The sequence below is a fragment of the Streptomyces sp. NPDC001056 genome, assembly GCF_053598955.1.
On record NZ_JBSFLI010000025.1, the window covers coordinates 56,174 to 113,221 of the forward strand.

Genomic DNA, 57,048 nt, shown 5'->3' on the forward strand with positions numbered 1-57,048 from the left:
CTCGGCCGCCTCCATGTCCGCGCCGAGCGACGCGGCCAGGTCCCACATCCGCTGGAGCGGCTGGGTGAGCTGCCGGTCGTACACGGAGATGCCGACGCCGGGCGCGAGTTCGGCGATCTGCTTCGCGGACTGCTCGGGGACGTACCAGAGGGTTCCGGCGTCGTCGAACATCGTGCTGATCAGCACGTCGGGGGCGAGCGAGGCGTATTTCTCGACGTTGAACTGCCCCCAGGTGTTGCCGAGGACGGTCACCTTGCTGACGTCCATGTCGCCGGCCTGGACGTCGGGCTTGCCGTCCGCGGTGGTCGTGGGGCCGAAGACGCCCTTGACCCGGACGCCGTAGTCGTGGAGCGCGGCGCCGACGCCGGTGAAGGCGACGATGTTCGCGGGGACCCTGTCGAGCTTCACGGTCTTCCCGCGGTCGTCCTCGAACGACCAGGGCCCCGACTGCGCCGCCGCCGACCCGCCTCCGGCCCCCTGGGCTCTGCCCTGGTCGTCCCCGCAGGCCGCGAGGGCGACGCCGAGTCCTACGGCACCGCCCGCGGCGAGCAGACCGCGGCGGGAGAGCTGGATGGCACGGGCATGGGACATGGGTACGACCGCTTTCGAACGGGGCGCGACGCCCGCCGGACAAGTGCGATCTTAGGTTAGCCTAACCTTCCTTTCCGTCCAGGGCGTCGGGGTGCGAGTGTGGGCGCGTGGTGGAGAGCGAGAAGGCGGAAGGAGCGGGCGGAACCAGCGGTGGCGGCGGCAGGCTCTATGCGTACCGGGTGCGGGGGGCCGGTCGTAGCGGGGTGGTCCTGTGGGCCGGGGGCCGGGGGGACGAGCCCGATCGGGTGCTGACCTCGGCGGAAGCCGGGCGCTGTCGGGTGCCGGTGTTCGTGACGGTTCGGCAGGCGCGGACGTACGCGCGGCGGCGGGGGTGGAGGCCGGCCGCTTCCGAGGGCGGCCCGCTGGAACTCGTCCGTGTGCAGCGCTGGCTGGCGGACCCGTTGCGCCGGCGCGTCCCCGCGGGCGCGGTGCTGGAGGCGTGGAACTTCTTCGAGGATCTGGCCCGGGGGCTCGGCGCGGTCCACCGGCTGCCCCGGCAGGGCGCGGTGCACGACAGCGCCTACGAGAAGCTGTTCGCGGGCGAGTGCGCCGACTGGACCCCCGACGAGCGGCGCGCGGTGCTGGAACTGGTCGCGGCCGGGGTGGAACTGTGGGACTCCTCGTCCTGACGGCGGGTCCGGCTGGAATCCTTGCCCCCATGAGCACACCCCCCGACGGCCTGCCCGTCTACCGCGTCCTCACCGGCCCCGACGACGCCGCCTTCTGTCGCCGGGTCAGCGAAGCCCTGGCCCTCGGCTACGAACTCCACCAGGGTCCGGCCGTCACCTTCGACGGCGAACGCGTCGTGGTCGCACAGGCGGTGCTCTGGCCTGCGCGCTGAGCCGGACACCGGACAGAGCGAGGGGGCACGTCCCGGTGGACGTGCCCCCTCACCCGGCGGTTCGAAGGGCTCAGCCCGCCAGGCCCAGCTCCCGTGCGATCAGCATCCGCTGGACCTCGCTCGTGCCCTCGCCGATCTCCAGGATCTTGGAGTCGCGCCACATTCGGGCCACCGGGTACTCGTTCATGAAGCCGTAGCCGCCGTGGATCTGCGTGGCCTCGCGGGCGTTGTCGACGGCGATGGTGGAGGAGTACAGCTTGGCCATCGCCGCCTCCTTCTTGAAGGGCTCGCCGGCGACCAGGCGGTAGGCGGCGTCGCGCCAGGCGAGGCGGGCCGTGTGGGCCTTCATCTCCATGTCGGCGATCTTGAACTGGATCGCCTGGTTGGCGCCGATCGGCCGGCCGAAGGCGTGCCGCTCCTTGGCGTACTTCACCGACTCGTCCACACAGCCCTGCGCCAGACCCGTTGCGAGGGCGGCGATGGCGATGCGGCCCTCGTCCAGGATGCGCAGGAACTGGGCGTACCCGCGGCCCTCCTGGCCCACCAGGTTGGCGGCCGGGACGCGGACGTCCACGAAGGACAGCTCACGCGTGTCGGAGGCGTTCCAGCCCACCTTGGAGTACGGCGCCGCCACCGTGAAGCCCGGGGTGCCGGACGGCACGATGATCGCGGAGATCAGCGGCCTGCCGTCGGGCTTGCGGCCGGTGACCGCGGTGACCGTGACCAACCCGGTGATGTCCGTACCGGAGTTGGTGATGAAGCACTTCGAGCCGTTGATCACCCATTCGTTCGTGTCCGGGTCCAGACGGGCCGTCGTACGGGTCCCGCCCGCGTCCGAGCCGCAGTCCGGCTCGGTCAGGCCGAAGCCGCCGAGCATCTCGCCCGAGCACAGCCGGGGCAGCCACTCGCGCTTCTGCTCCTCGGTGCCGAACAGATGGATCGGCATCGCGCCGAGCGAGACGCCGGCCTCCAGGGTGATCGCCACCGAGGAGTCCACCCGGGCCAGTTCCTCAAGGGCGATGCCGAGCGCCAGGTAGTCACCGCCCATGCCGCCGTACTCCTCCGGGAACGGCAGCCCGAACAGGCCCATGCGGCCCATCTCGCGGACGATCTCGTAGGGGAACTCGTGCCGCTCGTAGAAGTCGCCGATCTTCGGCGCCACGACATCGTGCGCGAACTCCTCCACCGTACGGCGGAGTTCCTCCAGCTCGGGGCTGAGGCGGTGGTCCATGCAGATCACTGGTCCTTGTGGGAGAGAGCGCGGACGGTACGGGAGGGGCTGGGCCGGTCCAGACGGTCGGCCATCCACACACTGGTGGCGGTGAGGCGGTCGAGGTCGACGCCGGTCTCGATGCCGAGGCCGTGCAGCATCCACACCAGGTCCTCGGTGGCGAGGTTGCCGGTGGCGGACTTGGCGTACGGGCAGCCGCCGAGCCCGCCGGCGGACGCGTCGACCGTCGTCACGCCGTGCTCCAGGGCCGCGTAGGTGTTCGCGAGCGCCTGGCCGTAGGTGTCGTGGAAGTGCACGCCGATCTCGTCGGTCGGCACGCCCTCCTCGTTGAGCAGGTTCAGGAGTTCCTGGACGTGCCCGGGGGTGGCCACGCCGATCGTGTCGCCGAGGCTCAGCTCGTCGCAGCCCATGTTCCGCAGGGCGGTGCAGACGCGGGCCACCTGGTGCAGCGGGACCGCGCCTTCCCACGGGTCGCCGAAGCACATGGAGACATAGCCGCGCACGCGCGCGCCCGCGTCCCTGGCCTGGCGCACCACCGGCTCGAACACCGCGAGGGACTCGTCCACCGTGCGGTTGAGGTTGGCCTTGGCGAAGGACTCCGTGGCGCTGGCGAACACCGCGATCCGGTCGGCGCCGAGGGCCAGCGCCCGGTCCAGGCCGCGCTGGTTGGGCACGAGGACGGGAAGCTCGACCCCGGGCAGGTCCCGCACCTGCGGGAACAGCTGCTCCGCGTCGGCGAGCTGGGGGACCCACTTGGGGTGCACGAAGCTCGTCGCCTCGACGGTCGTGAGGCCCGCTTCGGCCAGGCGGCGGATGAACTCCGCCTTCACGTCGGTCGGTACGGCGCCCTTCTCGTTCTGCAGCCCGTCGCGCGCGCCGACCTCGTAGATCCGCACCCGGTCGGGCAGGCCCGAGGCCGGTACGACCATGGGCAGTCGCTCGGTGCTCACTCCGTCTCCTCCTTCGGCGCGATGACGGCCAGCACCTGGTCCATGGCGACCGTGGAACCGGGCGTCACGTCCAGCTCGGCGACGGTGCCCGCGTGCGGGGCGGAGATGACGTGCTCCATCTTCATCGCCTCCACCACCAACAGGCTCTGACCGGCGGCGACCTCGTCCCCGACGGCGACCTTGACCACGGTCACCGTGCCGGGCATCGGCGCGGTCAGCGAGTCGGCGCCCGCGTGCGCCGCGTGGCTCAGCGAGTCGGCCACCGGGTCGTGGTCGCGTACCTGCCAGGCGTCGCCGTCCCGGCCGATCCAGTCACCGGCATGGCGGAAGGTGTGCCGGACGCCGTCGAGGGTGACGGCCACGGTGTCGCCGGTGACGGTCGCGGTGCCGCGCGGGGTGTACGTCACCGGTTCCTGGACCCGCAGGTGGAAGGCGAGCGGCTTCGGGGTGCCGCCGAGCCGCCAGCCGCTCGGCACCGAGAAGGGGTCGGTCCAGCCGTCGCCGGAAGGCTTCAGCGCCTGCGCGCGGACGGCGGCCGCCGCCTCGTACACCTCCTCCGGCACGTCCGTGCCGACCAGTTCGTCCACGACCCGCTCGACCAGGCCGGTGTCCAACTCACCGGCCACCACGGCCGGATGGCCGAGCAGCCGGCGCAGGAAGCCCGCGTTGGTCTGCACGCCCAGCGTGACCGTCCCGGCCAGGGCCGCCCGGAGCCCCCGCAGCGCGGTCGCGCGGTCGGGGCCGTACGCGATCACCTTGGACAGCATCGGGTCGTACAGGCTGCCGACCTCGGTGCCCTCGCTGAGCCCGGAGTCGGTGCGCACGCCGTCGCCCTGCGGCTCGTCCAGCAGCAGCACCGTGCCGCCGGAGGGCAGGAAGCCGCGGGCCGGGTCCTCGGCGCAGATACGGGCCTCGACCGCGTGCCCGGTCAGCCGCACGTCGTCCTGCGTGAAGTCCAGCGGCTCACCGGCGGCCACCCGCAGCTGCCACTCGACCAGGTCGAGCCCGGTCACCAACTCGGTGACGGGGTGCTCCACCTGGAGACGGGTGTTCATCTCCATGAAGTAGTACTGCGACGGGTCGACGCCCGGCACGATGAACTCCACCGTGCCCGCGCCCCGGTACCCGCACGAGCGCGCCGCCTGCACGGCCGCCTCGCCCATCGCCGCGCGCGTGGCCTCGTCGAGGAGGACGCTCGGCGCCTCCTCGATGATCTTCTGGTGCCGCCGCTGGAGCGAGCACTCGCGCTCGCCGAGGTGCAGCACGTTGCCGTGGCCGTCGGCCAGCACCTGGATCTCGATGTGCCGGGGGCGGTCGATCCACCGCTCCACCAGCAGGGTGTCGTCGCCGAAGGAGGCGCGGGCCTCGCGGCGGGCGGCGGCGATCTCCTCGTCCAGGACCGCGAGGTCCCGCACCAGGCGCATGCCCTTGCCGCCACCGCCGGCCGACGGCTTGAGCAGCACCGGGGCACCCAACTCATGGGCGGCATCGGCCAGTTCGGGGTCACGGCCGCCGGGGACCACCGGCACCCCGGCCGCCTTCACGGTCTCCTTGGCGCGGATCTTGTCGCCCATCAGCGCGATGGCGTCCGCGGAGGGGCCGACGAAGGCCAGGCCCGCCTCCTCGCAGGCGCGCGCGAAGGCGGCGTTCTCGGCGAGGAAGCCGTAGCCGGGGTGGATGGCCTGCGCACCCGTACGGGCGGCGGCCTCCAGCAGCCGTTCCACCGAGAGGTAGCTCTCCGCCGCCGGGGCCGGGCCGATCCGGACCGCCGTGTCGGCCTCCCGGACGTGCCGCGCGCCCGCGTCGGCGTCGGAGAAGACCGCCACCGAGCGCACGCCCAGCCGGCGGAGCGTACGGATGACCCGTACCGCGATCTCGCCGCGGTTGGCGACCAGCACTGTGTCGAACACGGTTCCCCTCCTCACATCCGGAAGACGCCGAACTGGGGCTCTCCCAGTGGCGCGTTGGCGCAGGCCGTCAGGGCGAGTCCGAGCACCTGACGGGTCTCCATCGGGTCGATCACGCCGTCGTCCCAGAGGCGGGCGGTCGCGTAGTAGGCGTTGCCCTGCGTCTCGTACTGCGCGCGGATCGGCGCCTTGAAGGTCTCCTCGTCCTCGGCGGACCAGGTCTCGCCCCGGCCCTCCAGCTGGTCGCGCTTGACCGTGGCGAGGACGCTGGCGGCCTGCTCGCCGCCCATGACGGAGATCTTGGCGTTGGGCCACATCCACAGGAAGCGGGGGGAGTAGGCCCGGCCGCACATCGAGTAGTTGCCCGCGCCGTACGAGCCGCCGACGACGACGGTCAGTTTGGGCACGCGGGTGCAGGCCACCGCGGTCACCATCTTGGCGCCGTGCTTGGCGATGCCGCCCGCCTCGTAGTCCCTGCCGACCATGAAGCCGGAGATGTTCTGGAGGAACACCAGCGGGATGCCGCGCTGGTCGCACAGTTCGATGAAGTGCGCGCCCTTCTGGGCGGACTCCGAGAAGAGGATGCCGTTGTTGGCGACGATGCCGACCGGGTGGCCGTGGACGCGCGCGAATCCGGTGACCAGCGTCTGGCCGTACTCGCTCTTGAACTCGGCGAACCGGGAGCCGTCGACCACGCGCGCGATGATCTCGCGGACGTCGTAGGGGGTGCGGGAGTCGACCGGCACCGCGCCGTACAGCCCGGCGGGGTCCACCTTCGGCTCGACGGCCGGCGCGACCTCCCAGGGCAGCGACCGGCGGGCCGGCAGGGTGGCGACGATGTTCCGCACGATCCGCAGCGCGTGCGCGTCGTCCTCCGCGAGGTGGTCGGTGACGCCGGAGGTCCGGGAGTGGACCTCGCCGCCGCCCAGCTCCTCGGCGGTGACCACCTCGCCGGTGGCCGCCTTCACCAGCGGGGGGCCGCCCAGGAAGATGGTGCCCTGGTTGCGGACGATCACCGCTTCGTCGCTCATCGCCGGGACGTACGCGCCGCCCGCCGTGCAGGAGCCGAGGACGGCCGCGATCTGCGGGATGCCGGCGCCGGACATCCGGGCCTGGTTGTAGAAGATCCGCCCGAAGTGCTCGCGGTCCGGGAACACCTCGTCCTGCATCGGCAGGAAGGCGCCGCCCGAGTCGACCAGGTAGAGGCAGGGCAGCCGGTTGTCGAGGGCCACCTCCTGGGCGCGCAGGTGCTTCTTGACGGTCATCGGGTAGTACGTGCCGCCCTTGACGGTCGCGTCGTTCGCGACGATCACGCACTCGCGCCCGCTGACCCGGCCGATCCCGGCGATCACCCCGGCGGCCGGCGCCTGCCCGTCGTACAGCCCGTCGGCCGCGAGCGGGGCCAGCTCCAGGAAGGGCGAGCCGGGATCGAGGAGTGTGTCGACCCGGTCCCTCGGCAGCAGCTTGCCGCGCGCGGTGTGCCGGGCCCGCGCCCGCTCCCCGCCGCCGAGCGCCGCCGCGGCCAGCTTGCCGCGCAACTCCTCGACCAGCGCGAGATGGGCCTGTTCATTGGCCCGCCAGGCCTCCGACGCGGGCTCTTCCCCCACGCTCGAAAGAACTCGCGCGGGGGCGCCCCCACCGCTCCGGAGTTCCGGTGCCTCCTGCATCCTGCGGTCCCCTCACCCGGTGCTCGAACCGGTTAATGAGCGTTAACCATTTCCTTCAGGTTAACGACCGCTAACCTCGCTGTCTAGAATCGTCTTCATGGCCAGAACCGACGCCCCGACCCGCCGCGAGCAGATCCTCAAGGAGGCCGCCCGCCTCTTCGCCGAGCGCGGCTTCCACGGCGTCGGCGTGGACGAGATAGGAGCGGCGGTCGGCATCAGCGGCCCCGGCCTGTACCGGCACTTCCCGGGCAAGGACGCGATGCTCGCCGAGCTGCTGGTGGGCATCAGCGGCCAGCTGCTCACGGGCGCCAGGCGGCGGCTCGCGGAGGCCGACGGGGACGCCCGCGCCTCGGCGGTCCTGGACTCCCTCATCGAGGGCCACATCGACTTCGCCCTGGACGACCGGCCGCTGATCACCCTGCACGACCGTGAGCTGGACCGGCTGCGTGACAGCGACCGCAAGCTGGTGCGCCAGCTCCAGCGGCAGTACGTCGAGCTGTGGGTGGAGGTGGTCCGCGAGGTCTACCCGGCGCTGACCGAGCCCACCGCGCGCTCCGCCGTCCACTCGGTCTTCGGCCTGCTCAACTCCACCCCGCACCTGGGCCGCGCGGGCACCCTCCCGGGCCGCGGGGCCACGGCGGCGCTGCTGCACCGGATGGCGCGGGGGGCGTTCGCGGCGGCCGGTTCCGCGTAGTCCGGCGCGCGGGCTCCGGCACTCCCGGCCGCCCGTCGCGGCCGGGCGCGCCCCCCGCGTGACGAGCGTTACCTCCGGCCACCCCTGGACGGGCTCCCTACTCGCCGGTACGCTCGCATGAGCAAGCGCTTAGACATGCACTTTTCCGGCATGCCGAGGTACGTGGAGGTGGGCGGCGTGCGCCGTACGGTGTTCAACGAGGATCACGAGGCGTTCCGGGAGACCCTGCGCGCCTTCATCGAGGCCGAGGTCGTACCGGTGTACGACGAGTGGTTCGCGGCGGGCCAGGCGCCCCGCGACTTCTACTACAAGCTCGGCGAGCTGGGCATCTTCGGCATCAACGTCCCGGAGGAGTTCGGCGGCGCGGGCCTGGAGAGCCACAAGTTCGAGGCCGTCCTCTACGAGGAGACCGCCCGCGCGGGCGTCCAGTTCGGTGGCTCCGGCGTGCACGTGCTGCTCGCCCTGCCGTACATCAAGATGCTGGCCACGGACGAGCAGAAGAAGCGTTACCTGCCGAAGTTCGTCACCGGCGAGGAGATGTGGGCCATCGCGATGACGGAGCCGGGCACCGGTTCCGACCTCGCGGGCATGAAGTCCACCGCCAAGCTCAGCGAGGACGGCACGCACTACGTCCTCAACGGCGCCAAGACCTTCATCACCGGTGGCGTGCACGCCGACCGCGTGATCGTGTGCGCCCGCACCGCCGCGCCCACCGCCGAGGACCGCCGCCACGGCATCTCCCTGTTCGCGGTGGACACCAAGTCCGAGGGCTACTCCGTCGGCCGCAAGCTGGACAAGCTCGGCCTGAAGACCTCCGACACCGCCGAGCTGGCCTTCGTGGACGTCAAGGTCCCCGTCGAGGACCTGCTGGGCGAGGAGAACAAGGGCTTCTACTACCTCGGCCACAACCTGGCCTCCGAGCGCTGGGGCATCGCCTTCGGCGCCTACGCGCAGGCCAAGGCCGCCGTCCGGTTCGCCAAGCAGTACGTGCAGGAGCGCACCGTCTTCGGCAAGCCGGTCGCGCACTTCCAGAACACCAAGTTCGAGCTGGCCGCCTGCCAGGCCGAGGTGGACGCCGCCGAGGCCGTCGCCGACCGCGCCACCGAGGCCCTGGACGCCGGCGAGCTGACCCCCGCCGAGGCCGCCTCCGCCAAGCTGTTCTGCACCGAGGTCGCCCACCGCGTCATCGACCGCTGCCTCCAGCTGCACGGCGGCTACGGGTACATGAACGAGTACCCGATCGCCCGCCTGTACGCGGACAACCGCGTCAACCGCATCTACGGCGGCACCAGCGAGATCATGAAGACGATCATCGCCAAGGACATGGGTCTGTAAGGTCCCCGCAATCACTGGCGGGTACAACTACACGTCATGAGTCAGGCACTCCAGGAACTCCTCGATCTGCTCGACCTCGAACAGATCGAGGAGGACATCTTCCGCGGCCAGTCCCGCTCCGCCGTCGTGCCCCGCGTCTTCGGCGGGCAGGTCGCGGCGCAGGCGCTGGTCGCCGCCGGGCGCACGGTCCCCGCGGACCGGCCCGCCCACTCCCTGCACGCGTACTTCCTGCGCCCCGGCGACCCCGGCGCGCCCATCGTCTACACCGTCGACCGCATCCGCGACGGCCGGTCCTTCACCACCCGCCGCGTGGTCGCCGTCCAGCACGGCAAGCCGATCTTCCATCTCTCGGCGTCCTTCCAGACGTACGAGGAGGGGCTCGAACACCAGGCGCCGATGCCGTCCGCGCCCGACCCGGCGACGCTGCCCACCTCCCAGGAGCGGCTGCGCGGCTACGGCCATCTCGCGCCCGACGTGGTGGAACGCTTCCTGGAGGCACGCGAGGCGGTCGACCTCAGGTACGTGGACGAGCCGCCGTACGGCCGCTACGGCGAGCCGCGCGAGCCGCACAGCCAGGTGTGGTTCCGCACCAACGGCAAGCTGGACGACGACCCGCTGCTGCACGTCGTCCTCGCCACCTATGTCTCCGACATGACCCTGCTCGACTCCGTGCTGCTCGCACACGGCCGCGGCGGCTGGGCGGTCGGCGACGTGGTGGGCGCCTCCCTGGACCACGCGATGTGGTTCCACCGCCCGTTCCGCGCCGACGAATGGCTGCTGTACGACCAGGAATCGCCCTCCGCGCACGGCGGCCGCGGCCTCGGTCAGGCCCGCATATACACCCAGGACGGGCGGCTCGCCATCACGGTCATCCAGGAGGGCGTGGTCCGCGTCCCCCGCTAGCCCTGTTGCGGCATTGGTTTCCTGAGGTGCCAAGTGACGGGTGCGGTACTAGGCTCAGTGAGTGAAAGCCGCGAGTGCACGGCATGCGCGGCCGACGAGGTTCGGGGAAACCACCTCTGACCTCAGCCGCGGTATCTGATGGCGCGCCAGCGTCCGGACGGACCGCAGGCGTCGGCCGTATCGGTGTGCCGCACATGGTTCCAAGCGGCTGACATCCGAAGACCGCGCCGCACCGAGGTCTTCTGTGTGCGGTGGCGGCCATCCGCCTCGCGTACTCCCGCCCGGGAGCCGTGAGAGACGATGGAACGGAAGGTATCTCTATGCGAGCACAACGCACGAGGCGTCTCTTCGCGCTGTCCGCCGCCGGCATGCTGCTGGCCGGTGGAGCCGCCCTCGGCGCCGCGGGCACCGCCTCGGCGACGACCTACGGCCACAGCGACCACGGCTCCTACAGCAGGGGCTGCGACGACGGCTGGTGGAACGACGACTGCGGTGGTTACGACCACGGTGGTTACGGCCACGGTGGTTACGACCACGGTGGTTACGGCCACGGCGGTTACGACCACGGTGGTTACGGTCACGGTGGCCACGGTGGCCACGGCGGTCACGGCGGTCACGGTGGACACGGCGGTCACGGTGGACACGGTGGTGGCCACGGCCGCTGAGCCGCATTCCGGCGGAACTCGATGTGCGGTCCCGTTCGCGGGGCCGCACATCCCTGTGTCCGGGGCCGGTTGGGCTACTGGTCCAGACCGGCCTCGGCCAGCAGATACGCGGTCATGGGGTCGTAGAAACGCGGGCTGACCACGTGGTCGTCCAGCGGCACCGCGACCTGGAGGGTGCCCTCCGACTCGGCGAGGAACAGCGCGGGGTCGTTGCAGTCGGCGTATCCGACCGAGTCCAGGCCGTGCTGCGCCGCGTAGCCGGCCCAGCCGTGGTCGGCGACCACCAGGTCGGGCAGGGGGCGCCCGGCCTGCTCAAGTCCGGTGAGGACGGCCCGCATCGGCGCCCCGGAGTGGGTGTGCCACAGCGTCGCCCCGTGCTCCAGGACGGCCACGTCCGCGAACTGCATGACGTACCCCTCCTCCGTCTGGAGCCCGTCCGGGATGACGACGATCTCGCAGCCGGCGGCGCGCAGCGCGGCGGCCGTGGCCCGGTGCACATCCAGCAGGCCACCCGGGTGCCCGGTCGCGAACAGCACCCGCTCGTGCCCCCCGGCCGCCTTGCGCAGCCGTGCCGCGAGCCGGTCGAGCCCGTCCACGGTCAGCTCGGGGTCGATGGTGTCCTGGCCGTACCGGTACTCCGGGTCGTCGTTGACGCCCACCCGCTCGGCCATCACCGCGAGCACGTCCTGCTCGTCCGCCCAGCGCTCGCCCAGCTCCAGGCCGAGCCAGAAGTTGCGGTCGCCGTTGGCCAGCCTGCGGTAGTGGGAGAGGTTGTTCTCGCGGGGCGTGGCGACGTCCCCCGCGATACGGGTCCTCACCAGGTGGTCGACGAGCTGGGCGCGGCTGGGTGTCCCGGGTATCGGCATGGCACCCATTGTGGAGCAGCCGGGCGCGGGCGTCCCCGGGGTTTCGCCCGCTGGGACGGGCGTCACCTCCGCTTCGGCGGCCTCAGGAGTGCCGTAGCGCGAACCACAACTCCATGCGTACGTCCGGATCGTCCAGGTCGGCGTCCAACAGCTGGGCGCTGCGGGCGACGCGTTGGCGCACGGTGTTGCGGTGCACACCCAGCGCCACCGCCGTGCGGTCCCAACTGCCGTGCAGGGAAAGCCAGGTTCGCAGCGTCTCCACCAGGGCGGGCCGCGGGGCGAGCGGCGCGAGCAGGGTACGGGCGTGCGCCCGCGCCTCCGCCTCGGGCACCAGCTCGGACAACGCGGGCCGCGCGCCGTGCCGGACCAGCGGGGCGCGGGTGGCGCGGGCGCGGGCCAGGGCGCGGGCCGCCTGGACGTCGGCGGCGGGCCATCCGCCGGGCCCCGCGGGCGCGCTGACGCCGAGGGTCCAGCCGGGCACCGGGGCGGGTTCCCGGCCGGCGGGCGCGAGGACGCGTACGACCTCGCCGTCCAGGTCGACCAGGGGTGAGCCCAGGGCGGCGCCGAGGGCGGAGGCGGCGACGGGGTCGGGCGCCCGCCGTTCGGGCCGTGCGTGGACGACGATCCGGTCGCCGGCGCCGGCGCCGTCGTCGTCGCCGTCTTCGAGCAGCGGTGCGACCTCTTGCGGCGAGGCCCCGAGCAGCAGCCGTACCAGCGCGGAGGAGCGCGCCGCCCCCGTGCCGCTGTGCTGCTCCCCGGTGAGCAGCGACAGCAGCACCGCGCCCACCGAGGCGATGGTGTGGTCCCCGCCCGCGCGCCGCCCGGCGGCGATCCCGAGCACGAACCCCTCGCCGGAGCCGAGGGCGTAGGCGGACAGATGGGTGCCGTCGACGGTGTCGGCGGCGGAGGCGGGCGTGGCCGGCCCGGCCGGGCGTACGACCTCGGTCAGCCTCCGCAGGGCTTTTCCGGCGGCGGGTGCCGGCTCCCGCCCGGCCGCCGCGATCTCCGTGCCGTCGGGGCCGTACAGGACCGCGTGGCCGGTCAGCCGCTGGGCGAGCCGGCGCAGCACGGAGGGGACCGGGTCGGGACGGGCGGCGGCCGAGGCGAGGCTCTGCTGGGCCTCGGTGACCCGGCGCAGCTCGGCCAGCCGGGCCTGCGCCATCAGCTGCCACACCGCGCGCGCCACACCCGAGAAGGTGGTCTGCGGCGGGACCTCCAGGAGGGGCAGCCCATGGGTGTCGCAGGCGGTGACCAGGGCGCCCGGCACCGTGTCGTGCACCGGGGCCAGCCCGAAGCCGAGGGCCGCGCCGCCCGCCGCGACGATCCGGGCGACGTACGCGTCGAAGAAGGCGCCGGGCGCCGACGCGTCGGGGATCTGCACACCGGCCGTGAGCAGCAGCTCGCCGCCCAGGAGATAGGGGAAGGGATCGGCCATCTCCGAGGTGTGCGCCCAGTGGATGACGACGTCCGGGCCGGCGGGGCCGGCGATCTGGCGCAGGGCGAGGTCGTCGCGGGCGAGGAGGGCGGAGAGGGGGACCGGCGGGGTCGGGGGGACGGGGGCGTTCGAAGCCGGGGCGTCCGCGATCGGGGTGCCCGTCTCCGCCATGGTGTGCACTTCCTTCGTTCCGTACCCCATCTATGGATGAAACGTACACTTCGAAGTATCTGCCGGGCCACCTAGGGTCGATCCCGGGACATCGCCCCCCACGAGGCAGCCAGGACGCAGGAAAGAAGGCACACGCAATGAGCAGCAACGAGACGCCCCGCGGCCCCGTCGACTCCTCCCGCGTCCCGCGGTACGCCGGTCCCGCGACCTTCGCCCGGCTGCCCCGCCTGGACGAGGTCGGCACCGCCGACGTCGCCGTGGTGGGCGTGCCGTTCGACTCCGGCGTCTCGTACCGGCCGGGCGCCCGCTTCGGCGGCAACGCCATCCGCGAGGCGTCCCGGCTGCTGCGCCCCTACAACCCCGCGCAGGACGCGTCGCCGTTCGCGCTCGCGCAGGTGGCGGACGGCGGCGACATCGCGGTGAACCCGTTCAACATCAACGAGGCCGTCGAGACGATCGAGGCAGCGGCCGACGACCTGCTCGGCACGGGCGCCCGGCTGATGACGCTGGGCGGCGACCACACCATCGCGCTGCCGCTGCTGCGCTCGGTGGCGAAGAAGCACGGTCCCGTCGCCCTGCTCCACTTCGACGCGCACCTGGACACCTGGGACACCTACTTCGGCGCCGAGTACACCCACGGCACGCCGTTCCGCCGCGCGGTGGAGGAGGGCGTCCTCGACACCTCCGCCCTCTCGCACGTGGGCACGCGCGGCCCGCTGTACGGCAAGCAGGACCTGACGGACGACGAGAAGATGGGCTTCGGCATCGTCACCTCCGCGGACGTCTACCGCCGGGGCGCGGACGAGGTGGCCGACCAGCTCCGCCAGCGCATCGGCGACCGCCCGCTGTACATCTCCATCGACATCGACTGCCTCGACCCGGCGCACGCCCCCGGCACGGGCACGCCCGAGGCGGGCGGCATGACCTCGCGCGAGCTGCTGGAGATCCTGCGCGGGCTGGCGTCCTGCAACCTGGTCTCGGCGGACGTGGTGGAGGTGGCCCCGGCGTACGACCACGCCGAGATCACGTCCGTGGCGGCCTCCCACACGGCCTACGAGCTGACCACCATCATGTCCCGCCAGATCGCGGCGGCCCGGAAGGGCGCGTAACCGGGGTGACGCACGACCACGACCCGGTGCTCCGCCCGACCGCCGCCCAGCGGGAGGCCGCGCTCAGTCCTCCCCCGGGCCGCAACGGCGGGGACCTGGTCGTGGAGACCCTGGCCGGGCTGGGCGCGACGACCGTCTTCGGCCTGCCCGGCCAGCACGCGCTGGGCATGTTCGACGCGCTGCGGCGCTCCTCGCTCCGCTACGTGGGCCTGCGGATGGAGAACAACGCGGGCTTCGCGGCGGACGCGTACGGCCGCATGACGGGCGAGGCGGCCCCGCTGTTCCTCTCGACGGGTCCGGGCGCGCTGATGTCCCTGGCCGCGTTGCAGGAAGCGGCCTCTGCCTCGGCCCCCGTCCTGGCCGTCGGCAGCCAGGTCCCGACGGCGGGCCTGGGCGGCGGCCGCCACGGCTACCTCCATGAACTCCCGGACCAGGCCGCGTCGTTCCGTGGTGTGGTGAAGTCCGTCCACACGGTCCGCGCCCAGTCCCAGATCCCCTCGGCGATCGCCGCGGCCTGGAAGTCGGCCCTCACGGCCCCGCACGGCCCGGTGTGGGTGGAGATCCCGCAGGACGTCCTGCTGGCCCCGACGTCGCTGCCGGTGGTGACGGCGCTGGACGCGACGCCGGACGACCTGGTGCCGCGGCCGGAACTGACGGCGGTGGCGGCGGAGTTGCTGTCGGGCGCGGCCCGCCCGGCGATCATCGCGGGCGGCGGCGTCGTTCGCGCGGACGCCTCGGGCAAGCTGCTCCGGCTGGCGGAGCTGCTGGACGCGCCCGTGGTGACGACGTTCGGCGGCAAGGGCGCGTTCCCGTGGGAGCACCCGCTGTCCCTCCGGTCCTGGCTGGAGGACAGGTACACGACCGACTTCCTGGAGGACGCGGACGTCCTGCTGGTCGTGGGCTCGGGCCTGGGCGAACTCTCCTCGAACTACCACACGTTCAAGCCCCGCGGCCGGGTGATCCAGATCGAGGCGGACCTCGGCAAGCTGGAGTCGAACCACCCCGCCCTGGGCATCCACGCGGACGCCCGCCTGGCGTTGCAGGCGCTGCTGGAGACGGCGGAGGAGCGGACGGACCCTTCGGCGCCGGAACGCGTACGGGACGTCCTGTCCCGGGTCGCGGAGCGCATCGCGTCCCAGGAACTCACGCTGGAGCAGGAGGTGTTGGGCGCCGTCCGCCGTGCGCTCCCCTCCGGCGCCTCCTCCTTCTGGGACATGACGATCCTGTCCTACTGGGCCTGGTCCGCCTTCGACCCCCGGGGCGCGAACGCGATGCACTCGGCCCAGGGCGCCGGCGGCCTGGGCTACGCCTTCCCGGCCGCCCTGGGCGCGGCGGCGGCCGACCCCACCCAGCCGGTACTGGCCGTCTCGGGCGACGGCGGCGCGCTCTACTCCGTCGCCGAGCTGGCCACGGCCCGCCAGCACGACCTCCCGGTCACCTGGCTGATCATCGACGACGGCGGCTACGGCATCCTCCGCGAGTACATGACGGACGCCTTCGGCGAGCCGACGGCGACGGAACTGACCCGCCCCGACTACGTGGCCCTGGCGGAGTCCTTCGGCGTCCCCGGTGTCCTCACGACCCCCGAGACCCTGGAACCCGACCTCACCCGGGCCCTGTCCACCCCGGGCCCCTCGGTGGTCGTACTCCCGGCGGTCCTGCGGATGTTCGCACCGACGCACCTGGGCTAGCCGGAGCTCTCCCGGACGAGGACCCCCGGCCCGTCGGGCGTGACGACCGGGACCCACGCCTCGTCGAGGACGAGGGGCCTGCCGCGACTCCCGGTCCGCTTCCCTCCGCAGCCGGTCAGGCGGTCACATCGGCAGGTCCGGGAACTTCTCCCGGAACAATGCCATTTGGGCCTCGTACCCCGCCCTGTGCTCCACCAGCCCCTTCTCCGTCATGGGGCCCGTGACGGCCGGGCCCGCGTCCAGGAAGTCCGGGATGCGGCGGAACGCCTCGGCCGCCGCGGGCCAATGGGCGCCGGTGCGGGACTTGGTGAGGAGGTCGTACGGCGCGGGTTTGAGGGCGAGGCGGTCTATGCGGCCCTGGGGGTGGTCCTTGGGGGAGTGGTCGTCCGGGGTGGCCGGTGTCGTGTCGGTGCCCGCCGCGAGGCGCAGGACGGCGAGGGCGGCGAAGAGGCGGCCCGACCTGGTGTAGGGGGATTCGTTCTGCTCCGGCATGGACGAAGCATTGCCAGCCGTTGGTCAGTTGGAACACTCACCTTGAGAACATGTGTGCAACTTCCGACCACCTCTGCGAGTCAAAGGGCCGTAAGTGCCCGCAAGGGGTGCGTTCACACGTCGTTCCCAGGGGGACCCCTCCATGACCCACCGCTTCAGCCGGCGCGCCAAGGCGTCGGCGGCGGCGCTCGGTGCCGCGCTGCTCATACCCGCCTTCGCGGCGGCCACCCCGGCCGCCGCGACCACGCCCGCCGTCAGCTGTACGTCGGGCAAGGCCGGCCTCGCCGCCAAGCTGACGAAGGACATCACCGCGGCGCTCGCGAACCGCAAGGGCACCGTGGCCATCGGTCTGTACGACCGCGCCACCAAGACCACCTGCACCCTGCGCGCCACCACCGCCTACGACTCGGCCAGCACCGTCAAGGTCACCGTGCTCGCCGCGCTGCTGTGGGACGCCAAGAAGCACAACCGGTATCTGACCAGCACCGAGTCGTCGCTCGCCACGGCCATGATCACCCAGTCGGACAACGACGCCACCAGCAAGCTGTGGAAGCAGCTGGGCCTCACGAAGATCAAGGGCTTCCTGGCCGCCGCCAACATGACCAAGACCGTGCCGGGCGCGAACGGTTACTGGGGACTGACCCAGGAGAACGTCACCGACGAGCAGAAGCTGCTCCAGCTGGTCACCGCCAGGAACAGCGTGCTCAGCGACAGCTCCCGTGCGTACATCCTGAAGTTGATGGGCCAGGTCATCTCCTCCCAGCGCTGGGGCACCCCCGCCGGCGCCCCCTCCACCGTCTCCGTGCACGTCAAGAACGGCTGGCTGCAACGCTCCACGCACGGCTGGCGCGTGCACAGCCTCGGCACCTTCAACGGCGGCGGCCACGACTACATGATGTCCGTGCTGACCCAGGACAACAGCACCATGGACTACGGCGTCACCACCATCCAGAACGTCGCCAGGGCCATCCACAAGGACCTCGTGCCGACCACCGCCTCGACGACGCTCTACGTCCCCACCAGCAAGCCGAGCGAGGCGTTCGTCGCCACGCCCTCCAACCGGTAGAAACGGTCCGGCCGCCACCGCGATCCGACCGCTTCGACGATTCGGCAGGAAGCCGACACAAAGCCCCGCGCGCGTCGTTGACTCACCGCTACCGTGATCGACCATGCGCCTGAGACATGTCATCGCCACCGTCACCGCCGGCCTGGCGGCCGCCACCACGCTGACCGCCGCCGGGCCCGCCGTCGCCCGGCCCGCCGACTCCCCGGCGGACCACGCCTGTTCGTCCACCGTCTCCCTCAGCCGTTTCTCCGACGCGCTCGACAAGACGACGTACGACGGCACCTTCGTCGGCAACTTCTCCGCCCTCGCGGTCGACCGCGACGGCTCGCTCGCCGCCCTGGAGGACCGGTCCTCCCTCTTCGACCTGGACGCGAAGACCCTCGCGCCCCGGTCCGCCGTCCACCTCGCCGACGAGAAGGGCGCCGACCTGGACTCCGAAGGTCTCGTCATCGACCTCCCCCACGCTCGGCTTCGCTCGCGCGGGGGGACCCCCACCGGCACCCTGCTCGTCACCTCCGAGGTCGAGCCGTCCATCCGCCGCTACTCCCGCGACGGCGAGATCCTCGACCGGCTCCCCGTGCCGTCCTCCCTCCTCGTCGCCCCCGCGGGCCGCGCCACCCCCAACCAGACCTTCGAGGGCCTGACCCTGCTGCCCGGCGGCCACACCCTCCTCGCGTCCATGGAGGACCCGATCGCGGGTGACGCCGCCGGCCTCGTCCGCTTCCAGACCTGGACCCGGACCGAGGGCGACCACTTCCGGCTCGCCGCGCAGTACGCCTACCGCGTCGACACCGGACTCGGCGTCCCCGAGGTGCAGGCCACGCCCGACGGCCGGCTCCTCGTCCTGGAGCGCGGCTTCACCGCCGGTGTCGGCAACACCGTCCGCCTCTACCTGGCCGACCCGCGCCACGCCACGGACACCAGCGGCATCGAGAACCTCACCGGGCAGCCCGGCGTCCGCGTGATCAGGAAGACGCTCCTCGCCGACATCGCCGCCTGCCCCTCCCTCGGCGCCACCGCCAAGCAGCCCCAGCCCAACCCCCTCCTCGACAACATCGAGGGCATGACCGTCACCGGCCGTGACCACACCGGCCGCCTGAAGGTCCTCCTGGTCAGCGACGACAACCAGAACCCGGTCCAGACGACCCGCTTCTACTACCTGCGGGTACGCGTCTGACGACCGTTTGTTGCGGAGGGATGAAATCCGCTCCCGCCCGCGTTGGTGCCTTCCGGAAAAGTACGACGAACGGGAGGCACCGCGTGGAACCACAACGGGCATGGGCACGACGACTCGCGGGCTACGCCTGGCGCTACCCCAAGGACGTCCTCCTCGCCCTCGGCTCCTCGCTCGCCGGCATGGCCGTCACCGCCGTCGTCCCCCTGATCACCAAGGTGATCATCGATGACGTGATCGGCGCCCACACCCGTTCCATGGCCCCCTGGGCCGGCGCCCTCGTCGCCGCCGCCCTGCTCGTCTACGGCCTCACCTTCATCCGCCGCTTCTACGGCGGCCGGCTCGCCCTCGACGTCCAGCACGACCTGCGGACGGAGATGTACGACACGATCACCCGCCTCGACGGCCGCCGCCAGGACGAGCTGTCGACGGGGCAGGTCGTGGGCCGCGCCACCAGCGACCTCCAGCTGATCCAGAGCCTGCTCTTCATGCTCCCGATGACCATCGGGAACGTCCTGCTCTTCCTGGTCTCCCTGGTGATCATGGCGTGGCTGTCGCCGCCGCTGACCCTCGTCGCCCTCGCCGTCGCCCCCGCGCTCGGCTGGATCGCCCGGCGCAGCCGCAGCAGGCTGCACCCGGCCACCTGGTACGCCCAGGCCCAGGCCGCCGCCGTCGCGGGCGTGGTCGACGGCGCGGTGAGCGGCGTACGCGTGGTCAAGGGCTTCGGGCAGGAGGCGCAGGAGACCGGCAAGCTGCGCGCGGTCGGCCGCAAGCTGTTCGCGGGCCGGCTCCGCACCATCCGCCTGAACAGCAGGTACACCCCCGCCCTCCAGTCCGTCCCGGCGCTCGGCCAGGTCGCCACGCTGGCCCTCGGCGGCTGGCTCGCGGTGCGCGGCCACATCACGCTGGGCACCTTCGTCGCCTTCTCCACCTACCTCGCCCAGCTGGTCGGCCCGGTCCGCATGCTCGCCATGGTCCTCACCGTCGGCCAGCAGGCCCGTGCCGGAACCGAGCGCGTCCTGGAACTGATCGACACCGAGCCGAGCATGGAGGACGGCACCAGGGAACTGCCCGCGGACGCGCCCGCGAGCGTCGAGTTCGACGACGTGTCCTTCGGGTACGGCGGCGACGCCAAGGTCCTGGACGGGCTCAGCTTCGAGATACGCCAGGGCGAGACGCTGGCCGTCGTCGGCTCCTCCGGCTCCGGCAAGTCCACCCTCTCCCTGCTCCTGCCGCGCTTCTACGACGTCACCCACGGCGCCGTCCTGATCGGCGGCCACGACGTCCGCGAGCTGACCCTCTCCTCGCTGCGCGCCGCGATCGGACTGGTCCCGGAGGACTCCTTCCTCTTCTCCGACACGGTCCGCGCCAACATCGCCTACGGCCGCCCGGACGCCACCCAGGAGGAGATCGAGGCCGCCGCCCGCGCCGCCCAGGCGGACCGCTTCATCCAGGAACTGCCCGAGGGCTACGACACCAAGGTCGGCGAGCACGGCCTCACCCTCTCCGGCGGCCAGCGCCAGCGCGTCGCGCTCGCCCGCGCCCTGCTCACCGACCCCCGCCTGCTGGTCCTGGACGACGCCACCTCCGCCGTGGACGCCCGTGTCGAGCACGAGATCCACGAGGCCCTCAAGCAGGTCATGCGGGGCCGTACGACCCTGCTGATCGCCCACCGCCGCTCCACCCTGAACCTGGCCGACCGCATCGCGGTACTCGACCGCGGCCGGCTCGCCGACCTCGGCACCCACGAGGAGCTCCAGCGGCGCTGCGCCCTCTACCGCAGTCTGCTGACCGACCCGGACGAGCTGGGCGGCGTCTCCCCCGGCCACGCGCTGCCGGACGAGCCGGTCGAGGACGACAGCCTGCGCGAGGAGCTGGACGCCGAGTACGACGCCGAGCGCGGTGTCACCCCCCGGCTGTGGACCGGCGACCGCGCGCCCAGGGACATGGCGCTGTCCGGCACCCCGGCCACCCCCGAACTCCTCGCCAAGGTGGACGCCCTGCCCCCGGCCACCGACACCCCCGGCGTCGACGAGGAGAGGGCGGTGCAGCCCGAGGACTCCTACGGCCTGCGCCGGCTGCTGCGCGGCTTCGGGCCGCCCCTGCTGGTCAGCCTGCTCCTGGTCGCGGTGGACGCGGGCGCGAGCCTGGTGCTGCCGGTGCTGATCCGGCACGGCATCGACGCGGGCGTCACCAAGCTGGCGATCGGCGCCGTCTGGTCGGCCTCGCTGCTCGCCCTGCTGGTGGTGCTGGTGCAGTGGGCCGCGCAGATCGGCGAGACCCGGATGACCGGCCGTACCGGCGAACGCGTCCTCTACACGCTCCGGTTGAAGATCTTCGCGCACCTCCAGCGGCTCGGCCTCGACTACTACGAGCGCGAGCTGACCGGCCGGATCATGACCCGGATGACCACCGACGTCGACGCGTTGAGCACCTTCCTCCAGACCGGCCTGGTCACCGCGTTCGTGTCGGTCGTCACCTTCTTCGGCATCATGGTCGTCCTGCTGGTGATCGACGTCCAGCTCGCCCTCGTCGTCTTCACCACGCTGCCCCCGCTGATCCTCGCCACCTTCTTCTTCCGCCGGGCGAGCGTGAAGGCGTACGAACTCGCCCGTGAGCGCGTCTCGTCGGTCAACGCCGACCTCCAGGAGACGGTGTCCGGGCTGCGGATCGTGCAGGCCTTCCGGCGCGAGCGGGACGGCGGGCGGCGGTTCGCCGAGCGCAGCGACGGCTACCGCGCCGCCCGGCTGCGCGGCCAGTGGCTGATATCGGTCTACTTCCCCTTCGTCCAGCTGCTGTCCTCCGCCGCCGCGGCCGCCGTGCTGATCACGGGCGCGGGCCGGGTGGAGTCCGCCACCCTCACCACCGGCGCCCTGGTCGCGTACCTCCTCTACATCGACCTCTTCTTCGCCCCCGTCCAGCAGCTGTCCCAGGTCTTCGACGGCTACCAGCAGGCCACCGTCTCGCTCGGCCGCATCCAGGAACTGCTGCGCGAGCCCACGTCCACCGCGGCGGCCGAACGGCCGCAGGACGTACGCTCGCTGCGCGGCGAGATCGCCTTCGAGAACGTGCACTTCGCGTACGGCGACGGCGAGGAGGCCCTCGCGGACGTGGAGCTGACGATCCCCGCGGGCCAGACGGTCGCCTTCGTCGGCGAGACCGGCGCCGGGAAGTCCACGCTGGTCAAGCTGGTGGCCCGGTTCTACGACCCCACCGCCGGGCGGGTCACGGTCGACGGCACCGATCTGCGCGCCCTCGACCTCACCGCGTACCGGCACCGGCTCGGCGTCGTCCCGCAGGAGGCGTACCTCTTCCCGGGCACCGTCCGCGACGCCATCGCCTACGGCCGCCCCGACGCCACCGACGCCGAGGTGGAGGCGGCCGCGCGGGCGGTCGGGGCGCACGAGATGATCGCCACCCTCGACGGCGGCTACCTCCACGAGGTCGCCGAGCGCGGCCGCAACCTCTCCGCGGGCCAGCGCCAGCTCATCGCGCTCGCCCGCGCCGAGCTGGTCGACCCCGACATCCTGCTCCTGGACGAGGCCACGGCCGCGCTCGACCTGGCCACCGAGGCCCAGGTCAACCAGGCGACCGACCGGCTGGCGGGCCGTCGTACGGCCGGCCCCTCGCCCGACCACCACCCCTCGACGAGCGCTTACGCGCGCACCACCTTGGTGGTCGCCCACCGGCTGACCACGGCCGCCCGTGCCGACCGGGTGGTGGTCATGGACCACGGGCGGGTCGTCGAGGACGGCACGCACGAGGAACTGCTGGCCCTCGGCGGCCGGTACGCCGAGCTGTGGCGGACCTTCGCCGGGCACGCCGAACCGGGGGAGCCGGTGGGCGCGGTCCGCTGAGCGGCCCCGGCCCGCCGGCCATCCCTGACGGGCCCGCGCCAGGTCGTGTCGCTGACGACCGTGCAACCATCCGTCACACCCCCGCGTCCGTACATCCGTACGGCCGCCGGGGGACGGCCCGGCCGCGTTCTCGGGGAGGACAAGCACGTGGACAGTGGTGCGATACGCCGGCGTCTCTCGCTCGGCCCGGTCCTGCTGGCTGCCGCCGGACTGCTGGCCTTCGCGGCCGCGGGCACCGCACAGGCCGCGCCCAGCAGCTGCGCGGGGACCCAGGTCAGAACCCTCCCCTTCGCCTCCGGCGTCACCCGCGTCTACCGGCACGGCGACTACGTCTGCGCCATGACCCTCGCCCGCCGATCCGGTCCCGTCCGCGCGATGTCGGTCAGCGTCCAGGCCCGGGGCAGCCGCCCGGCCGAGGACGCCGGCCGCTACACCCAGCACGCCGGGCCGGTGACCGTGCACGCCGGGCACCGCTGCGTGTGGATCCGCGGCTCGGTGGGCCGGAGCACCGTCAGCTCGGGCTGGATCCTCTGCTGAACGACCGGCTGCACCGACACGCTGGCCTCTGTGCGTTCCCTTGACGGAAAGAAACTTCCCGGATATTGGTGACTCCTTGGAAGTTTCCTTCAGCAGTTCTCCTCTGGGAAGGAGCGCACGTGCCCGACAGCAGCACGGGAAGCGACACCAGCAAGAGAGGCACAGGAAACACAGCGGGTGGAGGCGGCACCCGGTTGTCCCGTCGTACGGTCCTCGCCGCCGGCGCCGGCATCACCGCCGCGCTGACCGTACCCACCACCGCCCGCGCCGCCGCCCCGGACGAGCGCCGCCTCAAGGCCCTGATCTCCGGGATGTCGCTGGAGGAGAAGGTCGGCCAGCTCTTCGTGATGCGGGTCTACGGCGCCTCCGCCACCGCCCCCGACCAGGCCGACATCGACGCCAACCTCGGCGAGCTGGGCGTGCGCACCGCGGCCGAACTGATCGCGAAGTACCGGGTCGGCGGGATCATCTACTTCACCTGGGCCCACAACACCCGGAATCCGCACCAGATCGCGGACCTGTCCAACGGCATCCAGAAGGCGTCCCTGGAGCAGCCGCGCGGGCTGCCGATGCTGATCGCCACCGACCAGGAGCACGGCGCGGTGTGCCGGGTGGGCGAGCCCGCCACGCTCTTCCCGGGCGCCATGGCGATCGGCGCGGGCGGCTCCGCGGCCGACGCCCGCACCCTCGGCCGTATCTCGGGCGCCGAACTGCGCGCCCTCGGCATCAACCAGGACTACTCGCCCGACGCCGACGTGAACGTCAACCCGGCCAACCCGGTCATCGGCGTGCGCTCCTTCGGCGCCGACCCGGCGGCCGTCGCGGAGCTGGTCGCGGCCGAGGTGAAGGGCTACCAGTCCTCCCGCGTCGCCGCCACGGCCAAGCACTTCCCGGGGCACGGCGACACCGCCGTCGACAGCCACTACGGCTTCCCGGTCATCACGCACAGCCGGGAGCTGTGGGAGAAACTGGACGCGGTGCCGTTCCGGTCGGCCATCGCGGCGGGCATCGACTCGGTCATGACCGCGCACATCCAGTTCCCGGCCCTGGACGACTCCGGTGACCCGGCCACCCTCTCCGAGCCCATCCTCACCGGCATCCTGCGCGGCGAACTCGGTTACGACGGCGTGGTGATCACCGACTCGCTCGGCATGGAGGGCGTGCGCACCAAGTACGGTGACGACCGGGTGCCGGTGCTCGCGCTGAAGGCCGGCGTGGACCAGCTGCTCAACCCGCCGTCCATCGAAACGGCCTGGAACGCGGTCCTGAAGGCCGTCCAGGACGGCGAGCTGACCGAGGCCCGTCTCGACGAATCGATCCTGCGCATCCTGCGGATGAAGTCCCGGCTCGGCCTGTTCGGCGAGCCGTACGTCGACCGGGCGGGTGTGGACCGGGTGGTGGGCACCAGGTCCCACCTGGCCACGGCCGACCGGATCGCCGAGCGCACCACCACCCTGCTGGTCAACGAGGACGCGACGCTTCCCCTCGACCACCGCAGGCAGCCCCGCCTCCTCGTCGTCGGCGCGGACCCGGCCTCCCCGTCCGGTACGACGGGCCCGCCGACGGGCGTACTGGCCGCCGCCCTCACGGAGTCGGGCTTCACCGCCACCGCGCTGTCGACCGGCACGAGCCCCTCCGCCGCGACCATCGACCAGGCGGTCGCCGCGGCCCGAGACGCGGACGCGGTGGTGGTCGGCACCTACAACGTGACGGCGGGCAGCTCCCAGCGCACGCTGGTGGACAGGCTGGTGGCCACCGGCAAGCCGGTGGTGGCGCTCGCCGTGCGCAATCCGTACGACGTGGCCCACCTCCCCTCGGTGCGGGCCTGCCTGGCGTCGTACTGCTGGACCGACGTCGAACTCCGCGCCGCCGCACGGGTGATCGCGGGCCGGGTCAGGCCCCGCGGCAAGCTGCCGGTGCCGGTGCAGCGGGCCGACGACCCGACGCGGGTCCTGTACCCGATCGGGCACGGCCTGACGTACTAGCCCGACTCCCTTCGGGATGCCGGCACCGCCCCCGGTGAGGAATCGGGGGCGGAACGGGGCGGCGGAGGGACTCATCGGCCGAACTGCGGCGTGGGCAGGAGAATTTCAGGCTCAAATGTACTAATTGTGCCTAATGATCACTCTGCCCGGACGGGTTGCCGTCGACGTCGAGGAAGGGCCGCGATGAAGCACAGAAACCGCCTGGCCGCAGCCGGGGCGCTCGCCCTCGCGTTGGCCGCAGTCCCCGTCGCCGCCGGCGCGGCGTCCCCGGGTGTGGTCGCGCACCGGACTGTGCCGACACCCGGGCCCGACAGCACCGTCGTCACCGTGCGCACCGGAGGCGACCGGGCGGCGACCGACGCGCCCGCCCCGCTCGCCGGGGTACGGCTCGCGCTCTTCGCGGACCCGGACGCGACGGAACCGATCGGGGCCGACTGGGCCCGGTGCACCTCGGACGCCGACGGCGACTGCTCGTTCGTCGTCCCGGACACCGGTGAGGGGGAGGCCAACCAGGGACGGATCGTGACGGTGGGCCAGGTCGGGGCGCCGGCCGGCTGGTACATGAACCCCGTGCTGCGCACCGGACCGGGCAGCGGGTCGGGTTCGACGGCCTCGCCGTACCGGTTCCGGACCCCGGCGCTCCAGGGCGGAGCCACCTACCGGTCCACCCGGGAGTTCATGTACAGCACCGACAACGGCCTCCCGACCCGCTCGGGCGGTGTGTGGCAGACCTCGCGCGACAACCCGCCGCTGCCGGCCACCTGCGGCCTGGACGTGGCCCTGGTGCTCGATCTGTCCGCATCGGTCGGCAGCCAGTTGCCGGCCCTGAAGGCCGCCGCCGACGCCTTCACCGACGCCTTGACCGGCACGCCTTCACGGCTGGCCCTGTTCTCCTTCGACCAGGAGTCGCCGTCCACGAGTGTCGGCGTGAACCACCCCGAGCTCCAGTCGGTCTCGACCCCGGCCGGGGCCGCCGCGTTCAAGAGCAGGTACGCGGACTGGACGCTGGGCCGCGGCACGAACTGGGACCGCGCGCTGTGGGCGGTGGCCCGCGCGCCGGAGCACTACGACGCGGCGGTGGTGCTCACCGACGGCAACCCGACGCGCTTCGGCAGCCTTCACGGCGACGGCGCCAACACCCACTTCATCGACGTCGAGAACGGCGTCTTCTCGGCCAACTCGGTGAAGGCGAAGGACACACGCGTGATCGCGCTGGGCGTCGGCAGCGGGGTCGCGGGCGTGTCCGGGCTCAACCTGCGGGCCATCTCCGGCCCGACCGGCTTCGACGGCGACAACACCGGCACAGCCGACTACTTCCAGACCACGGACTACGGTCAGGCGGCCGAACAACTGCGTGGCCTCGCCCTCGGCAACTGCACCGGCACCCTCAACGTGGTCAAGCAGATCGTGCCCTCGGACACCACCGGCGAGGACGTGACCGGCGCCGAGCCGGCCGGCCCCGGCTGGGTCTTCGACGCCTCCACCACCACTCCAGGCGTCACCGGCCTGCCCGCCTCCGAGACCACCGGCGCGGACGGCACCGGCACGGTCACCTTCACCCCGGGTTACGGCACCAACGAGCAGGCCGCGGTGACCGTCGGCGAGGTCCAGCACCCCGGCTACGAACTGGTCACCCAGGGGGGACGCAACGCGGTCTGCACCGACCTCGACACCGGCGCGGCCATCCCGGTGGAGAACACCGCCTCGGCCTCCGGACCGGGCTTCACCGTCGACGTCCCCCGCCAGGACGCCGTCAGCTGCACCGTCTACAACCGGGCGGCGGGGGAGGAGGAGTCCGCGGACCTCACCGTGGACAAGGTGTGGGACGTCGACGGCCACCTCTACCCGGACGGCTCCCAGCCCGACGGACTCAGCGCCCGACTGACCCTCACCGGGCCGCACTCGACGACGGCCACGCCGCAGCCCTGGGGCGTCGCCCGACCCGGCTACACCGTCGGCGACGAGGTGACCGTGGCCGAGGAGGTCCACACGGCGGGCTCCGAGTGCAGCCTCGCGGGCTCGGAGATCACCGGCATCGACGGAGCCGCCGTGCACCGGCCGCTGCCCTACACGACCGGTCTCACCGGGCCGCACCAGCGCCTGACCGTCACCAACACCGTGACGTGCCGTCCACCGGACGGCGACCACGGCGGCGGGTACGGCGACGGGTACGACCGCTCGGGCGGCAGGCGTGGTTCCGGCGACGGCGGGGGCCGCTGAGATCCCGCTGGGGCCGGGCACGCGGGCCGGGCCGGACGCCCGGCCCGCACGGCTCACCGGACCGGCTCACGCCGCCTCGCTGAGCAGGCGTGCGAGGTGGTCGTGGCCCGCGGCGAGCAGGCCGGGCAGCGGGGCGGCCTGCTCGTACCACCGCTTCTCGTACTCCCAGCACAGCCAGCCGTCCCAGCCGTTGCGGCAGAGCACGTCCACGCACTCGGTGAGCGGCAGCACGCCCGCGCCGAGCGGCAGCGGGGTGGTGTCCTCGGCCGACGCGATGTCCTTGACCTGCACGTATCCCAGGTGAGGGGCGAGCGCCGCATACGTCTGCGCGGGCTGCTCGCCGCCCAGCCAGGTGTGCATCACGTCCCACAGCGCCCCCACCTGCCGGTGCCCCACCGGACCCAGCACCCGGATGGCGTCGGCGCCGGTGCGGTGCGAGTCGTGGGTCTCCAGCAGGATGCGCACCCCGAGCGCGGCCGCGTCCTCGGCGGCGGTGCCGAGCCGCCTGGCCGCGATCGCGTCGGCCTCCTCGCGGTCGGCCTCCCCACCGGGGAAGACGCGGACGAAGGGCGCCTCCAGATCATGGGCGAGCCGGAGCAGCGCCCGGACCTCGGCGAGCACGGCGGAGTCGTCCCCGGGCGCGGCGACCCGCGCGTACCCGGCCAGACACAGCGGCTCGACGCCGGCGCTCCGGAACAGGGCGGCGGTCTCGGCGCGTTCGGCGGGGGAGAGGCCGGGGTGGACCGGTTCCTCGGGATGGGCGCGCAGTTCGACACCGTGGTAGCCGTGCGCGGACGCGAGCGCCAGGACGTCCGGGACGGGCAGGCCGGGGACACCGAGGGTGGAGAACGCCAGCTTCATGCACAAGGACCCTACTCGTCACCCGTCCGGTTCGCGCAGCGTCAGCCGCCAGTCCTGGCCGACCAGATCCTTGCCGAAGGAGTGGTGCGGCCGCTCGCCGACGAGCACGAAGCCGTGCCGCCGGTACAGCCGGCGGGCGCTGCTCAGCACGTCGTTGGTCCACAGCACCAGCTCGCGGTACCCGGCCTCGCGCGCGAACTCGACCACCGCCCCCACCAGCCGGTCCCCGACGCCCCGCCCCCGCGCCCCGGGCTCCACGAGCAGCAGCCGCAGCCGAGCGGCGCCGGGCGCGTCGTCCCGTACACACATCACACACCCCACCGGGCGGCCGTCCGCCTCGGCGATCCACACCCGTTCCGTCCGCGGGTCGTGCTCCTGCGCGAAATCGGCGACGATCCGCGCGACGAGCCCCTCGTACTCCGCGTTCCACCCGTACTCGGCGGCGTACAGGACGGCGTTGCGCTGCACGATCCATCCCAGCTCACCGGCCCGGGGCCGGCGCAGGACGACGTCCTCGGCCCCCTTGCCGCGCCGGTCCCCGAGGACGTCCCGGATGGTCGCCATGGCCTCCACCAGCCGGGCCCGGTCCCCCGGGGCCACGCCCCCGAGCAGCGCCCCGACGGTGTCCCGCGCCCGCTCGTCCAGCATCGCGGCGGCCTCGCGTCCGCTCGCGGTGAGCGTGATCCGCCGCCGCCGCGTGTCCCGCTGCGACACCCCGCGCTCGACGAGCCCCGCGTCCTCGAACCTGTTCAGGATGCGGCTCAGATACCCGGCGTCGAGCCCGAGGGCGGTCCGCAGATCCGCCGCGTCCAGGTGCGGGGCCTGTGCCAGCTCGTACAGCACCCGGGACTCGGTGAGCGTGTAGGGGGCGTAGAGGTGCCGGCCGTAGTCGAGGGCACCGATGACACCCGTGTAGAAGCGGTTGAACGCGCGAACGTCCTGGACGGTCATGATCGCCCCCGGAGAAGTCTGACTCCGTCAGAGATGCCGACACGTCGAGGCTAGTCCGGCCGGGGTGCCGCGTCCAGCGGGGCCCGCGGTCTCCGGGGGCCGGGGCTCAGGGGCCCCGGGCCGTGCCTCACGAGGCCCGCGGCGCCCCCGTCGACCCCCGCACCACCAGCTCGCCGCCGATCTCGCCGACCCCGCCGGCCGGTGTCTCCTCCCGGCCCATGGCGATCCGGCCGGCCCGGGCGCCCGCCTCGGCGAGCGGTATGCGAACCGTCGTGAGCCCGGGTACCACGTCGGCACTGAACGGGAGGTCGTCGAACCCGGTGACCGACACGTCCTCCGGTATCCGCAGCCCGCGGTCCCGTACCGCCGCGCACACTCCCACCGCGACGGAGTCGTTCGCGGCGACCACCGCTGTCAGCGAGGGGTCCCGGCGCAGCAGCTCGCTCGCGCCCTCGTACCCCGCGCGCCGGTCGAACCGCCCGTACACGGTCCACCGCGGGTCCTCCTCGACGCCCGCCGCGGCCAGCGCGGCGCGATGCCCCGCCAGCCGGTGCCGTGTCGTCGTCCGCTCCGGGGGCCCGGCGACGCAGCCGATCCGCCGGTGCCCGAGTCCGAGGAGATGCCCGGTCGCCGCACGGGCGCCTGCGCGGTTGTCGAAGGTGAGCGCGACCGCCCCGGTGTCCGGTACCGGCGGCCGCCCGCACAGGACGACCCGCGTCCCGGCCTCCCCCAGCTTCCGCAGTTTCGCCGCGACCGCCTCCGCGTGCGGCGCCTCCACGACCGCTCCGCCGGTCAGGACGACCGCCGCCGCCCGCTGCCGTCGCAGCAGCGTCAGGTACGTCAGCTCCCGCTCCGGCGAGCCACCCGTGTTGCAGACGACCGCGAGCCGTTCACCCCCCGCCCGGCCCCCGGCGCCCCCGATCTCCGCCTGGATGGCGCTCGCCATGATCCCGAAGAAGGGGTCGGCGATGTCGTTGACGAGGATGCCGACCAGGTCGGAGGTGGCGGCGGCGAGTGCGCTGGCGGGGCCGTTGAGGACGTAGTCCAGCTCGTCCACCGCGCGCAGGACGCGCTCGCGGGTCGGCGCGGCCACCGGGTAGTTGCCGTTCAGCACGCGCGACACCGTCGCGGGGGAGACCTGGGCGCGCGCGGCCACGTCCGCCAGGGTCACGGTCATCTCGTCGTCCTCCAGTCACGCATCTCCTCGTCAGGGCTGGTAGACGGCCAGAGCGCGATCTTGGTTCCGAGGACCTTTCCGAGGGGCACGCCGCCTGAGCACGGGCCGGGTCAGTGGGTCTGTGGGTTCATCGCGTGGGAGGGAGCGTGCCGGGGGGACTGTTTGATCCTCCCGGCACGTGCGTTCAGCCCTTGACGGCGCCGATGAAGGACGTCCAGCTGTCCACGGAGAAGACCAGTGCCGGACCGGAGCGGTGCTTGCTGTCGCGGACGGGGACGGTGGCGTGGCCGCGAGCTACTTCCAGGCAGTCGCCCTGGCTGCCGCCGCTGTAGCTGGACTTGTACCACCCCGTGAGGGTGGACGAGTCGGAGACGGTGTGCTCACTGCTGACCATGTACGTGTTCCTCCGCTGCCGCTCTGACGAGGGCAAGTGACTCCTGTTGCGACAACGCGTCGCTCAGAGCCAGAGCGTAGGCGGTCTGACTGGCCGCCACCAGCGCCGGATCATCCATCAAGTGACCAGTGAGGAAGCCCTCCACGTAGGCCACCGGGGCAGAGTCCTCGAAGCTCATGAGCGTGAGGTAACTCTCCATGAGCGCGTGCGCCCCCGAGCCGTACGGCAGTACATGGAGCCGCAGGCGTCCCGCCTCGGCCATGTCCGCAACCTTGTGCAGTTGCTCGGCCATGACGTGTGGTCCGCCCACGCAACGCCGCACCACCGCCTCGTCGAGCAGCGTCCAGACGACAGGACGCGTCGACCCGTCGAGGATTCGGCGGCGTTTCGTTCGAGTGACAACGGCCTCGTCAAGCTTCTCGGCGGTGTGGTTGGGGCTGTAGGCGCGGAATAGAGCGCGGGCGTAGTCGTCGGTCTGGAGCACGCCCGGAACCAGTGAGAGCGCGAACTGCTGGATCAGCACGGCCTGTTCTTCCAGCTCGGCCACGGGTGCGAAGTAGTCGATGTACTTCGACTCCAGGTCTTCCAGCCATCGTTGGAAGAATCCGTCCGTACCCAGCGCCCTATCGACCCGCCGCGCGTCGTCGGGCTTCGGCAGCCGCCTGCCCGACTCGTAGTGACTGATCAACGTCGGCGAGCACACGATCTGCTCGCTCAGTTCCTCCTGGGTGAGCCCGGCCGCCAACCGCCGCAGCCTCAACTCCTCCCCGTACTTCTCGCGCGGTGTCCGTGGTCTGCGGTCAACGCTCATCCGGCCAACTCCCTTGCTGACAAGCGCAAATGTCAACCCCCCACCTCTGGAAATCCTAGCCATCGCCGCCCCACTCTGTGACTGATTCACCACATTCCGCAGTCGCCGCAGATGAAATGGCAGGTCGGCATGACACAACTCCTCGCCCGGCTGGTCGAGCCCTTCCTCCGGCTCCTCCTGCCCGCCCGCGGGCGGCGGCGCCGACGGCCGGTGTACCCGTCGTACTCCTGCCCGTACGTCGGCGGACCGACGACGTACCACCGCGGCGGAGCCCCCCTCCGCGGCGAGGACAGCCGACTCGTCCGCCCCTATCTCGACCTCGTGGAGACCTACGCATGAACGAACGCCTGCTGCCCTGGACCGGCTCCGACGAGAAGCCCTGTTACCTCGTCGGGGACGGCACGGGGTACGTCTCCCGGGTCGCCGACCAGGTCGAAAGCGTGCAGCTCGGCATGGCGGGCAGCCTGCTGGACCACACCGCCGAACTCCTCTCGGGCGAGGAACTGACCAACGAGGAACTGCGCTACCTGATCCGCCGCCTCGCCGAGTCCCTGACGGAGACCAAGCGGGTCGCGGAGAGCAGGGGCGCGCGGCTGGGCCAGGTGAACCGAGCGGCCGTCGTGGAGACGTGACCAGATGATCACGACACCGCCGCGCCTCCGCATCACCGTGCCGGCCCCGCCGCACCCAGGAGGTCACGGTGCGCGTCGGCGAGCACGACACCTGGGGGATCGTGCTGGAAAATCCGTCGCCCCGGGATGTCAAGAAGTCCGGCGCGGCTCCGACTACAGGGTGAAGGGCCCCGCGGGGGTCCCTGAACCACGAGGAGTACGACATGCGGTTCCTGATCGGCCTGCACATCAACCCCGCCGTGCTGGACGCGCTGACCGCCGAGGAGAAGACGGCGGTCCAGGAGGGGCACGGCGCGTTCATCGAGGCGCTGAAGGAGTCCGGGGAGCTGGTCACCACGCAGGCGCTGGCCGACCCGTCGCAGTCCGCCGTGGTCACCGTGCGCGGCGGCAGGACGGTCGTCACCGACGGGCCCTTCCTGGAGGCCAAGGAGCACCTCGGCGGCTTCTACCTGGTCGACTGCGAGGACCGGGAGCGGGCGATCGAGCTGGCCGCGCGCATCCCGGACGCCGGGATCGAGGGCCTGGGTGTCGAGGTGCGCCAGGTGATGTTCTCCTGCGGACAATTGGAGGCATGAGCGCACCGAACCCGGCACCGGGCATCGAGGACCTGCTGCGCGACCTCGCTCCGCGGGTCCTCGGCGCGCTCGTCCGCCGGCACGGCCGGTTCGAGGACTGCGAGGACGCCGTGCAGGAGGCCGTCCTCGCCGCCACCGCGCGGTGGCCGGCCGAGGGCGTGCCGGAGAGTCCGCGCGGCTGGCTGACCACCGTCGCCTCCCGCCGCCTGGCCGACCAGGCGCGCAGCGACCTCGCCCGCCGGGAGCGCGAGGCCGCGACCGCCGCCGAGGTCGCCCCCGGCGAGGTGCCGGACGCCGACGACACCCTCCTCCTGCTGTTCCTGTGCTGCCATCCGGCGCTGACCCCGTCCTCCCAGACCGCCCTCACCCTGCGGGCCGTCGGCGGGCTGACCACCGCCGAGACCGCCCGCGCCTTCCTGGTGCCGGAGGCCACGATGGCGGCCCGGATCAGCCGGGCCAAGCAGCGGGTCAGGGCGGCGGGCGGCACGTTCACCGTGCCGGACGGCGCGCTGCTCAGGGAGCGGTTGCCGGTCGTCCTGCACGTGCTCTACCTGATCTTCAACGAGGGGTACACCGCTTCGTCGGGCGACCGCCTCGACCGCCCCGACCTCGCCCGCGAGGCCATCCGGCTCACCCGGGCCGTGCACTCCCAGCTCCCCGAGGACGGCGAGGTCACCGGCCTGCTCGCGCTGATGCTGCTGACCGACGCCCGCCGTGCGGCGCGTACCACCGCGTCCGGCGACCTGGTGCCGCTGGCGGAGCAGGACCGTACGACCTGGGACCACGACCTGATCGAGGAGGGCACCGAACTCGTCACCACGGCGCTCGCCGGACCGTCCCTCGGGCCGTACGGGCTCCAGGCCGCCATCGCCGCCACGCACGCGGACGCCGCGAAGGCGGAAGAGACCAACTGGGCCCAGGTGCATGCCCTCTACCTCATCCTCGAACGCATCGCGCCCAACCCCGTGGTCACCCTCAACCGCGCCATCGCCCTCGCCGAGACCGAGGGCCCCGAGGCCGGGCTCGCCCTCCTCGCCACCCTGGACGACGACACCCGTATGGCCCGGTACCACCGGCTGCTGTCCGTCCGGGCCCACCTGCTGGAGAAGACCGGCGACACGGAGGGCGCGTACGACCACTACCGCCGCGCCGCCAAGGCCACGGCGAGCCTTGCCGAGCAGCGGTATCTGGAGGCGCGGGCGGCCCGGTTCAGCGGGAGGAACCCCGGCGGTACGCCAGGCCCCGCACGAAGAGGATGACGAAGGTGAGCGCGGCGACGGCGCACACCGTCATGCCGATGGCCAGCAGGGCGATGCCCGTCCCGCTGATGCCCGGCACATCGGTCACCGTGGTCATGGAGGCGGTGGTCTGTTCCCTGCGCTCATGGTCCGGATGGTCCACGATGTAGAGGACCTGCCCCACGATCGCCAGCACACAGAGCGCCGCCCAGGCCAGCAGCCAACCGCCCGCCCTGGCCCACCGGGGGACCCGCGGGCGCAGGGCGACGTGCGGGCACCGGGCCAGCAGCACGCGCCCCAGGTCCGCGGCGTACTCGGCGAGTCCGTCCGTCCGGAGCCGGCGGCCGTCGTCGAAGCCGATCTCGATGCGGTAGCCGTTGCCGAGCCGGGTCGCGACGGCGTTCACGGCGTCGCCCTCGACGTGCAGGGTGGTGACGCGGTCCCAGGTCCAGCCGGCGGCCCCCCGCCGTGACCCGTGGACCAGGCCCCGCTCCCGCACCTCGAAGTACTCGCCGGGCTCGCCGCGCAGCGCCCGCAGGATCTGGGTCACCGCGACGCCCACGGCGCCCAGCGAGAGGCCGAGCAGCAGACCGATCGCCCGGTTGCTGCCGGGGGACCCCTCGCCGGTGGCGGAGATGCCCCAGACCCCCAGCCCGCCCGAGGGCACGGCGATCAGCAGGGCCCCGGCGGCGTTCACCCACCGCTTGCGGTGGTCGACCGGATGCCGGCTGATCACCGGTCCGAGCTGGTCGAGAGCGCTCGCTCCCTCGATGGCAGTCACCGGACAAGTCAAACACCGGCGCGCTCGTGCGCTCAACACCCTTACTGGGAAAGGAGGCTGAGTGTCACGGCCGCCATGCGTCCCGGTGGTCCGGGTGGTCGGCGTAGGTCAGCGCATGCCGTGGAAGCTCACGACGTGGCCGACCGCGCCCGGCACCTTCACGCGGGCGTCCACCGCTCGACCACGCTTCACCGCACTAGAAGAAAACCCCGCACCGCAACAGCACATTGGCGTACGGGCTCGCCTCGCCGGTGCGGACGACCAGCCGCGCACCCGCCGACAACTCCTTCAGCCGCTCGTGCGGCACGAGGTCCACCCGGGTGAACCGCCGCTCCACCAGGTCCAGATGGGGCCCGCGCAGCTCCGTTGCGACCGTGGCCCCCTCGATCACCAGCTCGTCCAGCAGCCCGGCGAAGACCTCGGCGAAGGACGGCACCCCGGCGCGGAAGGCCAGGTCCACCACGCGCGGCCCGGCCGGGATCGGCATGCCCGCGTCGCACACCAGGACCTCATCCCCGTGCCCCAACTCGGCCAGCGCGCCCGCCAGATGGCGATTCAGGATGCCCGACTTCTTCACGGCTGCCCGACCTCCTCGGCCGTCGGATACGACTCCTGCGCCCCCGGCTTCGTCACGGCCGCCGCGCCGACGCGGGCCGCGTACGCCGCCGCCTCCGCGAGGCCCGCCCCCGCGCCCAGCCTCCAGGCCAGGGCGGCGGTGAAGGCGTCGCCCGCGCCCGTGGTGTCCACCGCGTCGACCTTCACCGAGGCCACCCGGGTCGCGCCCGAGCCGTCGTACACCAGGGCGCCCTCGGCGCCGAGCGTGACCACGACCGAACGCGGGCCCATGGCCAGCAGCCCGCGCGCCCAGTCCCCGGGGTCCTCGCCGATCCCGGTGCCGGCGCCGCTGTCGCTGTCGCTGTCGCCGAGGATCACCCGCGCCTCGTGCTCGTTCACGATCAGCGGATCGCAGGCGGCCAGCACCTCGGCGGGCAGCGGGCGCGGCGGGGAGGGATTGAGGACGAAGCGGGTGCCGGCGGGCAGGTTCCGTACCACCTCCACGACCGTCTCCAGCGGGATCTCCAGCTGGGCGGAGACCACGCGGGAGGAGCGCAGCAGGCCCTCGGCGGCCCGGACGTCCGCCGGGGTGAGGCGGGCGTTCGCGCCCGGCGACACCACGATGCTGTTGTCCCCGGACGGGTCGACGGTGATCAGCGCGACCCCGGTCGGCGCCCCGCCCGTCAGCACGCCCGCCGGATCGACCCCGGCCGAGCGCAGGGAGTCGAGCAGCAGCCGGCCGTGGCCGTCGTCGCCGACGCGCGCCAGCAGGGCCGTACGGGCCCCGAGCCGGGCCGCGGCGACCGCCTGGTTGGCGCCCTTGCCGCCGGGGTGCGTGGACAGGTCGCCGCCGAGCACCGTCTCGCCCGCGGCCGGCCGCCGCTCGACACCGATCACCAGGTCGGCGTTGGCCGAACCCACGACCAACAGGTCGTAGTCGTACATCAGTTGACTCCCATGAAAACCCGTGAAACCCAGGAACGAACCGGGGCGGACGGTCGCCCTCCATGGTGCCCCCATGGTGTACGACCGTCCGCCCGAGTCCTCTTCGCCTTCTCCGTCAGCCGTTGAACCCGGCCACGTTGTCCTTCGTGACCACCTTCACCGGCACCTTGACCGTCTGTTCGACCTTCTTGCCCTGGCTCGCCCTGAGCGCGTTGTCCACGGCGATCCGGCCGAGCTGGGTCGGCTGCTGGGCGACCGAGGCGTACAGCGTGCCCGCCTTGACCGCGTTCAGGCCGTCCGGGGTGCCGTCGAAGCCGACCACCGGCACCGACCTACCGGCCTTGGAACCCAGCGCCTTGATCGCGCCGAGGGCCATCTCGTCGTTGGCGGCGATGACGCCCTGCACGTCCGGGTGGGCCTGGAGCAGGTTCGACATCACGTCGAGGCCCTTGGTGCGGTCGAAGTCGGCGGGCTGCTGTGCCACCACCTTGATGCCCGGGTAGGCCTTCAGACCGTCGGCGAAGCCCTGCGCACGCTCACGCGCCGCCGAGGTGCCCGCCTGACCCTGGAGGATCACGATCTTGCCCTTGCCGCCCAGCTTCTCGGCGATCGTCTTCGCCGCCAGCTCACCGCCGGCGATGTTGTCCGAGGCCACCAGGGCGTTCACATCGGCCTTGTTGACGCCGCGGTCGACCGCGATGACCGGGATGCTCGCCTTGTCGGCGGCCTTGACCGAGTTGCTCGCCGCGTCCGAGTCCACCGGGTTGACGATGATCGCGTCCAGTCCCGAACTGGTGAAGTTCTGGAGCTGGTTGGCCTGCTGCGAGGCGTCGTTCTGCGCGTCGGTGACCGTCAGGTCCACGCCCAGCTTCTTCGCCTCGGCCTGCGCGCCGGAGCGGATCTGCACGAAGAACGGGTTGTTGAGGGTCGACAGCGACAGACCCATCTTCGGGTCGGCCGAGGACGAGGAGCCGTTGTGCAGGAAGGAGGTCGCACCGACGATCGCCACGGTCACCACGGCCGCGAGCCCGTACGTCGCCGCCTGCCTGCCCTTGTTGCCGCCGCCACCGGTGGTCACCGGGGTGGCACCCGCCTTGCGGCGCACCGTGTCGAGCAGTACCGCCAGCGCGATGACGACACCGATGACGACCTGCTGCCAGAACGCGGAGACGTTCAGCAGGTTGAGGCCGTTGCGCAGCACCGCGAGGATCAGCGCGCCGACCAGGGTGCCGGACGCCTTGCCGGTGCCGCCCGCGAGCGAGGCACCGCCGATGACGACGGCCGCGATGGCGTCCAGCTCGTAGCCGTCGGCGGCCTGCGGCTGGGCGGAGGACAGCCGGGAGGCCAGCACGATGCCCGCCACCGCCGCGAACACACCGGACAGGGCGTAGATCGCGAGCTTCTGCTTCCTGACCCGCAGGCCCGACAGGCGCGCGGCCTCCTCGTTGCCGCCGATCGCGTACATCGAGCGGCCGATGTAGGTGCGGCCGAGCACGAGCGCGGCCAGCAGCCCCATGACGATCATGACCAGGACCGGCACCGGCAGCCAGTCGCCGAGCGTGTCACCGAGGTGCGAGACCGAGTCCGGGAACGGGATCGGCACACCACCGGAGATCACCAGCGACAGACCGCGGCCCACCGACAGCATGGCGAGCGTCGCGATGAACGGGGGCAGCTTGCCGTAGGCGATGAGGAAACCGTTCACCAGACCGGCCGCGACGCCCGTGGCGACCGCGAGGACGACGGCCGGCGCGACCGGCACCCCGTGCTGGGTGGCGGTCCATGCCAGCACCGTCGCCGACAGCGCGGCCACCGAGCCCACGGACAGGTCGATGCCCGCCGCCACGATCACGAAGGTGACACCGAAGGCCAGGATGGCCGTCACGGCCGCCTGGACACCGATGTTGAGCAGGTTGTCCGTCGTCAGGAAGTCGCCGGACAGCGCCGACAGGGCGATGACCAGGGCGATCAGCGCGGTCAGCGCGCCGTTGTCGAGCAGCAGCCGGCGCAGGCCGCCCGGGGCGCCACTCGCTCCCGCCGTGCTCTTGAGCGTGTCAGTGGCCACGGGTGGCCTCCTTCGCGGTGTTGTCGGTGGTGGGGTTCTCGCTGGTGGGGTGGGAAACGGCGAGCGCCATCACGGCGTCCTGGGTGGCCTCGTCGGCCGCGAGTTCTCCGGCGATCCGGCCCTGGGCCATCACCAGCACCCGGTCGCTCATGCCGAGCACCTCGGGCAGATCGCTGGAGATCATCAGCACGGCGGCGCCGGCGGCCGTCAGCTCGTTGATCAGCTGGTAGATCTCGACCTTGGCGCCCACGTCGATGCCGCGCGTCGGCTCGTCCAGGATCAGCACCTTGGTGTCGGCCAGCAGCCACTTGCCGATGACGACCTTCTGCTGGTTGCCGCCGGAGAGCGTGCGCACGTGCTGGCCGAGCCCGGCCATCCGCACCCCCAGCCGAGCGGCGATCTCCTCGGCCGCCACGTGCTGCGCCTTGCGGTCGACCAGTCCGGCGCGGGTCGCCGCGCGCAGGGTCACCAGTCCCAGGTTCTCCTCGACCGAGGCGTCCAGCACGAGGCCCTGGCCCTTGCGGTCCTCGGGGACGAGCCCGATCCCGGCCGCCATCGCGGCGTTCACGTCGGAGCGCCGCAGCGTGTTGCCGCCGACCTTCACGGCCCCGTCGTCGTACGGGTCCGCGCCGAACACGGCCCGTACGACCTCGGTGCGCCCGGCGCCGACCAGACCGGCGATGCCGACGACCTCGCCGGCGTGCACCTCGAAGCTCACGTCGTGGAAGACGCCGTCGCGGGTCAGCCCCTCGACACTGAGCAACGCGGCGCCCCTGTCCGGGCGCCGACGCGGGTACTGCTGCTCGATGGAGCGTCCGACCATGAGCCGTACCAGCTCGTCCTCGGCGGTGGAGGCGGGCACCTGTCCGACACTCCTGCCGTCCCGGATGACGGTGACGCGATCCCCCAGGGCGGCGATCTCGTCGAGGTGATGGGTGATGAAGACGATCCCCACCCCGTCCTCACGCAGCTGCCGCACGATGGCGAAGAGCTTCTCGACCTCCTCCGAGGTGAGCACGGCGGTCGGCTCGTCCATGATGAGCACCCGCGCGTCCAGGCTCAGCGCCTTGGCGATCTCCACCATCTGGAGCCGGGCGATGCCCAGTTCACGCACCCGGGCACGCGGTGAGACCCGCACGCCGACCCGCTCCAGGAGCTCGGCGGCCTCGGCCTCCATCCGCTTCCGGTCGATCATCCCGAACCGGCGCGGCTGCCGGCCGAGGAAGATGTTCTCGGCGACGGTCAGGTCCGGCACCAGGTTGAACTCCTGGTAGATGGTGGCGATCCCGAGCCGCTCGGAGTCCTGCGCACCGTGGATGCGCGCCTCCCGGCCGCCGACGAGGATGCGCCCGGCGTCGGGCGTGTAGGCGCCGGAAAGCATCTTGATGAGCGTGCTCTTGCCGGCGCCGTTCTCACCGAGCAGCACATGCACCTCGCCCCGGCGCAGGTCGAAGTCGACACCGTCGAGCGCGACCACGCCGGGAAAGGTCTTGCGTATGCCCTCGATGCGCAGCAACTCGTCCGGGTCGCTCACGTCGTGCTCCTTTGCACTGGGGGGAGGGGCGGGGTGGGGGATGCGGGGACGGGGACGACCCGGGTCTGCTCCGGGGCCGCACCGGTCTGACCGGCGTCACCGGCGTCACCGGCGTCACCGGCGTCACCGGCGTCACCGGCGTCACCGGCGTCACCGGCTTCACCGGCGTCACCGGCTTCACCGCAGGAGCGGCGCACGACGAGCCGGGCGGCGAGGGTGACGGACGCGGCGGGCCGTCCCTCGATCCGGTCGACCAGGGCGCGTACGGCGGCCCGGCCCAGCTCGCCGGTGGGCTGGGCGATCGCGGTGACCGGGGGATCGGTGTGCACGAACCACGGGATGTCGTCGAACGCGGCCAGCGCGATGTCGTCCGGCACCCGCAGCCCCCGCGCGCGGACGGCGTCCAGGGCGCCGAGCGCCATCAGGTTGTCGGCCGCGAACACGGCGTCCGGCGGCTCGGGAAGGTCGAGGAACCCCTCGGTGACCCGGCGACCGCTGGCGGCCTGGAAGTCGCCCTGGCCGATGTAGACGCCGGGCAGGGGAAGCCCGTAGGAGGCCAGGGCGGCGCGGAACGCCTCGACGCGCTCGCTGCCGGTGGTGGTCGCGGCGGGCCCGGCGATGATCGCGAGCCGCCGGTGCCCGAGGCGGTGCAGGTGGGAGACGAGGTCCTGCACGGCGGCCCGTCCGTCGGCGCGTACGACGGGGACGTCGACGCCGGGGATCCAGCGGTCCACGAACACCATGGGGGTACCGGCGCGGGCGGCGTCCAGCATCAGCGGCGACCCACCGTCGGTCGGGGACACCAGCAGCCCGTCGATCCGCCGGTCGAGCAGATTCCGTACGTGATGGTCCTGGAGATCGGGCCGCTCGTCGGCGTTCCCGATGATCACGCTGTACCCGAGCGAACGGGCCTCCTCCTCCACGGAGCGGGCCAGCTCGGTGAAGTAGGGATTCAGCACGTCGCTGATGACGAGGCCGAGGGTGTGGGTCTGATCGGTCCGCAGCGAACGCGCCACGGCGTTCGGCCGGTACCCGAGGGACTCCACGGCGGCCAGCACCCGGGCACGGGCATCCGCACTCACGGACGGGTGCGCGTTCAGCACCCGCGAAACCGTCGCGACGGACACGCCCGCCACAGCGGCGACATCCTTGATGCTCGCCACCTCCGGCCCACCTCCTTGTGAACTCGTGACGCTTGGAATCGATTACATCGAGACGCGAGAAACGATTGGAATCGATTACACGGGTGGTGGCAAGGGGGTGTGGGGTGGCCGAAACGCAATCGTGACCTGGCGCGAATGTGTCGGCTGGGGGCGGGAGACGCCCCTGGTGACCGGCGATCAGCGTGCGGCGATCACCAGAGGGGTGCGGCCCCCCGAGGGGCGAGCGACCCGACGGGGCTCACTCCTCGCCGAACACCTCGTGGGCGTCGGTCGCGTGTACGGCCCGCTCGGCCCAGGTCTCCAGCCGGTCCGGGTCGGTGCAGGTCTCGATGCGTGCGCGGGTGGCGTCGGGGACGGGGATGCGGCGCCATTCGAGGAGGCGGAGGACCATCCGCCGGGAGACCTCGATGCGCCCCTCTTCCCGGCCTTCTTGGCGCAATTTCTCGCGTACCTCCTTGCGGCCCTCTTCCCGCCCCTCTTCCCGTACCTGTTCGGCCAGGGGGTGGCGCCAGAAGTACTGGATTCGTCCCACTTGCGTCACCCCCGGTCTTCGGTGCGCCGGTTCACTGGCCGGTGAACAGCTCGTGGGCGTCCGTCGCGTGCACGGCCCGCTCGGCCCAGGTCTCCAGCTGGTCGAGGTCGGTGCAGGTCTCGATGCGTTCGCGGGCGGTGTCGGGGACGGGGATGCGGCGCCATTCGAGGAGGCGGAGGACCATCCGCCGGGAGACCTCGATGCGCCCCTCTTCCCGGCCTTCTTGGCGCCCCTCTTCCCGCCCCTCTTCCCGTACCTGTTCGGCCAGGGGGTGGCGCCAGAAGTACTGGATTCGTCCCACTTGCGTCACCCCCGGTCTTCGGTGCGCCGGTTCACTGGCCGGTGAACAGCTCGTGGGCGTCCGTCGCGTGCACGGCCCGCTCGGCCCAGGTCTCCAGCTGGTCGAGGTCGGTGCAGGTCTCGATGCGTGCACGGGCGGTGTCGGGGACGGGGATGCGGCGCCATTCGAGGAGGTGGAAGACCATACGCCGGGAGGTCTCGATGCGCCCCTCTTCGCGGCCTTCTTCGCGTCCCTCCTCCCGTACCTGTTCGGCCAGGGGGTGGCGCCAGAAGTACTGGACCGTCTTCATCAAGTCCCTCCACATCTGCTTCGCCTGGGGGTTGGTCAGGCAGGAGTCGACGAACTGCGCGTAGACCGCGGCGGTGTCGTAGTCGATGGTCTTCAGGGCGGCTACCAGAGATTCCAGTATGGCCGGAGTCTGCGGTCCACGTCCGTGTGTCATGGCCGAGAGGACCGCGAGGGACGGGTCCCGGCCGGCCCGGTCCGCGTCGGTGATCATCGGCACGTTGTCCGGCCCCAGCACCAACGGACGCACCGTCATCGAGTGCCAGTCGCGGAACCCGAACCGGATGGGCCGCGATGCCCACTTGGCGGTCGTACTGCTCTGCGTGATCACGATCAGCACCGGTTCGCAGCGGTACTTCTCGTACAAGTAGGCGAGGTAGTAAGGCCAACTGCCCCGTTTCCGGTCGTCCACCTTCCCCTGTGACTCCACCACCAGCAGATACGTGCCCTCGTCCGTCTCCGCCCGCATCAGCGTGTCCACTCGCCGCTCGACCGGTTCGATCTCGGTGAGGTCCACGTTCAGCGCCGCGATCTCCCGCGGCTTGGGGAACGGCACGTGCAGCACCCGCTGCAACGCCTGCGTCAACAAGGTCGGATCCTTCTGGAAGATCCTGTGCAACGCCTCGTGCGACGAGCCGACCATCGACACTCCCTCCTGTCGTACGACGTGATCAACGAGCCGGATCGCCAGAGGTTGCATATGCAGGAGGAAAATGACGTTCGTGGTGGTGCCGCGACCGCCCGGTGCTGTTCCGCTTCGGCGGTGAGCCCATCGACGCACCCGCCCCCCACCGGCCTCCACCCCTGTCACACCTCACCGCTACCGTCGACCCATGGCTCAACAGGCGGGGACCCACACCGGCGAGCGGCGGACGGCCGTGTTGGAAGGTGTGCTGGAGCGGATCACGTACGCCAACGAGGAGAACGGGTACACCGTTGCCCGGGTCGACACCGGGAGAGGCGGCGGGGAGCTGGTCACCGTCGTCGGGGCGCTGCTCGGTGCCCAGGTCGGGGAGTCCCTGCGGATGGAGGGGCGGTGGGGGACGCATCCCCAGCACGGGAAGCAGTTCCAGGTCGAGAACTACTCGACCGTCCTGCCCGCCACCGTTCAGGGCATGCGGCGTTACCTCGGCTCGGGACTCGTCAAAGGGATCGGACCCGTCTTCGCCGACCGGATCACGCGGCACTTCGGCATGGACACCCTCCGCGTCATCGAGGAGGAGCCCAAGCGGCTGATCGAGGTCCCGGGGCTCGGGCCCAAGCGGACGAAGAAGATCGCCGAGGCGTGGGAGGAGCAGAAGGCGATCAAGGAGGTCATGCTCTTCCTGCAGACCGTCGAGGTGTCCACCTCCATCGCCGTGCGGATCTACAAGAAGTACGGGGACGCGTCGATCGACGTGGTCAGGAAGAACCCCTACCGGCTCGCCGCCGACGTCTGGGGCATCGGCTTCCTCACCGCGGACAAGATCGCCCAGTCCGTCGGCATCCCCCACGACAGCCCCGAGCGCGTCAAGGCCGGCCTCCAGTACGCCCTCTCCCAGTCCGCCGACCAGGGCAACTGCTACCTGCCCGAGGAACGGCTCATCGCCGACGCCGTCAAACTCCTCCAGGTCGACACCGGACTCGTCATCGAGTGCCTCGCCGAGCTGTCCCGGGAGGGAGAAGGGGGAGAGGAGCCAGGGGTCGTACGAGAGAAGGTCCCGGGGCCCGCCGGCGGGGAGCAAGACGTCACCGCCGTCTACCTGGTCCCCTTCCACCGCGCCGAGATCTCCCTCTCCTCCCAGCTGCTCCGCCTCCTGCGCACCGACCAGGACCGCATGCCCGGCTTCCGGGACGTGGACTGGGACAAGGCCCTCGGCTGGCTCCGGCAGCGCACCGGCGCCGACCTCGCCCCCGAGCAGGAAGCCGCCGTCAGGCTCGCGCTCACCCGGAAGGTCGCCGTGCTCACCGGCGGCCCCGGCTGCGGCAAGTCGTTCACCGTCCGGTCCATCGTGGAGCTGGCCCGCGCCAGACGGGCCAAGGTGCTGCTCGCCGCGCCGACCGGCCGCGCCGCCAAGCGGCTGGCCGAGCTGACCGGGACCGAGGCGTCCACCGTGCACCGGCTGCTGGAGCTGAAGCCGGGGGGAGACGCGGCGTACGACCGGGAGCGGCCGCTCGACGCCGACCTCGTCGTCGTGGACGAGGCGTCCATGCTGGACCTGCTCCTCGCCAACAAGCTGGTGAAGGCCGTACCGCCCGGGGCGCACCTGCTCTTCGTCGGGGACGTCGACCAGCTGCCCAGCGTCGGCGCGGGGGAGGTGCTCCGAGACCTCCTCGCCGAGAACAGCCCCATCCCCGCCGTCCGCCTCACCCGCGTCTTCCGCCAGGCCCAGCAGTCCGGCGTCGTCACCAACGCGCACCGGATCAACGCGGGGCAGCACCCGCTCACCGACGGCCTCAAGGACTTCTTCCTCTTCGTGGAGGACGACACGGAGGCGGCGGGGCGGCTCACCGTGGACGTGGCGGCGCGGCGGATCCCGGCCAGGTTCGGGCTCGACCCGCGGCGCGACGTGCAGGTGCTCGCGCCGATGCACCGGGGGCCGGCGGGCGCGGGAGCGCTCAACGGGCTGCTCCAGCAGGCCATCACCCCCGCCCGCCCCGACGTGCCCGAGAAGCGGTTCGGCGGGCGGGTCTTCCGTGTCGGCGACAAGGTGACCCAGATTCGCAACAATTACGAGAAAGGGAAGAACGGGGTCTTCAACGGCACCGTGGGCGTCGTCACCGCGCTCGACCCGGTCGACCAGCGGCTGACGGTGCTGACGGACGAGGACGAGGAGGTTCCGTATGAATACGACGAACTGGACGAACTCGCCCATGCGTACGCGGTGACCATCCATCGTTCACAGGGAAGTGAATATCCCGCCGTGGTGATTCCCGTCACCACGGGAGCATGGATGATGTTGCAGCGGAACCTGCTGTACACGGCCGTGACGCGGGCCAAGAGGCTGGTCGTCCTCGTCGGGTCGCGCCGCGCGATCGGGCAGGCGGTGCGCACCGTGTCCGCCGGACGGCGGTGTACGGCCCTGGACTTCCGGCTCCTCCCGAAAAATGATCGATCAAATGAGTCGTGAAGGTCACAGAGCACTTCCAGATGCCTCTCCGAGGGGGCAGGATAGGCAGGCTGACGGCACTGAGTGCCGTCAATAGGCCCAATGGTCGACCCCGAGTGCACTCTCCTGAGCCAAATGGGGGATGGTAGAGACAGTCAGGGCACCTCGAAGATGAGGCACTACGTCGGTGAGGGAAGACGTGAGCGACAACTCTGTAGTACTGCGGTACGGCGACGGCGAGTACACCTACCCGGTGGTCGACAGCACCGTCGGCGACAAGGGCTTCGACATCGGGAAGCTGCGCACCCAGACCGGGCTGGTGACCCTCGACAGCGGGTACGGCAACACGGCCGCCTACAAATCCGCGGTCACCTACCTCGACGGCGAGGGGGGCATCCTCCGCTACCGCGGCTACCCCATCGAGCAGCTGGCCGAGCGCTCCACCTTCCTGGAGGTGGCGTACCTGCTGATCAACGGCGAGCTGCCCACCGTGGACGAGCTGACGACGTTCAAGGGCGACATCACGCGGCACACGCTGCTGCACGAGGACGTCAAGAACTTCTACAAGGGCTTCCCGCGCGACGCCCACCCGATGGCCATGCTGTCCTCGGTCGTCTCGGCGCTGTCCACCTTCTACCAGGACAGCCACAACCCGTTCGACGAGAAGCAGCGCAACCTCTCCACGATCCGGCTGCTCGCCAAGCTGCCGACGATCGCGGCGTACGCGTACAAGAAGTCGATCGGCCACCCGTTCGTCTACCCGCGCAACGACCTCGGCTACGTCGAGAACTTCCTGCGCATGACCTTCTCGGTCCCGGCCGACGAGTACGAGCTGGACCCGGTCGTCGTCTCCGCGCTGGACAAGCTGCTGATCCTGCACGCCGACCACGAGCAGAACTGTTCGACCTCCACGGTCCGCCTCGTCGGCTCCTCGCAGGCCAACATGTTCGCGTCGATCTCGGCCGGCATCTCGGCGCTGTGGGGCCCGCTGCACGGCGGCGCCAACCAGTCCGTCCTGGAGATGCTGGAGGGCATCAAGCAGAGCGGCGGCGACGTCGACACCTTCATCCGCAAGGTGAAGAACAAGGAGGACGGCGTCCGCCTGATGGGCTTCGGCCACCGGGTCTACAAGAACTTCGACCCGCGCGCCAAGATCATCAAGGCCGCCGCGCACGACGTCCTCTCGGCCCTCGGCAAGTCCGACGAGCTGCTGGACATCGCGCTCAAGCTGGAGGAGCACGCGCTCTCCGACGACTACTTCGTCTCGCGCAGCCTCTACCCGAACGTCGACTTCTACACCGGTCTGATCTACCGGGCCATGGGCTTCCCGACCGAGATGTTCACGGTCCTGTTCGCCCTCGGCCGCCTGCCGGGCTGGATCGCCCAGTGGACCGAGATGATCAAGGAGCCGGGTTCCCGCATCGGCCGCCCGCGCCAGATCTACACGGGCGTGGTCCAGCGCGACTTCGTGCCGGTCGAGGCCCGCTGAGCCCGAGACGCGCCGCCTGAGACGAGGCGAAGAAGAAGGCGCCCTGGGTCGCCGGTCCCCCCACGGGCCGACGACCAGGGCGCCTTCCCATGTCCCGGTGCGGATTCCCCCCACGGGATCCGGCCGGGCGCTCGGAGAGGACAGCGCCTGAATCGCTGTCGATGTGCGGTCTGCCGGGACAGGCACGCCGGGAGGGCCGCTCAAAGCTTCCCGGTGTACGTGCCCCGGCAACGCATCTCCGGGGAAGTCCCCCAAGACATCCCCAGACGTCGGGTCAGCGCCCCCCAAGACGCCGATCCGACATCGCCAACTTAGACCTTCGAACCCCTTCGATGGTTACGTTCACACCACTGTGATCTGCGTCTCTTGCATATGTCCCTTTAATGCGCAAGGGCCCCGATGCGGTGAACGGGGCCCTTGCGTAAGGATGATGCGCGAGCCTTGTGAAGAGCTTATGTGAGGCTCGCGCCCGTCTCTAGGGGGACTTTGGTCCCGAATTCGGCGGGACCTTCAGCGGAACCGGCGCAGCCGCAGGCTGTTGGTCACCACGAACACCGAGGAGAACGCCATCGCGGCGCCCGCGATCATCGGGTTCAGCAGCCCCGCGGCGGCCAGCGGCAGCGCGGCCACGTTGTAGCCGAACGCCCACACGAGATTGCCCTTGATGGTGGCCAGCGTCCGCCGGGACAGCCGGATGGCGTCCGCGGCGGTCCGCAGGTCTCCGCGGACCAGCGTCAGATCGCCAGCCTCGATCGCCGCGTCCGTACCGGTGCCCATCGCGAGGCCCAGGTCGGCGGTCGCGAGGGCGGCCGCGTCGTTGACCCCGTCGCCGACCATGGCCACCGCGCGCCCCTCGCCCTGGAGGCGTCGTACGACGTCCACCTTGTCCTCGGGCAGCACCTCGGCGTACACGTGCTCGGCGTCGATGCCGACGGCCTCGGCGACCGACTCGGCGACCGTCCGGTTGTCCCCGGTGAGCAGCACCGGCGTCAGCCCGAGGGCGCGCAGCTCGCGGATCGCCTCGGCGCTGGTCTCCTTGACCGCGTCGGCGACCGCGAGGACCCCGCGGGCCCGCCCGTCCCAGCCCGCCAGGACGGCCGTACGGCCCTCGCGCTCGGCCTGGCGGGCCGCGCGGGCCAGCCCCTCGGGAACGTCGTCGTACAGACGCCCCACGGCCACCTCGCGCCCGTCCACGCGCCCGCGCACGCCCCGCCCGGGGACGTTCTCGAAGTGCTCGACCGCCGGAAGCGCGCCGGTGCGCTCCTCGGCGCCGGCCGCGATGGCGCGGGCGACGGGGTGCTCGGAGGCGTGCTCCAGGGCGCCCGCGAGGCGCAGCAGCTCCTTCTCGTCCTCGCCGTCGGCGGTGTACACCGCCTGGAGGGTCATCCGGCCGGTGGTGACGGTGCCGGTCTTGTCCAGGACGACGGTGTCGACGCGGCGCGTGGACTCCAGGACCTCGGGGCCCTTGATCAGGATGCCGAGCTGGGCGCCGCGCCCGGTGCCGACCATCAGCGCGGTCGGCGTGGCGAGGCCCAGCGCGCAGGGGCAGGCGATGATCAGCACGGCGACGGCGGCGGTGAACGCGGAGACCGCGTCCCCGGTGACGCCGAGCCAGACGCCGAAGGTGGCGAGCGCGATCAGGATGACCACGGGCACGAACACGGCGGAGACGCGGTCGGCGAGCCGCTGCACCTCGGCCTTGCCGTTCTGCGCGTCCTCGACCAGCCTGGCCATGCGCGCGAGCTGGGTGTCCGCGCCGACCCGGGTGGCCTCCACGACGAGCCGCCCGCCCGCGTTGACCGTGGCCCCGGTGACCTTGTCGCCGGGGCCGACGTCCACCGGCACCGACTCGCCGGTCAGCATGGAGGCGTCGACCGCGGAGATGCCCTCGACCACGGTGCCGTCGGTGGCGACCTTCTCGCCGGGCCGTACGACGAACCGGTCGCCGACCGCGAGGGAGGAGACGGGCACGCGCACCTCGCGGCTGTCCCGCAGCACCGCCACGTCCTTGGCCCCCAGCTCCAGCAGGGCCTTCAGGGCCGCTCCCGCGCGCCGCTTGGAGCGGGCCTCCAGGTAGCGGCCGAGCAGGATCAGCGCGACGACGCCGGAGGCGACCTCCAGGTAGATGGTGGAGGCGCCGTCCATGCGGGAGACGGTGAGGCGGAACTCGTCGTGCATGCCGGTCATCCCGGCGTGGCCGAAGAACAGCGCCCACAGCGACCAGCCGAACGCGGCCAGCGTGCCGACCGAGACCAGGGTGTCCATGGTGGCCGCGCCGTGCCGGGCGTTGGTCCAGGCGGCGCGGTGGAAGGGCGCGCCCCCCCAGACGACGACGGGCGCGGCGAGGGTGAGGGAGAGCCACTGCCAGTTGTCGAACTGGAGGGCCGGGATCATCGCGAGCAGCACGACGGGGGCGGCGAGCAGCGCGGAGACGAGCAGCCGGTGACGCAGGGCGCCGAGTTCGGGGTCCTGACCGGCGGACTCCGGGGCCGCGGCCTCGGGTTCGGGCCGCGGCGGGGCGGGTTCCTCGGCGGTGTACCCGGTCTTGACGACGGTGGCGATCAGGTCGGCGACCTCGACGCCCGCGCCGTAGCTGACCTTCGCCTTCTCGGTGGCGAAGTTGACGGTGGCGCTGACGCCGTCCATCCGGTTGAGCTTCTTCTCCACGCGGGCCGCGCAGGAGGCGCAGGTCATCCCGCCGATGAGCAGTTCGACCTCGGACGTCGTACCGGGGGTTATGGCTGTCTCTGCGATGGTGCTGGTCATGTCCGGACTCCAGACATCGGACCGGGGCGCGCGGAGCCAGTATCAGCTGGTCGGCGCGGCCGGTCGGGGCTGTGGAAGGGCGGTGCTCAGGCCTTGCCGGCCAGCTCGAAGCCGGCCTCGTCCACGGCGGCGCGGACGGCCTCGTCGTCCAGCGGGGCCGTGGAGACGACGGTCACCTCGCCGCTCGACGCGACGGCCTTCACCGAGGTGACGCCGGGGAGCTGGGAGATCTCGCCGGAGACGGATCCCTCGCAGTGGCCGCAGCTCATGCCGGTCACCTGGTAGACGGTGGTGACGGAGGCCGAAGTGTCGGTCTGGGCGCTCATGTCGTTCTCCTCGTCGTGGCTGTGGGGCCGGTGGTGTTCCCGATGCTTCCCCCACTCTCCTCAGAGTATACCCCTAGGGGGTATTTTTCCAAGGCGGATTCCGTCGGGCGAGTGACAGCGCCCAGGTGAGACCGGCCAGCGCGACGAGGGCGGGGCCGAGGGTCGCGACCAGGGTGAGCAGATGCTGCTGCGAGGCGCTCGGCTGGGGCGGGTACCCCGGCGCGAACAGTCCGGGCTCCAGGCCCCGGCCGGTGAGCCGTACGACCAGCCAGGGCGCGATGCCCCGCGCCGTGTCCGCGAGGGCGTGCAGCAGGGCGGCGCCCACGCAGGCGGCGACCACCGGCGGGGCGTACCGGAAACGCCCGTCCGGGCGCCGCAGCGCGAGCAGCACACCGCCCCCGATCGCGGTCCACAGACCCTGTCCGAAGGGGGCGAGCAGCCCGCGCGCCAGCTCCGTCTCCAGCTGCCCCCAGAGGTCGGGGGCAAAGAGGGCGGCGTCGAGGGCGTGGCCGGTGCTCTCCAGCGCCGCGAAGCCGACGCCGACGGCCGCGCCGAGCACCAGTCCGGCCCGCATGCCGTGCACGGCCGGCTGCCGGCGCAGCGCGAACGCCAGCGCGCCCAGCTTGGCCACCTCCTCGACCAGGGCGGTGGTCAGGAACCGGCCGGGGGAGGGGTGCGGCACGTCCGACGCGGCGAGCGAGGCGCCGAGCACGCCGAGCGCGCCGCCCGCGAGGAAGCAGCCGAGGACCGCGCTGACACCGAGGTCCCGGCCGTGCCGCTCGTACGCCCACAGCACGAAGACCACCGGCACCAGGAAGCCGCCGAGCAGGACGGGCGTCGGCAGCGCGGCCGTGCTGCGGGTCACGACGGCCAGCACCGCGGCCGGCGCCCACACCGCGAGCCCGCCGCCCAGGCAGCGCTTCCACAGGCCCGCGCCGATGCGGGGGTACGGCGGTGGGGGCTGCTGCGGGTGGGGGATGCGGGCCTTGGGCGTGCCGGACGGCGGGGGGTGGCTCACGTGGGTCGTCCCCTCGGGCTGCGGGCAAGAGCGGATCACCGGTGACGCACCGGGTGTTCACCGGGGTGATTCCTCCGCACCTTAGGCAGATGTCCCGTTCCGTCGCCGTCCTCGTGCGCCGTACGCGTGATGGCCCGACGGTCACGGCCCGAGGCGACGTGAAAAGGTGACCGCATGAGAGCGGTGCTGTTCGAGGAGTTCGGGAAGCCGGCCGAGGTACGGAACGTGCCCGACCCGACGCCCGCGGAGCACGGGGTCGTGGTCCGGGTCGAGGCGACCGGGCTGTGCCGCAGCGACTGGCACGGCTGGATGGGCCACGACTCCGACATCGTGCTGCCGCACGTGCCCGGACACGAACTCGCCGGTGTGATCGAGGCGGTGGGCGCCCGGGTGACCGGCTGGCGGCCCGGCGACCGGGTCACCGTGCCGTTCGTGTGCGCCTGCGGCGGCTGCCCGGCCTGCGCGGCGGGCGACCAGCAGGTGTGCGAACGGCAGACCCAGCCCGGCTTCAGCCACTGGGGCTCCTTCGCCGAGTACGTCGCCCTCGACCACGCCGACGTCAACCTCGTGGCGATCCCGGAGGGCATGGCGTACGGCACCGCGGCGGGCCTCGGCTGCCGCTTCGCCACCGCCTTCCGTGCCGTGGTGCAGCAGGGACGGGCCGCGGCCGGGGAGTGGGTCGCGGTGCACGGCTGCGGCGGGGTCGGCCTGTCCGCGGTGATGATCGCGGCGGCGGCCGGGGCGCGGGTGGTCGCCGTCGACATCTCGCCGGGGGCGCTGGAACTGGCGCGGACGTTCGGGGCGGCGCACTGCCTGGACGCGCGTGCGGTGCCCGACACGGCCGCGGCGGTCCGGGAACTGACCGGCGGCGGTGCCCATCTCTCGCTGGACGCGCTCGGTTCGCCCGTCACGTGCGCCGCGTCCGTCACCTCCCTGCGCCGCCGCGGCCGGCACGTCCAGGTCGGACTGCTGCCCTCGGCCGACGGCACGACCCCGGTGCCGATGGCCCGCGCGATCGCGCTGGAACTCGAACTCCTGGGCAGCCACGGCATGGCCGCCCACACCTATCCCGGCATGCTGGAACTGGTCCGCTCCGGCGTCCTGCGCCCCGACCTCCTGGTGACGTCCACGATCCCGCTCGACGCGGCCCCGGCGGCCCTCGCGGAGATGGGGAAGGCGCCGGGGGCCGGGGTGACGGTCGTCGAGCCGTGGGCGTAACGGCCCCGCGGGCGGCGGGACTTCAGTCGGGGCGTCGCCCGCGGCTGCTCGGCCGGGCGGCGACCCAGGCGCGGACGGTGTCCGCGTACCAGTAGGGCTTGCCGCCCTCCACATGGTCCGGTGGGGGCAGCAACCCGTGTTTGCGGTACGACCGCACGGTGTCCGGCTGCACCTTGATGTGCGCCGCGATCTCCTTGTACGACCAGAGCCTGCGGTCGGTCATGAGCTGCACCTCCCTGCGCGCGCCGCGGCGGCGGCCGGGGACGGCCGTCGGGGGAGCCGGGCGCTGTGCTGGCGATCACCAAGCCTGCGCCCGGACAACGACGCACCGTGACCAACGGTCAGCCCCTGTCGTCCGGGTGTGACGCAGCGCCCGCGTACGCGCGACATGCGTGACAGAAGTGAGTTCTTTGTGACACGCCTGCGGCAAAGCGCTCCGCGGGTGCGGGTGTGACCGGCGTCGGGGTGGGGCATGGGCCGGCCGTCGCGCCGCCTCCGCCCCGCCCGCCCTCGTCCACCCCATCGTCCGAATGTCCGGACAAAATATTGACAGCGATCGTGGGCAGGACTACAAAGCCGGGGAGGCGTGATGAAGGGGAGTCGATGGGGTACGACCTGATCACCATGGGGCGGATCGGAGTGGATCTGTATCCGTTGCAGGCCGGGGTTCCGCTCGCGCGGGTGACGACCTTCGGGAAGTTCCTCGGGGGGTCGGCGACCAACGTCGCAGTGGCGGCGGCCCGGCTCGGACGTGCCGCCGCCGTGATCACTCGTACCGGTGAGGACCCGTTCGGGGCATACCTGCGCGACGCGTTGCGCGCGTTCGGCGTCGACGACCGCTGGGTCACCTCCGTGCCCGGGCTCCCGACCCCCGTCACCTTCTGCGAGGTCTTTCCGCCCGACGACTTCCCGCTGTACTTCTACCGGCAGCCCAAGGCCCCCGACCTGGAGATCGAGGCCGGCGAGCTGAACCTCGACGCGATCCGCGCGGCCCGGGTCTTCTGGGTGACCGGCACCGGGCTCAGCGAGGAGCCGAGCCGTACCGCGACCCTCACCGCCCTCGCCCACCGGGACAGGGCCGGCACCACCGTCTTCGACCTCGACTGGCGCCCGGTGTTCTGGCGCGACCCGGACACCGCCCGCCCCTTCTACGCCGAGGCCCTGCGCCACACCACCGTCGCCGTCGGCAACCTGGACGAGGTGGAGATCGCCACGGGGGTGCGCGAACCCCACGCCGCCGCACGGGCGTTGCTGGACGCGGGCGTGCGACTCGCCGTGGTGAAACAGGGTCCCAGGGGCGTCCTCGCGGTCAGTGCCGAAGGCGAGTCCGTCGAGGTGCCCCCGCTCCCCGTCGCCGTCCTCAACGGACTCGGCGCGGGCGACGCGTTCGGCGGCTCCCTGTGCCACGGGCTGCTGGCCGGCTGGGACCTGGAGACCACCATGCGCCACGCCAACGCGGCCGGCGCCATCGTCGCCTCCCGCCTGGAGTGCTCCTCGGCGATGCCCACCCCGGACGAGGTGGCCGCCGTACTCGCCGCCGGAGCCGTACGGTGAGCACCGGCCGTGCCGGCAGCCGCCCCCGCGTCGACGTCGCCGACCTGGTCCGCGTCCGCGCCCGTAACCCCGGGGCCGTCGCCGAAGCCGCCGCCCGCCGCCGGCGCCGCCCGCTGCTGAACGACAACGGCCGGCTGATGATCGTCGCCGCCGACCACCCCGCCCGCGGCGCCCTCGGCGTCGGCGACCGGGCACTCGCCATGGCCAACCGCGCCGACCTCCTCGAACGCCTGTGTCTCGCGCTGTCGCGGCCCGGCGTCGACGGCGTCCTCGCCACCGCCGACATCCTGGACGACCTGCTGCTGCTCGGCGCCCTGGAGCACAAGGTCGTCATGGGCTCGATGAACCGCGGCGGACTCCAGGGCGCCGCCTTCGAGCTGGACGACCGCTTCACCGGCCACCGCCCCGAGGACATCGACCGCCTCGGCTTCGACGCCGGCAAACTGCTGCTGCGCCTCGACTACACCGACCCCGGCTCCCTGGCCACCCTGGAGTCCGCCGCCCGCGCCGTCGACGCCATGGCCGAACGCCGGCTCCCGGTCTTCGTCGAGCCGTTCATCAGCCGCCGCACCCCCGAGGGGGCCCTCGTCAACGACCTCTCCGCCGAGGCCGTCACCCGCGCCATCGCCATCGCCTCGGGCCTCGGCGGCAGTTCGGCCTACACCTGGCTGAAGGTCCCGGTCACCGAGAACCCCGACGACATGGCCGAGGTCATGCAGACCTCCACCCTCCCCGCCGTCCTGCTCGGCGGCGACATAGGCGACTCGCCCGGCGAACAGGCCGCCGCCCACGAGAGGTGGCGCGGCGCGCTCCGACTCCCCACCGTGCGCGGCCTGGTGGCCGGCCGCTCGCTGTTGTACCCGGCGGACGGCGATGTGGCCGCCGCCGTGGACACCGCCGTACGACTGCTGTGAGGGTGGTATGACCAGCACCGACCTGTATCTGCCCCGGGGCACCACCGCGAGTGCCGCGTACGCGCTCGACATCGGTCCGAAGCGCGCCGGGTGGACGTACAGCGGTCTGCGTATCGTCGAGTTGTCCCCCGGTCGTAGCCATACGTTCATCACCGGGGACAGTGAGTGGATCGTGCTTCCGCTGGAAGGCGGATGTACCGTTCGAATCGAGGAAAGCGAGTTCCAACTCCTGGGTCGGGACAGCGTGTTCGCGGGGGCCTCGGACTTCGCGTACGCACCCCGGGACGCCCGGGTCCAGATCGCCTCCGGCGCGGGAGGCCGCTTCGCCCTGGCAGGAGCGAAGTGCGAGCGACGACTCCCCGCCCGCTACGGCCCCGCGCCGGAGGTCCCCGTCGAGCGGCGCGGCAGCGGCACCTGCGCCCGCCAGGTGCGCAACTTCGCCTCCGCCGACGCCTTCGACTGCGACCGGCTCATCGCCGTCGAGGTCCTCACCCCCGGCGGCAACTGGTCCTCGTACCCGCCGCACAAGCACGACGAGCACCGGCCGGGCGAGGAGTGCGTGCTGGAGGAGATCTACTACTTCGAGATCGAGGGCCCGAACGGCCTCGGCTACCAGCGGGTGTTCCCCTCGCGCGCGGGCGGCGCCGACGTGCTCGCCGAGGTCCGCTCCGGCGACGCCGTCCTCGTCCCCGACGGCTGGCACGGCCCGTCCATCGCCCAGCCCGGACACGCCATGTACTACCTGAACGTCATGGCCGGGCCCGGCGGGACGCGGGAGTGGCGGATCCGCTTCCACCCCGACCACACCGAGACCACCGGGGGCTACCGATGACGATCCGGCTGACCGTCGCCCAGGCGCTCGTCCGCTTCCTCGCCGTCCAGTACTCCGAACGCGACGGCGAGCGACGGCGGTTGATCGGCGCCACCTGGGGCATCTTCGGCCACGGCAATGTCGCGGGGATCGGCCAGGCGCTGGTCGAGTACGCGGGCGTGATGCCGTACCACCAGGGCCGCAACGAGCAGTCCATGGTGCACGCGGCCGTCGGCTACGCCCGCCAGTCGGGCCGCCTCGCCACCCACGCGGTGACGACGTCGATCGGCCCCGGTGCCACCAACCTCGTCACCGGCGCCGCCCTCGCCACCGTCAACCACCTCCCCGTCCTCCTCCTCCCCGGCGACGTCTTCGCCACCCGCCCCGCCGACCCGGTGCTCCAGCAGCTGGAGGTGCCGTACGCGGGCGACGTCTCGGTCAACGACACGCTGCGCCCGGTCTCCCGCTACTTCGACCGGATCACCCGCCCGGAGGCGCTGGTCCCGGCCGCCCTGCGGGCCATGCGGGTGCTCACCGACCCCGTCGAGACCGGCGCCGTCACCCTCGCGCTGCCGCAGGACGTGCAGGCGGAGGCGTACGAGTGGCCCGAGGAGTTCTTCGCCGAGCGGGTGTGGACCGTACGGCGGCCGGGCACGGACCCGGCCGAGCTGGCCCGCGCGGCACGGGCGGTCCGGCAGGCACGCCGCCCCCTCGTCGTCGCGGGCGGCGGCGTCCGCCACAGCCGTGCCGAGGCGGCCCTCGCCGCGTTCGCCTCGGCGACCGGCATCCCCGTCGCCTCCACCCAGGCGGGCAAGGGCTCCCTGCGGTACGACCATCCGCAGGACGTCGGCGGAATCGGCCACACCGGCACCGCGACCGCCGACGAACTGGCGCGCACCGCGGATCTGGTGATCGGCGTCGGCACCCGCTTCACCGACTTCACCACCGCCTCCGGCACCCTCTTCCAACACCCGGACGTGCGCTTCCTCCACCTCAACATCGCGCCGTACGACGCCCACAAACTGGCCGCGCTGCCCCTGGTCGCGGACGCCCGCACCGGCCTGGACGAGCTGACCGGGGCGCTGGCCGCGTACCGGGCGGACGGCGCGTACGTCGACGAGTACACGGAGGGCAAGGCGCGCTGGGAACGGCGCGTGGACGCCTGTTTCGCGGCGGAGCCGACCGCCCGGCCGACGCAGCCGCAGGTCATCGGCGCGCTCGACGCCCTGGTGGACGAGTCGGACATCGTGGTCAACGCGGCCGGGTCGCTCCCCGGCGATCTGCACAAGCTGTGGCGGGCGCGGTCGTCCGACCAGTACCACCTGGAGTACGGCTACTCCTGCATGGGCTACGAGATCCCGGCCGCCCTCGGCGTGAAGCTGGCGGCGCCCGAGCGGAACGTGTGGGCGCTGGTCGGGGACGGCACCTATCTGATGATGCCGACGGAGCTGGTGACCGCCGTGCAGGAGGGCGTCGCGATCAAGGTGCTGCTGGTGCAGAACCACGGGTACGCGTCGATCGGCGGTCTCTCGGAGGCGGTGGGCGGCGAGCGGTTCGGCACCGCGTACCGGTTCAGGAACGAGGAAGGGACGTACAGCGGCGCGCCGCTGCCCGTGGACCTCGCGGCCAACGCCGCCAGCCTGGGCATGCGGGTGCTGCGGGCCGGGACCACCGAG

At 72.2% G+C, this 57,048-nt stretch carries 51 protein-coding genes (2 of these 51 only partly in view); 25 read left to right on the top strand and 26 right to left on the bottom strand.

The window, feature by feature from the left end:
- Positions 1–591, bottom strand: partial view of an ABC transporter substrate-binding protein gene (locus ACWDD7_RS26485; RefSeq protein ID WP_450459211.1) — the 5' portion only. 456 nt of this gene lie to the left of the window's left edge; 591 of the gene's 1,047 nt are visible here — the first part of the coding sequence; its start codon is at positions 589–591; its stop codon lies off the left edge, out of view.
- A gap of 107 nt (positions 592–698) precedes the next feature.
- Here ACWDD7_RS26485 and ACWDD7_RS26490 point away from each other — a divergent pair, with 107 nt between their 5' ends.
- Together ACWDD7_RS26490 and ACWDD7_RS26495 are read left to right on the top strand one after the other, a co-directional pair.
- Positions 699–1,220, top strand: a complete 522-nt coding sequence (locus tag ACWDD7_RS26490) for a hypothetical protein (RefSeq protein ID WP_450459212.1) — start codon at positions 699–701, stop codon at positions 1,218–1,220.
- 29 nt (positions 1,221–1,249) lie between these two features.
- A complete protein-coding gene (locus tag ACWDD7_RS26495) occupies positions 1,250–1,432 on the top strand; it encodes a DUF1737 domain-containing protein (protein ID WP_450459214.1) in 183 nt (60 codons plus the stop codon).
- A gap of 70 nt (positions 1,433–1,502) precedes the next feature.
- Here ACWDD7_RS26495 and ACWDD7_RS26500 read toward each other — a convergent pair whose 3' ends face one another.
- Genes ACWDD7_RS26500 through ACWDD7_RS26515 form a run of 4 tightly spaced genes read right to left on the bottom strand, consistent with a single transcriptional unit; the run spans position 1,503 to position 7,187 of the window.
- Positions 1,503–2,663, bottom strand: a complete 1,161-nt coding sequence (locus ACWDD7_RS26500) for an acyl-CoA dehydrogenase family protein (protein ID WP_351876373.1) — start codon at positions 2,661–2,663, stop codon at positions 1,503–1,505.
- A gap of 5 nt (positions 2,664–2,668) precedes the next feature.
- Positions 2,669–3,592, bottom strand: a complete 924-nt coding sequence (locus tag ACWDD7_RS26505) for a hydroxymethylglutaryl-CoA lyase (RefSeq protein ID WP_450459260.1) — start codon at positions 3,590–3,592, stop codon at positions 2,669–2,671.
- Positions 3,593–3,609: 17 nt separating this feature from the next.
- Complete coding sequence (locus ACWDD7_RS26510) at positions 3,610–5,523, bottom strand: ATP-binding protein (protein ID WP_450459216.1); 1,914 nt, start codon at positions 5,521–5,523, stop codon at positions 3,610–3,612.
- Positions 5,524–5,534: 11 nt separating this feature from the next.
- Entirely contained in the window at positions 5,535–7,187 is a 1,653-nt protein-coding gene (locus ACWDD7_RS26515) for a carboxyl transferase domain-containing protein (RefSeq protein WP_450459217.1), read from the bottom strand.
- A 97-nt stretch (positions 7,188–7,284) separates the two neighbouring features.
- Here ACWDD7_RS26515 and ACWDD7_RS26520 point away from each other — a divergent pair, with 97 nt between their 5' ends.
- The 4 genes from ACWDD7_RS26520 to ACWDD7_RS26535 all read left to right on the top strand — a co-directional run bounded on the left by ACWDD7_RS26520 (position 7,285) and on the right by ACWDD7_RS26535 (position 10,784).
- Positions 7,285–7,881: an SACE_7040 family transcriptional regulator gene (locus tag ACWDD7_RS26520; RefSeq protein ID WP_351876381.1), complete on the top strand. Its 597-nt coding sequence runs from the start codon at positions 7,285–7,287 to the stop codon at positions 7,879–7,881.
- A gap of 177 nt (positions 7,882–8,058) precedes the next feature.
- On the top strand, positions 8,059–9,216 hold the full coding sequence (locus ACWDD7_RS26525; RefSeq protein ID WP_351876397.1) for an acyl-CoA dehydrogenase family protein: 1,158 nt from the start codon (positions 8,059–8,061) through the stop codon (positions 9,214–9,216).
- A 36-nt stretch (positions 9,217–9,252) separates the two neighbouring features.
- Complete coding sequence (tesB, locus tag ACWDD7_RS26530; RefSeq protein WP_351876383.1) at positions 9,253–10,119, top strand: acyl-CoA thioesterase II; 867 nt, start codon at positions 9,253–9,255, stop codon at positions 10,117–10,119.
- Positions 10,120–10,439: 320 nt separating this feature from the next.
- Positions 10,440–10,784 carry a hypothetical protein gene (locus tag ACWDD7_RS26535; RefSeq protein WP_450459218.1) on the top strand — a complete coding sequence of 115 codons (345 nt, stop codon included), beginning with the start codon at positions 10,440–10,442 and terminating at the stop codon, positions 10,782–10,784.
- A gap of 74 nt (positions 10,785–10,858) precedes the next feature.
- Here ACWDD7_RS26535 and ACWDD7_RS26540 read toward each other — a convergent pair whose 3' ends face one another.
- Positions 10,859–11,650: a phosphatase gene (locus ACWDD7_RS26540; RefSeq protein WP_351876387.1), complete on the bottom strand. Its 792-nt coding sequence runs from the start codon at positions 11,648–11,650 to the stop codon at positions 10,859–10,861.
- Between the two features lie 82 nt (positions 11,651–11,732).
- Positions 11,733–13,256, bottom strand: a complete 1,524-nt coding sequence (locus ACWDD7_RS26545; RefSeq protein WP_450459219.1) for a PucR family transcriptional regulator ligand-binding domain-containing protein — start codon at positions 13,254–13,256, stop codon at positions 11,733–11,735.
- A gap of 137 nt (positions 13,257–13,393) precedes the next feature.
- Between ACWDD7_RS26545 and speB the strand changes: the two genes are divergently transcribed.
- Both speB and ACWDD7_RS26555 read left to right on the top strand, forming a co-directional pair.
- Positions 13,394–14,365 carry an agmatinase gene (gene speB, locus ACWDD7_RS26550; RefSeq protein WP_351876391.1) on the top strand — a complete coding sequence of 324 codons (972 nt, stop codon included), beginning with the start codon at positions 13,394–13,396 and terminating at the stop codon, positions 14,363–14,365.
- A gap of 5 nt (positions 14,366–14,370) precedes the next feature.
- A complete protein-coding gene (locus tag ACWDD7_RS26555) occupies positions 14,371–16,056 on the top strand; it encodes a thiamine pyrophosphate-binding protein (protein WP_450459222.1) in 1,686 nt (561 codons plus the stop codon).
- Positions 16,057–16,179: 123 nt separating this feature from the next.
- Here the strand turns inward: ACWDD7_RS26555 and ACWDD7_RS26560 are convergent, their stop codons facing one another.
- Positions 16,180–16,548, bottom strand: a complete 369-nt coding sequence (locus tag ACWDD7_RS26560; protein ID WP_450459223.1) for a hypothetical protein — start codon at positions 16,546–16,548, stop codon at positions 16,180–16,182.
- Positions 16,549–16,690: 142 nt separating this feature from the next.
- Between ACWDD7_RS26560 and ACWDD7_RS26565 the strand changes: the two genes are divergently transcribed.
- The 6 genes from ACWDD7_RS26565 to ACWDD7_RS26590 all read left to right on the top strand — a co-directional run bounded on the left by ACWDD7_RS26565 (position 16,691) and on the right by ACWDD7_RS26590 (position 27,387).
- Positions 16,691–17,614: a serine hydrolase gene (locus ACWDD7_RS26565; protein WP_450459224.1), complete on the top strand. Its 924-nt coding sequence runs from the start codon at positions 16,691–16,693 to the stop codon at positions 17,612–17,614.
- 103 nt (positions 17,615–17,717) lie between these two features.
- Positions 17,718–18,791, top strand: a complete 1,074-nt coding sequence (locus ACWDD7_RS26570; protein WP_450459225.1) for an esterase-like activity of phytase family protein — start codon at positions 17,718–17,720, stop codon at positions 18,789–18,791.
- A gap of 83 nt (positions 18,792–18,874) precedes the next feature.
- Positions 18,875–22,645, top strand: a complete 3,771-nt coding sequence (locus ACWDD7_RS26575; RefSeq protein WP_450459226.1) for an ABC transporter ATP-binding protein — start codon at positions 18,875–18,877, stop codon at positions 22,643–22,645.
- A 147-nt stretch (positions 22,646–22,792) separates the two neighbouring features.
- Positions 22,793–23,182, top strand: coding sequence for a hypothetical protein (locus ACWDD7_RS26580; protein WP_351870358.1), 390 nt, complete (start codon positions 22,793–22,795; stop codon positions 23,180–23,182).
- Between the two features lie 119 nt (positions 23,183–23,301).
- Positions 23,302–25,167, top strand: a complete 1,866-nt coding sequence (locus ACWDD7_RS26585) for a glycoside hydrolase family 3 protein (protein ID WP_450459227.1) — start codon at positions 23,302–23,304, stop codon at positions 25,165–25,167.
- Positions 25,168–25,350: 183 nt separating this feature from the next.
- Positions 25,351–27,387, top strand: a complete 2,037-nt coding sequence (locus tag ACWDD7_RS26590) for a vWA domain-containing protein (RefSeq protein ID WP_450459228.1) — start codon at positions 25,351–25,353, stop codon at positions 27,385–27,387.
- 66 nt (positions 27,388–27,453) lie between these two features.
- Here ACWDD7_RS26590 and ACWDD7_RS26595 read toward each other — a convergent pair whose 3' ends face one another.
- The 5 genes from ACWDD7_RS26595 to ACWDD7_RS26615 form a co-directional block, all read right to left on the bottom strand.
- Positions 27,454–28,248, bottom strand: coding sequence for a sugar phosphate isomerase/epimerase family protein (locus tag ACWDD7_RS26595; protein WP_450459230.1), 795 nt, complete (start codon positions 28,246–28,248; stop codon positions 27,454–27,456).
- An 18-nt stretch (positions 28,249–28,266) separates the two neighbouring features.
- Positions 28,267–29,199, bottom strand: coding sequence for a bifunctional helix-turn-helix transcriptional regulator/GNAT family N-acetyltransferase (locus tag ACWDD7_RS26600; RefSeq protein WP_450459231.1), 933 nt, complete (start codon positions 29,197–29,199; stop codon positions 28,267–28,269).
- Positions 29,200–29,326: 127 nt separating this feature from the next.
- Entirely contained in the window at positions 29,327–30,376 is a 1,050-nt protein-coding gene (locus ACWDD7_RS26605) for a LacI family DNA-binding transcriptional regulator (protein WP_450459232.1), read from the bottom strand.
- Between the two features lie 184 nt (positions 30,377–30,560).
- Entirely contained in the window at positions 30,561–30,770 is a 210-nt protein-coding gene (locus ACWDD7_RS26610; RefSeq protein WP_450459233.1) for a DUF397 domain-containing protein, read from the bottom strand.
- Complete coding sequence (locus ACWDD7_RS26615) at positions 30,757–31,581, bottom strand: helix-turn-helix domain-containing protein (RefSeq protein ID WP_450459234.1); 825 nt, start codon at positions 31,579–31,581, stop codon at positions 30,757–30,759. The genes ACWDD7_RS26610 and ACWDD7_RS26615 overlap by 14 nt, the downstream gene beginning before the upstream one ends.
- A gap of 111 nt (positions 31,582–31,692) precedes the next feature.
- Between ACWDD7_RS26615 and ACWDD7_RS26620 the strand changes: the two genes are divergently transcribed.
- From ACWDD7_RS26620 to ACWDD7_RS26635, 4 genes are all read left to right on the top strand, one after another.
- Positions 31,693–31,920 (top strand): hypothetical protein, encoded by a 228-nt coding sequence (locus ACWDD7_RS26620; RefSeq protein ID WP_450459235.1) that lies wholly within the window; start codon positions 31,693–31,695, stop codon positions 31,918–31,920.
- Positions 31,917–32,213: a hypothetical protein gene (locus tag ACWDD7_RS26625; protein WP_351870335.1), complete on the top strand. Its 297-nt coding sequence runs from the start codon at positions 31,917–31,919 to the stop codon at positions 32,211–32,213. The genes ACWDD7_RS26620 and ACWDD7_RS26625 overlap by 4 nt, the downstream gene beginning before the upstream one ends.
- 203 nt (positions 32,214–32,416) lie before the next feature.
- Positions 32,417–32,788 (top strand): YciI family protein, encoded by a 372-nt coding sequence (locus ACWDD7_RS26630; RefSeq protein WP_450459237.1) that lies wholly within the window; start codon positions 32,417–32,419, stop codon positions 32,786–32,788.
- Positions 32,785–34,047, top strand: coding sequence for an RNA polymerase sigma factor (locus ACWDD7_RS26635; protein WP_450459238.1), 1,263 nt, complete (start codon positions 32,785–32,787; stop codon positions 34,045–34,047). The genes ACWDD7_RS26630 and ACWDD7_RS26635 overlap by 4 nt, the downstream gene beginning before the upstream one ends.
- Here ACWDD7_RS26635 and ACWDD7_RS26640 read toward each other — a convergent pair.
- From ACWDD7_RS26640 to ACWDD7_RS26680, 9 genes are all read right to left on the bottom strand, one after another.
- Positions 33,998–34,807, bottom strand: coding sequence for a hypothetical protein (locus ACWDD7_RS26640; RefSeq protein WP_450459239.1), 810 nt, complete (start codon positions 34,805–34,807; stop codon positions 33,998–34,000). The two genes, ACWDD7_RS26635 and ACWDD7_RS26640, sit on opposite strands and share 50 nt — an antisense overlap.
- Positions 34,808–35,003: 196 nt before the next feature.
- Positions 35,004–35,384, bottom strand: coding sequence for a D-ribose pyranase (gene rbsD / locus ACWDD7_RS26645; RefSeq protein WP_450459240.1), 381 nt, complete (start codon positions 35,382–35,384; stop codon positions 35,004–35,006).
- A complete protein-coding gene (locus ACWDD7_RS26650; protein WP_450459242.1) occupies positions 35,381–36,307 on the bottom strand; it encodes a ribokinase in 927 nt (308 codons plus the stop codon). Before ACWDD7_RS26650 ends, rbsD begins: the two co-directional genes overlap by 4 nt.
- A 115-nt stretch (positions 36,308–36,422) precedes the next feature.
- A complete protein-coding gene (locus tag ACWDD7_RS26655) occupies positions 36,423–38,372 on the bottom strand; it encodes an ABC transporter permease/substrate-binding protein (RefSeq protein ID WP_450459243.1) in 1,950 nt (649 codons plus the stop codon).
- Positions 38,362–39,906, bottom strand: a complete 1,545-nt coding sequence (locus ACWDD7_RS26660) for a sugar ABC transporter ATP-binding protein (RefSeq protein ID WP_450459244.1) — start codon at positions 39,904–39,906, stop codon at positions 38,362–38,364. Before ACWDD7_RS26660 ends, ACWDD7_RS26655 begins: the two co-directional genes overlap by 11 nt.
- Positions 39,903–41,069 carry a LacI family DNA-binding transcriptional regulator gene (locus ACWDD7_RS26665; RefSeq protein ID WP_450459246.1) on the bottom strand — a complete coding sequence of 389 codons (1,167 nt, stop codon included), beginning with the start codon at positions 41,067–41,069 and terminating at the stop codon, positions 39,903–39,905. The genes ACWDD7_RS26660 and ACWDD7_RS26665 overlap by 4 nt, the downstream gene beginning before the upstream one ends.
- A gap of 238 nt (positions 41,070–41,307) precedes the next feature.
- Complete coding sequence (locus ACWDD7_RS26670; protein WP_450459247.1) at positions 41,308–41,601, bottom strand: hypothetical protein; 294 nt, start codon at positions 41,599–41,601, stop codon at positions 41,308–41,310.
- Between the two features lie 31 nt (positions 41,602–41,632).
- Positions 41,633–41,902, bottom strand: coding sequence for a hypothetical protein (locus ACWDD7_RS26675; protein WP_450459248.1), 270 nt, complete (start codon positions 41,900–41,902; stop codon positions 41,633–41,635).
- 31 nt (positions 41,903–41,933) lie between these two features.
- A complete protein-coding gene (locus ACWDD7_RS26680) occupies positions 41,934–42,830 on the bottom strand; it encodes a hypothetical protein (protein ID WP_450459249.1) in 897 nt (298 codons plus the stop codon).
- A 190-nt stretch (positions 42,831–43,020) separates the two neighbouring features.
- Between ACWDD7_RS26680 and recD2 the strand changes: the two genes are divergently transcribed.
- The gene (recD2, locus tag ACWDD7_RS26685) at positions 43,021–45,297 is read left to right on the top strand and encodes an SF1B family DNA helicase RecD2 (protein ID WP_450459250.1); all 2,277 of its coding nucleotides are present in this window, start codon (positions 43,021–43,023) and stop codon (positions 45,295–45,297) included.
- A gap of 178 nt (positions 45,298–45,475) precedes the next feature.
- On the top strand, positions 45,476–46,765 hold the full coding sequence (locus ACWDD7_RS26690) for a citrate synthase (RefSeq protein WP_351870307.1): 1,290 nt from the start codon (positions 45,476–45,478) through the stop codon (positions 46,763–46,765).
- A gap of 510 nt (positions 46,766–47,275) precedes the next feature.
- Here the strand turns inward: ACWDD7_RS26690 and ACWDD7_RS26695 are convergent.
- The 3 genes from ACWDD7_RS26695 to ACWDD7_RS26705 all read right to left on the bottom strand — a co-directional run bounded on the left by ACWDD7_RS26695 (position 47,276) and on the right by ACWDD7_RS26705 (position 50,875).
- Positions 47,276–49,531: a heavy metal translocating P-type ATPase gene (locus tag ACWDD7_RS26695; protein ID WP_450459252.1), complete on the bottom strand. Its 2,256-nt coding sequence runs from the start codon at positions 49,529–49,531 to the stop codon at positions 47,276–47,278.
- A gap of 86 nt (positions 49,532–49,617) precedes the next feature.
- Entirely contained in the window at positions 49,618–49,857 is a 240-nt protein-coding gene (locus ACWDD7_RS26700) for a heavy-metal-associated domain-containing protein (RefSeq protein WP_351870301.1), read from the bottom strand.
- A gap of 73 nt (positions 49,858–49,930) precedes the next feature.
- Positions 49,931–50,875 (bottom strand): PrsW family glutamic-type intramembrane protease, encoded by a 945-nt coding sequence (locus ACWDD7_RS26705; protein ID WP_450459253.1) that lies wholly within the window; start codon positions 50,873–50,875, stop codon positions 49,931–49,933.
- A gap of 174 nt (positions 50,876–51,049) precedes the next feature.
- On the opposite strand from ACWDD7_RS26705, the gene ACWDD7_RS26710 reads away from it, so the two are divergent.
- A complete protein-coding gene (locus tag ACWDD7_RS26710; protein WP_450459254.1) occupies positions 51,050–52,093 on the top strand; it encodes a zinc-dependent alcohol dehydrogenase family protein in 1,044 nt (347 codons plus the stop codon).
- A 22-nt stretch (positions 52,094–52,115) separates the two neighbouring features.
- Here ACWDD7_RS26710 and ACWDD7_RS26715 read toward each other — a convergent pair whose 3' ends face one another.
- Positions 52,116–52,316, bottom strand: coding sequence for a helix-turn-helix transcriptional regulator (locus ACWDD7_RS26715; protein WP_085564809.1), 201 nt, complete (start codon positions 52,314–52,316; stop codon positions 52,116–52,118).
- Between the two features lie 380 nt (positions 52,317–52,696).
- Here ACWDD7_RS26715 and iolC point away from each other — a divergent pair, with 380 nt between their 5' ends.
- The 4 genes in view from iolC to iolD are tightly spaced (at most 7 nt apart) and all read left to right on the top strand, a layout consistent with a single transcriptional unit that may run on beyond the window.
- On the top strand, positions 52,697–53,647 hold the full coding sequence (gene iolC / locus ACWDD7_RS26720) for a 5-dehydro-2-deoxygluconokinase (protein WP_450459255.1): 951 nt from the start codon (positions 52,697–52,699) through the stop codon (positions 53,645–53,647).
- The gene (locus ACWDD7_RS26725) at positions 53,644–54,561 is read left to right on the top strand and encodes a Cgl0159 family (beta/alpha)8-fold protein (protein WP_450459256.1); all 918 of its coding nucleotides are present in this window, start codon (positions 53,644–53,646) and stop codon (positions 54,559–54,561) included. The genes iolC and ACWDD7_RS26725 overlap by 4 nt, the downstream gene beginning before the upstream one ends.
- Positions 54,562–54,568: 7 nt before the next feature.
- Positions 54,569–55,393: a 5-deoxy-glucuronate isomerase gene (gene iolB / locus ACWDD7_RS26730; protein WP_392215798.1), complete on the top strand. Its 825-nt coding sequence runs from the start codon at positions 54,569–54,571 to the stop codon at positions 55,391–55,393.
- Positions 55,390–57,048: the 5' portion of a 3D-(3,5/4)-trihydroxycyclohexane-1,2-dione acylhydrolase (decyclizing) gene (gene iolD, locus ACWDD7_RS26735; protein WP_450459257.1), read on the top strand. It continues 210 nt past the right edge of the window; the window shows 1,659 of its 1,869 coding nt (coding positions 1–1,659); the start codon lies at positions 55,390–55,392; its stop codon lies off the right edge, out of view. Before iolB ends, iolD begins: the two co-directional genes overlap by 4 nt.

What these genes read in the sequence shown, in the direction of transcription:
- ACWDD7_RS26495 (WP_450459214.1), top strand. Translation starts at nt 1,250, where the DNA reads ATGAGCACACCCCCCGACGGCCTGCCCGTCTACCGCGTCCTCACCGGC.
- ACWDD7_RS26500 (WP_351876373.1), bottom strand. Translation starts at nt 2,663, where the DNA reads ATGGACCACCGCCTCAGCCCCGAGCTGGAGGAACTCCGCCGTACGGTG.
- ACWDD7_RS26505 (WP_450459260.1), bottom strand. Translation starts at nt 3,592, where the DNA reads ATGGTCGTACCGGCCTCGGGCCTGCCCGACCGGGTGCGGATCTACGAG.
- ACWDD7_RS26515 (WP_450459217.1), bottom strand. Translation starts at nt 7,187, where the DNA reads ATGCAGGAGGCACCGGAACTCCGGAGCGGTGGGGGCGCCCCCGCGCGA.
- ACWDD7_RS26520 (WP_351876381.1), top strand. Translation starts at nt 7,285, where the DNA reads ATGGCCAGAACCGACGCCCCGACCCGCCGCGAGCAGATCCTCAAGGAG.
- tesB (WP_351876383.1), top strand. Translation starts at nt 9,253, where the DNA reads ATGAGTCAGGCACTCCAGGAACTCCTCGATCTGCTCGACCTCGAACAG.
- ACWDD7_RS26535 (WP_450459218.1), top strand. Translation starts at nt 10,440, where the DNA reads ATGCGAGCACAACGCACGAGGCGTCTCTTCGCGCTGTCCGCCGCCGGC.
- ACWDD7_RS26540 (WP_351876387.1), bottom strand. Translation starts at nt 11,650, where the DNA reads ATGCCGATACCCGGGACACCCAGCCGCGCCCAGCTCGTCGACCACCTG.
- ACWDD7_RS26545 (WP_450459219.1), bottom strand. Translation starts at nt 13,256, where the DNA reads ATGGCGGAGACGGGCACCCCGATCGCGGACGCCCCGGCTTCGAACGCC.
- speB (WP_351876391.1), top strand. Translation starts at nt 13,394, where the DNA reads ATGAGCAGCAACGAGACGCCCCGCGGCCCCGTCGACTCCTCCCGCGTC.
- ACWDD7_RS26560 (WP_450459223.1), bottom strand. Translation starts at nt 16,548, where the DNA reads ATGCCGGAGCAGAACGAATCCCCCTACACCAGGTCGGGCCGCCTCTTC.
- ACWDD7_RS26565 (WP_450459224.1), top strand. Translation starts at nt 16,691, where the DNA reads ATGACCCACCGCTTCAGCCGGCGCGCCAAGGCGTCGGCGGCGGCGCTC.
- ACWDD7_RS26570 (WP_450459225.1), top strand. Translation starts at nt 17,718, where the DNA reads ATGCGCCTGAGACATGTCATCGCCACCGTCACCGCCGGCCTGGCGGCC.
- ACWDD7_RS26590 (WP_450459228.1), top strand. Translation starts at nt 25,351, where the DNA reads ATGAAGCACAGAAACCGCCTGGCCGCAGCCGGGGCGCTCGCCCTCGCG.
- ACWDD7_RS26595 (WP_450459230.1), bottom strand. Translation starts at nt 28,248, where the DNA reads ATGAAGCTGGCGTTCTCCACCCTCGGTGTCCCCGGCCTGCCCGTCCCG.
- ACWDD7_RS26600 (WP_450459231.1), bottom strand. Translation starts at nt 29,199, where the DNA reads ATGACCGTCCAGGACGTTCGCGCGTTCAACCGCTTCTACACGGGTGTC.
- ACWDD7_RS26605 (WP_450459232.1), bottom strand. Translation starts at nt 30,376, where the DNA reads ATGACCGTGACCCTGGCGGACGTGGCCGCGCGCGCCCAGGTCTCCCCC.
- ACWDD7_RS26610 (WP_450459233.1), bottom strand. Translation starts at nt 30,770, where the DNA reads ATGGTCAGCAGTGAGCACACCGTCTCCGACTCGTCCACCCTCACGGGG.
- ACWDD7_RS26615 (WP_450459234.1), bottom strand. Translation starts at nt 31,581, where the DNA reads ATGAGCGTTGACCGCAGACCACGGACACCGCGCGAGAAGTACGGGGAG.
- ACWDD7_RS26620 (WP_450459235.1), top strand. Translation starts at nt 31,693, where the DNA reads ATGAAATGGCAGGTCGGCATGACACAACTCCTCGCCCGGCTGGTCGAG.
- ACWDD7_RS26625 (WP_351870335.1), top strand. Translation starts at nt 31,917, where the DNA reads ATGAACGAACGCCTGCTGCCCTGGACCGGCTCCGACGAGAAGCCCTGT.
- ACWDD7_RS26630 (WP_450459237.1), top strand. Translation starts at nt 32,417, where the DNA reads ATGCGGTTCCTGATCGGCCTGCACATCAACCCCGCCGTGCTGGACGCG.
- ACWDD7_RS26635 (WP_450459238.1), top strand. Translation starts at nt 32,785, where the DNA reads ATGAGCGCACCGAACCCGGCACCGGGCATCGAGGACCTGCTGCGCGAC.
- ACWDD7_RS26650 (WP_450459242.1), bottom strand. Translation starts at nt 36,307, where the DNA reads ATGTACGACTACGACCTGTTGGTCGTGGGTTCGGCCAACGCCGACCTG.
- ACWDD7_RS26680 (WP_450459249.1), bottom strand. Translation starts at nt 42,830, where the DNA reads ATGGTCGGCTCGTCGCACGAGGCGTTGCACAGGATCTTCCAGAAGGAT.
- recD2 (WP_450459250.1), top strand. Translation starts at nt 43,021, where the DNA reads ATGGCTCAACAGGCGGGGACCCACACCGGCGAGCGGCGGACGGCCGTG.
- ACWDD7_RS26695 (WP_450459252.1), bottom strand. Translation starts at nt 49,531, where the DNA reads ATGACCAGCACCATCGCAGAGACAGCCATAACCCCCGGTACGACGTCC.
- ACWDD7_RS26700 (WP_351870301.1), bottom strand. Translation starts at nt 49,857, where the DNA reads ATGAGCGCCCAGACCGACACTTCGGCCTCCGTCACCACCGTCTACCAG.
- ACWDD7_RS26710 (WP_450459254.1), top strand. Translation starts at nt 51,050, where the DNA reads ATGAGAGCGGTGCTGTTCGAGGAGTTCGGGAAGCCGGCCGAGGTACGG.
- ACWDD7_RS26715 (WP_085564809.1), bottom strand. Translation starts at nt 52,316, where the DNA reads ATGACCGACCGCAGGCTCTGGTCGTACAAGGAGATCGCGGCGCACATC.
- iolC (WP_450459255.1), top strand. Translation starts at nt 52,697, where the DNA reads ATGGGGTACGACCTGATCACCATGGGGCGGATCGGAGTGGATCTGTAT.
- iolB (WP_392215798.1), top strand. Translation starts at nt 54,569, where the DNA reads ATGACCAGCACCGACCTGTATCTGCCCCGGGGCACCACCGCGAGTGCC.